Raw genomic sequence first — 57,671 nt, forward strand, 5'->3', positions numbered from 1 at the left:
TGACCGCCCTCGCCCGGCAACGCCGCGAAACGGCCTGCACCGAGGTCGAGCAAGGTGCCGACGCCCAGGCCAGTGCCCGGGCCGATCACCACCGCCGGACGCAACGGCTCAGGCGTGCCTTCGCAGACCACGCGAAATTCGCCCGGCTGCAAACGGGTCATGCCCAGCGCCATCGCCGAGAAGTCGTTGACCAGCAACAACTGCTCGACCTGCAAGGTTTTGCAGAACGCGGTGCGACTCAGGCGCCAGTGGTTGTTGGTGAATTTGAATTCATCACCACTGACCGGGCCGGCCACCGACAGGCACACCGAACCGATCGAACCCGGCGCCAGACCGAGCCCGCTCAGGTACAGGCTGATCGCCTCTTCCGGGCTGGCGTGGTCGGCCGTGGCCAGCACCTGAACCGATTGCAGTTGCTGGTTTTTCCACAACGCAAACCGCGCGTTGGTGCCTCCGATGTCACCGACCAAAGCCAGTTTCAATTAAGCGTCTCCAGGGCAGAAGTGAAGGCGCTGGCGCCCTGCTCCGCCGAGCTGAAGGCCATGCGCATGAAGCCGAACAGTTCGCGACCGCTGCCGATGTTGTTGCCCAACAGGCCTTTGGCGGGTTCGCGCGCTGCAAATTCTGCGGCGTCGACTTTAAGTTCCAAAGTGCCTTTGACGCCATCGACGCGGATGATATCGCCCTCTTGCACGCGCGCCAAAGCACCACCGACATAAGCTTCGGGGCTGACGTGAATCGCTGCGGGGATTTTCCCCGAGGCGCCGGACATCCGCCCGTCAGTCACCAATGCCACTTTGAAGCCGCGATCCTGTAGCACGCCGAGGAACGGCGTCATTTTGTGCAGCTCCGGCATGCCGTTGGAGCGCGGGCCCTGGAAACGCATTACCGCGACGAAATCTTTTTCCAGCAGACCGGCCTTGAACGCATCGGCCAGATCCTGCTGATCCTGGAACACCATCGCCGGCGCTTCGACGATCTGGTTCTCCAGGGCGACGGCGGACACCTTCATCACACCGCGACCGAGGTTGCCTTCCATCACGCGCAAACCACCCTCTGCCGAGAACGCACGAGCGACCGGGCGCAGGATGTTTTCGTCGAGGCTGTCGACCGGACCTTCACGCCAGACCAGTTCGCCGTTATCAAGGAACGGCTCTTTGGTGTACTTACTCAAACCGTGGCCGAGCACGGTGTTGACGTCTTCGTGCAGCAGGCCGGCGCCAAGCAGTTCACGGATCAGGAACGACATGCCGCCCGCTGCCTGGAAGTGGTTGATGTCGGCTTTGCCGTTCGGGTAGACGTGGCTCAGGGTCGGCACGACTTCGGAGAGGTCGGCCATGTCTTGCCAGGTCAGTTGAATGCCCGCCGCCATGGCGATCGCCGGCATGTGCAGGGTGTGGTTGGTCGAGCCGCCGGTGGCGTGCAGCGCAACGATGGAGTTGACCAGCGACTTCTCGTCGACGATTTCGCCGATCGGCATGAAGTTGCCATTTTGTTTGGTCAGGCGCGTCACTTGATGCGCGGCTTCGCGGGTCAGCGCGTCACGCAGCGGCGTGTTCGGGTTGACGAACGAGGCGCCCGGCAAGTGCAGGCCCATGACTTCCATCAGCAACTGGTTGGTGTTGGCGGTGCCGTAGAAGGTGCAGGTGCCCGGGCTGTGGTAGGACTTCATCTCCGATTCCAGCAGCTCTTCGCGGGTGGCTTTGCCTTCGGCGTACTTCTGGCGCACGTCGGCTTTTTCCTTGTTGGAAATCCCCGAGACCATCGGCCCGCCCGGGACGAAAATCGTCGGTAGGTGACCAAAGCGCAGCGAGCCCATCATCAGGCCCGGGACGATCTTGTCGCAGATACCCAGCATCAGCGCGCCGTCGAACATGTTGTGCGACAGAGCCACCGCCGTCGACATGGCAATCACTTCGCGGCTCGGCAGGCTCAGTTCCATGCCTGGCTCACCTTGGGTGACGCCGTCGCACATGGCTGGCGTACCGCCGGCGAACTGGCCGACCGAGCCGATTTCGCGCAGGGCGTTCTTGATCTGTTCCGGGAACACTTCATACGGCTGATGCGCCGAGAGCATGTCGTTATACGAAGAAACAATGGCGATGTTCGCCGAGTTCATCATCCGCAGGCTGTGCTTGTCTTCGCTGCCGCAACCGGCCACGCCATGGGCGAAGTTGGCGCATTGCAGCTTGCCGCGCATCGGCCCGTCGGTGGCGGCGCCGCGAATCAGTGCAAGGTAAGCCTGACGCGTGGCGCGGCTGCGGGCGATAAGCCGTTCGGTGACCTCAAGAACGCGGGGATGCATGTGTAGAACTCCAGGCTAACGGATGTGGCGACCTGATTGTCTATGCTGATCAAACGCCGTTGTTGTTGGAATGACAGACGGCTTTTTTGACCATTCGGACCAGTTGATTCAGGTCACTCGTTGTAGATAAAACAAAATATTGCCACTAAAAAGGCTTGTTTTCTATTTTTATGCGAATAATCTTGTAATTCCAACAACAAAACGACGGCGGCGCTGTTCCATGACTCTTCGAATCGCAATCAATGGTTTTGGCCGCATCGGCCGTAATGTCCTGCGCGCACTGTATACCCAAGGCTATCGACAGGATTTGCAGATCGTCGCCATCAACGATCTCGGCGACAGCTCGATCAATGCCCATCTGCTCAAATACGACACCGTTCACGGCACGTTCGACGCGCAAGTCGAGCATGACGACGAAAGTCTGACCGTCAACGGCGACCGCATTGCGGTCAGCGCGATTCGCAACCCGGCCGAACTGCCATGGGCGGCGGAAAAGATTGATGTGGTGTTCGAATGCACCGGTCTCTTCACCGACCGCGCCAAAGCCGCCGCGCATATTACTGCCGGCGCGCGCAAAGTGATCATCTCCGCCCCGGCCAAAGGTGCCGACGCCACTGTTGTCTATGGTGTGAACCACGACATTCTGCGCCAGTCGCACCAGATCATCTCCAACGCTTCGTGCACCACCAACTGCCTGGCGCCGGTGGCGCAGGTGCTGCACCGCGAGCTGGGGATCGAAAGCGGCCTGATGACCACGATCCATGCCTACACCAACGATCAGAATCTGACTGACGTTTATCACACCGACCCGTACCGCGCGCGTTCGGCCACGCAGAACATGATCCCGAGCAAGACCGGCGCCGCTGAAGCGGTGGGCCTGGTGTTGCCGGAACTGGCCGGCAAACTGACCGGCATGGCCGTGCGCGTGCCGGTGATCAATGTGTCGCTGGTGGACCTGACCGTACAACTGAAGAAAGAAGCCAGCGCCGAAGAAGTCAACGCGCTGATGAAAGCCGCCAGTCAGCATTCGAAGATTCTCGGCTTCAATACCCTGCCGCTGGTGTCGAGCGACTTCAACCATAACCCGCTGTCGTCGATCTTCGACGCCAACCACACCAAATCCAGCGGCAAACTGCTGAAAGTGCTGGCCTGGTATGACAACGAGTGGGGTTTCTCGAACCGCATGCTGGATAACTGCCTGGCGTTGTGTAACGCGGAGTAATCTCAGGTTATCCCCTGCCCCTGTGGGAGCGAGCCTGCTCGCGAATACGATGTGTCATTCAATATTTATGTTGGCTGGTACACCGCTTTCGCGAGCAGGCTCGCTCCCACAGTTTTTTGCGCAGCTTTCAAAATCAGGGCTTGACCATTCGACTAGATGATAAGCATTATCATTCGCTGAAATCGATCAGGTCCTCCCGTGAGTCAATCGCGCTTCAACCACGTCTTCCTCACCCAGCGCACATCCTTGCTGCGCACGCTGGAACGCATGGTCAACAATCACAGTACCGCAGAAGACCTGTTGCAGGAGACCTACCTGCGCGTGACGCGGGCGTTGAGCGAGCGGGCCATCGATCACCTCGAACCTTTTGTCTTCCAGACCGCGCGCAATCTGGCGCTGGATCATTTGCGCGCGCGCAAGATCCATTCGCGAACCATGGTCGATGATGTGCCGCAGGATGTCGTGCACAGCGTCGCCGCCCCCGCCAGCAGCGCCGAAGACGCCGCCCACGCCGAACAGATGCTGGAGCGCCTGAACGTGAGCCTCAGTCAACTCAGCCCGCGCCAGCAGCAGATTTTCATCCTCAGCCGTTTGCACGGGAACAGCTATCAGGAAATAGCCGATGAGCTGAACGTTTCCCTCAGCACCGTGCAGAAAGAATTGAAGCTGATCATGTCCATTTGCATCGGTGTCGCTGAACGTCTGAATGGCGACTGAGGTCGTAGGCCTTTTCTGTAAGTGCCAGGATCGACTGCACGGATCATCGGGCTTTGTTACCCTTGCCCGACTTTTACGCTTCACTTGAAAAAACAGCCGTGCGCAGACACTGCCGAGGAAACACCGTGACGGACACCCACCGCTCGCCTTCGCCGGATTCGGTGCAGGACGCTGCAAACGCAATGGACCAGGCACTGGACTGGCTCATCGTGCTCGGCAGCCCGGACGAGGAGCAGACCCGGCAATTTCACGCCTGGCTGGCGGCCGATCCGTTGAATGCCGAGGCGTTTGCCAAGGCTCAGGCGATCTGGGACGGCCCGCAGGTCGCCCAGTGCGCACAAAGCCTGGCGGCCAAACCTGCGAAAGTCACCGTCCTCCAGCGTCTGCGTCCGCACTGGAAACCGCTGTCCACTGCTGCGGTGCTGATCCTCGGTTTGTTCAGTTTCAGTAATTTGCCGATGCGCCTTCAGGCCGATCACCTCACGGTGGTTGGCGAGCGCCAGCGTCTGCAACTGGAGGACGGCTCGAAAGTCCTGCTCAATACCAATTCGGCATTCTCCAGCACCATCAACGATCAGCAGCGCGTTGCCCGGTTGTTTCAGGGCGAGGCGTTTTTCGAGATTGCCAGCGGTCGCAGTCAACCGCTGGAAATCGATGCCGGGCCAGTCACTGCCAGCGTGCGCGATACCGCGTTCGCCGTGCGTTATCTCGATGGCGTCGCGCAGGTCAACGTGCAGCGCGGCGACGTCGATCTGCGCGCCACGCACAACGACGCCCGCGTACGTCTGACTGCCGGTGAGAGCATCCGCATCGGTCCCAACGGTTTCGACCGCCCGGCCAAACTCGACGCCAACACAGACCTGGCTTGGGTGCAGGGCCGACTGGTGTTCGAGAACTGCCCGCTGAATCAGGTGCTGGCCGAATTGCGCCGCTACTACCCGGGCTGGATCATCAACACCAACGAGCAACTGGCCGACGTCGCCGTGACCGGCAATTACCGTCTCGATCAGCCGCTCGACGTGGTTCGTTCCCTCGCTCAGATCACCTCGGCGCAACTGAAAGAATTCCCCGCCGTGGTCATCCTGAACTAAATGAGAATTATTTTTACTCGATAGCCAACGTCAGTACGTCTCGTTATAGCCAATGCAATTGATTCGCATCACGCGAAGCCAATCAGCCCCTATAAAGATTCGTGCGACACGGAGCGCTATCGATGTCCTCACGCCTTACCCGCCAGACTTCCTCCCCTTCCTGCGTCTTGTCGCTGCTGACCGCTGCCATCCTGATGGCCGGTACTGCGCCGCTGATGGCGGCCACTGAGCAACCAACGCGCAACATGGGCGATTACTCGTTCGCCATCGGCCAGCAGCCGCTGGTGTCGGCGCTCAATGCCTTCACCGCCGTGACCGGTTGGCAGGTCGGCTTGCCGGCAGAATTGGGTCAGGGAGTGTCGTCGCCGGGCGTGCGTGGCTCGCTGCCACCGGAAAAAGCCCTGGAGCGTCTGTTGGTGGGGACCAACCTGAGCTTCCGCAAAATCAGCAACAACAACGTCGTGCTGGAAAAGCGCAACAACAGCGGCACACTCAACCTCGATCAGGTGACCATCAGCGCCACCCGTCAGGAGCAGTCGGTCAACAGCGTGCCGGCTACCGTCACCGTGCAGACCCGTCAGGATCTGGACCGCAACAACGTCAACACCATCAAGGATCTGGTGCGTTATGAGCCGGGTGTTTCCGTGGGCGGCGCCGGTCAGCGTGGCGGTATCAGCGGCTATAACATTCGCGGCATCGACGGTGACCGCATCCTGACGCAAGTCGACGGCGTGGAAGTGCCGGACGGTTTCTTCAACGGTCCGTATGCCAAGACCCAGCGCAATTACGTTGACCCGGAAATCGTCAAACGCGTGGAAATCCTCCGTGGCCCGGCCTCGGTGCTGTACGGCAGCAACGCCATCGGCGGCGCCGTCAGCTATTACACCCTCGATGCCGACGACATCATCAAGCCGGGCAAAGATGTCGGTGCGCGTCTGAAAACCGGTTACAGCTCCGCCGATGACAGCTGGTTGAAGTCCGCCACCGTTGCCGGCCGCGCCGACCAGTTCGACGGCTTGCTGCACTACAGTCAGCGCGACGGTCACGAAACCGATTCCTACGGCAGTAACAATGGCACTGGCCTTGAGCGCACCGCCGCCAACCCGGAAGACGTCAACGCCTACAACGTGCTGGCCAAGATCGGCTGGAACTACAACGAAGATTCGCGCCTGGGCCTGACCTACGAAAAGTACAAGGATGATCGCGATACCGATCAGAAAAGTGCTTACGGCGGCCCGTACTTCAACGGCGCCCCGACCATCCCCAACAGCGTACTGCCCGGCGGCATGTACCAGTGGCGCACCGGTAACGACACCATCACCCGTGAACGTATCGGCATCGAACACTCCTTCGCCCTCGACAGCCTGCTGGTCGACAACGTGAAGTGGAGCCTCAACCACCAGATCGCCAAGACTGACCAGAGCACCACCGAGTTCTACTACCCGATCACCCGTAAAGTGCTGCGTACTCGCGACACCATTTACGAAGAAAAGCAGTGGGTCTTCGATGCGCAACTGGACAAGGCGTTCGCCCTCGGCGCCACCGATCACGTCCTGACTTACGGCACCACCATCAAGCAGCAGAAAGTCACCGGCTCGCGCAGCGGCGACGGCACCTGCCTGGCCGTCGGTCGTGGCTGCACCGCCATTGGTGCGACCAGCACCGCTGACGTGCTGGCCAAGGCCACCGACTTCCCGGACCCGACCATCAACACCTACAGCGTGTTCGCTCAGGATCAGATCAGCTGGAACAACTGGACCTTCCTGCCGGGCCTGCGCTACGACTACACCCAGCTCAAGCCGCACATCACTCAGGAATTCCTCAACACCGTGGCAGCTGACGGCCAAGGCACGGTCAGCGACGAGAACAAGACCTGGCACAAAGTCTCGCCGAAATTCGGACTGACCTACGCCCTGACCGAGAACTACACCTGGTACGGTCAGTACGCTGAAGGTTTCCGCACACCGACCGCGAAAGCCCTGTACGGCCGCTTCGAAAACACCACCACCGGCTACAGCGTGGCGCCCAACCCGGACCTGGAACCGGAAAAAAGCAAAAGCTATGAAACCGGTCTGCGCGGCAACTTCGAACACGGTTCGTTCGACGTGGCAGTGTTCTACAACAAGTACCGCGACTTCATCAACGAAGACGCTGTGACCCCGGGCCGCAACGAGCTGACCTTCCAGTCGGCCAACATCAAGCACGCCACCATCAAAGGTGCGGAAGTCAAAGGTCGTCTGAATCTGGATGCGTTCGGCGCCCCGCAAGGCCTCTACACCCAGGGCTCGATCGCCTACGCCTACGGTCGCAACAACGACAACGGCGAGCCGATCAACAGCGTCAACCCGCTGACCGGCGTGTTCGGTCTGGGTTACGACCAGGACAACTACGGCGGTCTGCTCAGCTGGACCTTGGTGAAGAAAAAGGATCGCGTCGACGACAGCAACTTCAAGTCGCCGGATGGCGTCAGCAGCCAGTTCAAAACCCCGGGCTTCGGCATTCTTGATCTGGCCGGTTATTACAAAGTCACCGACGACGTCACCCTCAGCGGCGGCATCTACAACCTGACCGACAAGAAATACTGGCTGTGGGATGACGTGCGCGGTTACGACAGCGTCGGCGAAGCGTCGGTGACGCAACCGGCCAACCTTGATCGCCTGACCCAACCGGGCCGCAACTTCGCGATCAATCTGATCTGGGACATCTGATCCGGCCCACCTCACTGCGCGTGTTCAGGCACCGCGCCGTGAGGTTTTTTTACGCTTGCACGTCGCCTTGTTCGTCTCGTTATCAAGCGCCTCTTTTATCAAGGACATGTCATGACCACTTCGGAAAAAGCCCTGCGTTCGCAACGCTTGAACCAGATCACCAACGAACCGCACAGCAAACTCGATGCACTGGTGAAGGCGCACGCGCCGTTCGAGACCCGCGCCAATTTCGCCCGTTTCGTCGTCGCGCAGTACCTGTTCCAGTCGGAACTGGTCGACCTGTACAACGATGCAGAATTGACTGCGATCGTGCCTGATCTGCCGGCCCGTTGCCGCGCCGAAGCGGCCAAGGCTGACCTTGCCGACCTCGACACTGAAGTGCCGGCACCGATCGCAGGCGCGGTGAAAAATCCGAGCAAGGCTCGCGCACTGGGTTGGATTTTTGTCTCCGAAGGCTCGAAGCTCGGCGCTGCATTCCTGATCAAACGCGCTGTGGCGCTGGAGCTGAGCGAAACCTTTGGCGCCCGTCACTTGGGAGAGCCTGAAGGTGGCCGTGCCGAAGGCTGGAAGAGCTTCGTGCGTACCCTCGATTCACTGCAGTTCAGTGCTGAAGAAGAAGCTGAAGTCGAGCAAGGCGCGATCGATGCGTTCAACCGCTTCACCGTGCTGCTGGAACAGGCTTACGCCACTGAAGCCGAACCGGCCTGAAGCAACACCTATTCATTGTGGGAGCGAGCCTGCTCGCGAAGACGGCAGCACATTCAACATTAATGTGACTGATCCACCGCTTTCGCGAGCAGGCTCGCTCCCACATGGGAACTGCAACAACCTGTAAGATCTCCATTCCGCTTCAGAAGCCACCGCTGAGCCCATGCCGCAACCCGCCTCCTCGAAACTCGCCCGTCTGCTGTTCGGCCTCTTGGCCTACGTCAGCCTTGGCATCGGCCTGATCGCCATTGTCGTGCCCGGCCTGCCGACCACCGAGTTCATCCTTCTCGCCGCCTGGGCCGCGACTCGCAGTTCGCCGCGCCTGAGTGCCTGGCTGGAAAACCATCGGCTGTTCGGGCCGATCCTGAGCAACTGGCGCAACGGCAAGATCATCGCGCGCAAGGCCAAAGTCAGCGCGACGGTGAGCATGTTGCTCTGCGCGGCTTTAATGCTGGTGATGCTCGACCATGGCTGGCCGGTCTATCTGGCAATTGCCGGGATGAGCCTGGGGAATCTGTGGATCTGGTCGCGCCCGGAATCCATCCGGGTCTGCACTGACCCGTCTTCACACTGAAACATCCCTGTAATTAATCGCTTTTTCAGCACATTCTCCTGCGCAAACGTTTAGCGCTGACCGTCCGTCGGCACGCGCCTCATGACCTCTGCTTCCACGCCGATGAGCATTGAATGGCGCTGAATGGATTTGGCGAACCGGATAGTTCATATCCGCCTGCCACCCGTTTATTCATTCGCGAGATCGCCCCATGTTCGACTCTCTGTCCATTCGCCTGAAAATCGTCCTGCTCTCCGGCCTGTGCCTGCTCGGTGTGGTCGCGCTGATCGTCGGCATGAACATCTACCAGACCAACCAGAACGACGAACTGGTCAGCAACTCCAGCAACCAGTTGCTCACCGCCAGTGTGCAGAACCTGCTGCAAGCCAAAGCCGCCGAACAAGCGGTGCGGGTGCAGAAAACCTTCGGCGAAAGCCTGACGGTGATCACTGCCGTAGCGGATCAGATCAAGGACATGCGGGTGATGGCCGCCAAGCGTTCGCTGGACGCCGGCGCCTTGCGCGAAGAGTTGAACCTGAGCCTGAAAACCGCTTTTGAGCGCAACGACAAAGTGCTGGGCATCTGGCTCGCTTTCGAACCGAACGCTCTCGACGGCAAGGACAGCGAATTCGCCAACGATGCCGCGCGCCAGTCCAACGAAGCCGGACGTTTTGCCACGTACTGGAGCCGCGCCGCCGGCGCCTCGCTGAACACCATCATGGTCGAAGAAGACCTGACCAAAACCACCCTCAGCGTCAGCGGCACGCCCTACAACAGTTGGTACACCTGCCCTCGCGACAACAAGCGCACCTGCCTGCTCGATCCGTATGCCGACACCGTCGGTGGCAAGGAAATGCTCATGACGACCATTTCCGTGCCGTTGATTGTCGACGGTAAAGCCATCGGCGTGGTCGGCGTCGACATCGCCCTCGACGCCCTGCAAGCGGCGGCCGTGGATTCCCAGCGCAGCCTGTTCAACAACGCCGGGCATATGCTGATCGTCTCTGGCAGCGGCGTGCTCGGCGCCGACAGCTCCGACGCGAGCAAGGTCGGCAAAAAGATCAGCGACACCCTCGGCGCCGATGGCAAGGATGTGCTGCAACTGCTGAGCTCCGGCACCCCGAAGATTCTCGAACAGGGCGACCTGATTCGTGCGGTGTACCCGGTCGACCCGATCGGCAACTCGCGCGCCTGGGGCGTAGTCATCGACCTGCCGAAACAAGTGCTGCTGGCCGATTCGGTCAAGCTGCAAGCGGTACTCGACGACGCGCAGGAAACCGGCGTGATCACTGCGCTGCTGGTCGCTGTGATCGCCGGTCTGGTCGGCCTGTTGCTGATCTGGCTGACCGCGTCCGGCGTTACTCGCCCGATCAATAGCGTTGCCGAAATGCTGAAAAACATCGCCAGCGGCGAAGGTGATCTGACCCAACGTCTTAACTACAGCAAGCAGGACGAACTGGGCGAACTGGTGAACTGGTTCAACCGTTTCCTCGACAAGCTGCAACCGACTATCGCGCAGATCAAGCAGAGCATCACCGAAGCACGCGGCACCGCCGACCAGTCTTCGGAAATCGCCCGACAGACCAGCGAAGGCATGCAGGTGCAGTTCCGCGAGATCGACCAGGTCGCCACCGCCTCCAACGAAATGAGCGCCACCGCCCACGACGTCGCCAACAGCGCATCGAACGCAGCCAATGCCGCGAAAGGTGCCGATCAGTCGGCCAAGGACGGCATGTCGATCATCGAGCGCAGCACCCGTGACATCAATCAACTGGCCGATGAAGTCAGCAAGGCCGTGACCGAGGTTGAAGCACTGGCAGTCAACAGCGAGCAGATCGGCTCGGTACTGGAAGTGATCCGCAGCATCGCCGAACAAACCAACCTGCTCGCCCTCAACGCGGCGATTGAAGCGGCCCGCGCCGGTGAGAGTGGCCGTGGTTTTGCCGTAGTCGCCGATGAAGTACGCAACCTCGCCAAGCGCACGCAGGATTCGGTGGAAGAAATTCGCATAGTCATCGAAAAGATTCAGACCGGCACGCGCGGCGTGGTCGCGACCATGCATTCGAGCCAGACCCAGGCACACAACAACGCCGGGCAGATTCGTCAGGCGGTGGATGCGCTGGGCAAGATCAGCGATGCGGTGACGGTGATCAGCGACATGAACCTGCAGATTGCCAGCGCGGCCGAACAGCAGAGTGCGGTGGCTGAAGAAGTGAACCGCAACGTTTCGGCGATTCGTACCGTGACCGAAACTCTGACCGAGCAAGCCACTGAGTCGGCAGCGATCAGCAGCCAGCTCAATGCCTTGGCCAGTCAGCAGATGAAATTGATGGATCAGTTTCGCGTCTAGCAAACCTGCAAAAATCCCTGTGGGAGCGAGCCTGCTCGCGAAGACGGCAGCACATTCAACATTAATGTGACTGATCCACCGCTTTCGCGAGCAGGCTCGCTCCCACAGGGGTAAGTGTTCACCTGCGGGATTTCATCTGACCCGACATTCTTTTGCACTATCATCGCCCTCTCGCTCCGGAGGGCCTTCGATGACTGATTTACTCACGTCCATTCAAGCCGCACTCGGCTTGCCGCATACGCCGATCCCGTTCACCGACCGAGGCGCCCTGCCCTCGGCGTTCGCCGTCACCGAGCTTGCCTGCGCCAGCATGGCCGCGGCCGGTCAGGCCGTTAGCCAATTGATCGAACAGCAGACCGGTCACTTGCCAGCCGTTGCAGTCGACCGACGTCTGGCCTCGTTCTGGTTCTCGACCTCGATCCGCCCCCTCGGCTGGCAAGTGCCGCCACTGTGGGACCCGATCGCAGGCGACTACGCCACCCAAGACGGCTGGATCCGCCTGCACACCAACGCCCCGCATCACCGTGCTGCCGCTGAACGCGTGCTGGGTGCCAGCGCCGATCGTGCCGCGATGGCGGCAAAAGTGGCGCAATGGACGAGTACGGATCTGGAGCAAGCGGTGGTCGAGGCCAAGGGCTGCGCCGCTGAAATGCGCAGTTGGGCGCAGTGGCAAAAACATCCCCAGGGGTTGGCGGTAAATGCCGAGCCACTGGTGCATTTCATCGATTCGCCGGATGAACATACCCCAGCGTGGCAAGGCTCGGTGGCGCAACCGTTGGCCAGGCTCAAGGTGCTGGACCTGACGCGCGTGCTCGCCGGCCCCACCGCCAGCCGTTTTCTCGCCGGGCTTGGCGCCGATGTATTACGCATCGACTCACCGACCTGGAACGAGCCCGGTGTCGTCCCGGAAATGACCCTCGGCAAACGCTGCGCGCGGTTGAACTTGCATGATCCGGCCGATCGCGCGGTGTTCGAAGGTTTGTTGAAAGACGCCGACATTCTGTTACACGGCTACCGCGCCGATGCACTGGAGCATCTCGGATTTGGCGTTGTGCGCCGTCGCCAACTCGCGCCTGGCCTGATCGATGTCGGCCTCAACGCCTATGGCTGGAGTGGCCCGTGGCAGAACCGTCGCGGCTTCGACAGTCTGGTGCAGATGAGCAGCGGCATTGCCGAGGCCGGGCAGCGCTGGCAGCAGGCTGAAAAGCCGACACCGTTGCCGGTGCAGGCGCTGGATCATGCGACCGGGTACCTGATGGCGGCCAGTGCGATCAGGTTGCTAACTGAGCGGTTGGCGAATGGCCGCTCGGGCTCGGCGCGATTGTCGCTGGCGCGTACGGCGAAGTTGTTGATCGAGCATGGACCGGGGACAACGCAAGCGTTGCGCGTCGAGGATGAACAGGATCAGAGCACGTCAATAGAGCAGACTCCGTGGGGACCGGCGCATCGTTTGCAGGTGCCGGTGAAGATCAGCGGCACACCGATTCAGTGGACGTTGCCAGCTACAGAATTGGGCTCACATCACCCACAGTGGAATTAAAAGCCCCTCACCCTAACCCTCTCCCAGAGGGAGAGGGGACCGATCAGGGAATATTGAAGAGATTCACCGACTTGAACGCTTGGCGCTGAATCCATAATCGACTCGGTCTTTCAGGTCGATGTAAAACGCAAAACACCTCGGTCGGCCCCCTCTCCCTCCGGGAGAGGGCTGGGGTGAGGGCTGCAATTTCAGGTCGAACGATGATGTATCAATCTGCCCGGCTCAAAGATGTCCACAAAAGCTGCGCCGCATACCCTCGATAAGGCCGCCAGGCCTCAGCCCGCAAAGACAATTCCCGAGCGTTTGACCGCTGCCCTTCCAGCACCTCCAACGCCCGCAACAACCCGACATCCCCGGTCGGGAACCCGTCCAGATCGCGCAACTGCCGCAACGCAATGTACTGCGCCGTCCACTCGCCAATCCCGTGCAACGCCAACAACCGCGCCATGCCGCCCTCGCGATTCGGTTTAAACAAAGAAGGCTCATCCAGCAACGCCTGCGCCACACCCGACAGCGTCCGCCCGCGACTGTACGGCATACCCAGCGCCGCCAGATCTGCGCCTGCCAATACCCGCGTTTCGGGAAACACATGCGTCAATCCAGGCACTGTCGAAGCCAACGGCGCGCCATATTGCGCGACCAGTTTTCCGGCCAGACGAATCGCCGCCGCCACCGTAATCTGCTGCCCGAGCACCGCGCGAAAGGCCAACTCCAACCCATCCCACGCACCGGGAATCCGCAACCCCGTGCGCTCGGCAATCAATCGCGCCAGCAACGGATCATTCGCCAGATGCGCTTGCATCAACGCCACATCAGCATCCAGATCAAACATCCGCCGCAACCTGACAACGATCTCGGGCACGGCTGCCGGATCAGGAAAACCCAGCTCAACCTCCAGCGCATCCGCCGTCCCAAGCCACACCGAAACCGTGCCGTGAACACCGTTCAACCCGATGCTGCGCGAGTACACACCCTCGACCACAACCTCCATCCCGACCACCGCCCGCGCCGCGAGAAACCCCAACATCGCGTCCCAGTCATACGGCGGCGCATAGGCAAGCGACAACCTCACAACGACAGCACCCCGCTGTACAAACCATAAGCCGCCAGCCCCGCACCGATGACCACGCAGGTAAAAATGCCCTTCTCAACATGGGTGAACAACGGCTCGCCCGCCTCATGTTTGGCCTTGGCAAACAAAATCACCCCTGGCGCATACAACAGCGCCGACAACAGCAAATACTTCACTCCGCCGGCATACAACAACCACACCGCGTAACCGAGGGCAATGCCGCCGATCAGCAGATCCTTGGTGCGCTCAGCCGAGGCATGTTCGTAGGTTTCGCCGCGCCCGCTGAGCAACACCGCGTACGCCGCCGACCACAAGTACGGCACCAGAATCATCGACGACGCCAGATAAATCAGGCTGGTGTAAGTGCCCGCCGAAAACAGCGTGATCAACAGGAAAATCTGGATCATCGCGTTGGTCAGCCACAGCGCGTTGACCGGCACATGGTTCTTGTTTTCCTTTTTCAGGAACGCCGGCATGGTCTTGTCCTTGGCCGTGGCGAAGAGAATCTCCGCGCAGAGCAATGCCCACGACAACAGCGCACCGAGCAGGGAAATCGCCAGACCAATGCTGATCAACAGTGCGCCCCACGGCCCGACGATGTGCTCGAGCACCGCCGCCAGTGACGGATTCTGCAGATTCGCCAGCTCCGGCTGGCTCATGATCCCCAGCGACAGCACGTTGACCAGCACCAGCAGCGCCAGCACACCGATAAAACCGATGACCGTGGCGCGGCCGACGTCGCTGCGTTTTTCCGCCCGCGCCGAGTACACGCTGGCGCCTTCGATGCCGATGAACACGAACACCGTGACCAGCATCATGTTGCGCACCTGATCCATCACCCCGCCGAAATTCGGGTTGCTGGTGCCCCAGATGTCGCGGGTAAAAATGTCAGCCTTGAAGGCGACGGCAGCGATGACGATGAACATGATCAGCGGCACGACTTTGGCCACCGTGGTCAGCTGGTTGATCAGCGCCGCCTCCTTGATCCCGCGCATCACCAGAAAATGCACGGCCCACAGCAGCACCGAGGCGCAGCCGATGGCGATCGGCGTATTGCCCTGGCCAAACACCGGAAAAAAGTAGCCGAGGGTGCTGAACAGCAGTACGAAATAACCGACGTTGCCCAGCCACGCACTGATCCAGTAACCCCACGCCGACGAGAACCCCATGTAGTCGCCAAATCCGGCCTTGGCGTAGGCATACACGCCGGAATCCAGTTCGGGTTTGCGATTGGCCAGGGTCTGAAAGACGAACGCCAGAGTCAGCATGCCGATCGCGGTAATCCCCCAACCGATCAGGATCGCCCCGGCATCGGCGCGTGCCGCCATGTTCTGCGGCAGCGAGAAAATCCCCCCGCCAATCATTGAACCCACCACCAGGGCGATCAACGCGCCTAATCGCAGCTTTTGCGTCGGTTGCGACATTTCAGTTTCCCTTTGAAGTGTGGTGAGCGTGCATTTGTAACAACTATTAACTAAACGGATAAAGGTAGATGACGTTTATCAGGTAACGCCAGTTAACGCCTGTTTATATATAGCGGATGACGCTAACGCCTAGCACGTTAAGACAGTTTTGTGCGCTGATCCTGATAAATCAATTCTGTACTGAAAACAGAGGCGGAAAATTTGCCAAAAGCTGAAAAAGAACTAGCGTCATAATTCGAAAGTAATAATAGCCATTCCCAACAATGTAGCCACAACGCCTCTAGGACAGGCCTTGCGGGCAGGATATTTATGCCTTCAGTCGAAGCCTAAGTCATTCATTAACAATGGAATGTGACCATGCACTGATCTAAGTCAGCTGTTTGAACAGACAACAGAACTACGCTGTGATCTCTTCTCTCCTGCAATGGAGTCATGCAATGTCTGAAGCTCCCGGAAAACTACGACTAGGTGCACTGGTTGCATTGGTAGTCGGCTCGATGATCGGTGGCGGGATATTTTCTTTGCCACAAAACATGGCGGCCAGCGCCGATGTCGGTGCCGTACTGATCGGCTGGGCCATCACCGCTGTCGGCATGCTCACCCTCGCTTTTGTCTTTCAAACCCTCGCCAATCGCAAGCCCGACCTGGACGGCGGTGTCTACGCCTACGCCAAGGCCGGATTCGGCGATTACATGGGTTTCTCGTCCGCCTGGGGTTACTGGATCAGTGCCTGGCTGGGCAACGTCGGTTACTTCGTTCTGCTGTTCAGCACCCTTGGCTATTTCTTCCCGATTTTCGGTGAGGGCAACACCGTTGCTGCGGTGATTGGCGCCTCGGTGCTGCTGTGGGCCGTGCACTTTCTGGTGCTGCGCGGGATCAAGGAAGCGGCGTTCATCAACCTGGTGACCACGGTCGCCAAAGTCGTACCGCTGCTGCTGTTCGTGTTGATCGCGGTGTTCGCTTTCAAACTGGACATCTTCACCGCCGACATCTGGGGCATCAAAAATCCGGATCTGGGCAGTGTGATGAACCAGGTGCGCAACATGATGCTGGTCACCGTCTGGGTGTTCATCGGTATCGAGGGCGCGAGCATCTTCTCGGCCCGCGCCGAAAAACGCTCGGACGTTGGTAAAGCCACCGTGATCGGTTTCATCACCGTGCTGTTGTTCCTGGTGCTGGTGAACGTGCTGTCGCTGGGCATCATGACCCAACCGGAACTGGCGAAACTGCAGAACCCGTCGATGGCGGCCGTGCTTGAGCATGTGGTCGGTCACTGGGGTGCGGTGCTGATCAGCGTCGGTCTGATCATCTCCTTGCTGGGGGCGCTGCTGTCGTGGGTGCTGCTGTGTGCGGAGATCATGTTCGCCGCCGCCAAAGACCACACCATGCCGGAGTTCCTGCGCAAGGAAAATGCCAACCACGTACCGGTCAACGCCCTGTGGCTGACCAACGCGATGGTGCAGATTTTCCTGATCATCACGCTGTTCTCGGCCAGCACTTACCTGTCGCTGATCTACCTCGCCACTTCGATGATTCTGGTGCCGTACCTGTGGTCAGCGGCCTATGCCCTGCTGCTGGCGGTGCGCGGCGAAAGCTACGAAGGCTTCGCGGCCGAACGGCGCAAAGACCTGATCATCGGCGGCATCGCTCTGATCTACGCGGTCTGGCTGCTGTACGCCGGCGGGGTCAAGTACCTGCTGCTCTCGGCCCTGCTCTACGCACCCGGCGCGATCCTGTTCGCCAAGGCCAAGCTGGAACTCAAACAACCGATTTTCACTAACGTCGAGAAGCTGATTTTCGCCGCAGTGGTCGTGGGTGCCCTGGTGGCTGCCTACGGTCTCTACGACGGCTTCCTGACTCTGTAACCCCTGATTGTTTTGTTATCTGGAGGATCTGAAATGACCACGGAAAAAGTTAAGTACGGCGTCCACTCCGAAGCCGGCAAACTGCGCAAAGTCATGGTGTGCTCCCCAGGTCTGGCCCATCAGCGGCTGACCCCGAACAACTGCGATGAACTGCTGTTCGACGACGTGCTCTGGGTGGCTCAGGCCAAGCGCGACCACTTCGACTTCGTCACCAAAATGCGTGAGCGCGGCATCGACGTGCTGGAAATGCACAACCTGCTGACCGACATCGTCGCTAACCCTGAGGCACTGGACTGGATTCTCGAGCGCAAGGTCACCGCCGACTCGGTGGGCCTGGGCCTGATCAACGAAGTCAAATCCTGGCTGAAGAGTCTGGAGCCACGGCACATCGCCGAATTCCTGATTGGTGGCGTGTCTGCCGATGATCTGCCGGACAGCTTCGGTGGCAAGACCATCCAGATGTTCCGCGACTTCCTCGGCCACTCCAGCTTCATTCTGCCGCCGCTGCCGAACACCCAGTTCACACGTGACACCACCTGCTGGATCTACGGTGGCGTAACACTGAACCCGATGTACTGGCCGGCGCGCCGCCAAGAAACCTTGCTGGCCACTGCCATCTACAAATTCCACCCACAGTTCACCAACGCCGAATTCGAAATCTGGTACGGCGACCCGGACAAGGAGCACGGCAGCTCCACCCTCGAGGGCGGCGACGTCATGCCAATCGGCAACGGCGTGGTGTTGATCGGTATGGGCGAGCGCTCATCACGTCAGGCCATCGGCCAACTGGCGCTGAACCTGTTCAAGAACAAAGCCGTGGAAAAAGTCATCGTTGCCGGCCTGCCGAAATCCCGCGCGGCGATGCACCTCGACACCGTCTTCAGCTTCTGCGACCGCGACCTCGTGACGATTTTCCCGGAAGTGGTCAATCAGATCGTCGCCTTCACCCTGCGCCCTGACGAAAGCAAACAGGGCGGCATCGACATCCGCCGCGAAGAAGGCACCTTCCTCGATACCGTGGCCAAAGCCCTCAACCTGCCGAAGCTGCGCGTGGTGGAAACCGGCGGCAACAGCTTCGCCGCCGAACGCGAGCAATGGGACGACGGCAACAACGTGGTGGCCGTGGAACCGGGCGTGGTCATCGGCTACGACCGCAACACCTACACCAACACCCTGCTGCGCAAGGCAGGCGTGGAAGTCATCACCATCAGCGCCGGTGAACTGGGCCGTGGCCGTGGCGGTGGCCACTGCATGACCTGCCCGATCATCCGCGACCCGATCGATTACTAAACCTCTGAGCCCTGGCCGACACTTACAACGTGCGGCCCGGGGGATAACCGACACCGAAGGAGATCCATCATGGCTTTTAACATTCACAACCGTAACCTGCTCAGCCTGGAACACCACACCCCACGTGAGCTGCGTTACCTGCTCGACCTGTCCCGCGACCTCAAACGCGCCAAATACACCGGCACCGAGCAACAACACCTGAAGGGCAACAACATCGCCCTGATCTTCGAAAAAACTTCGACCCGCACCCGTTGCGCGTTCGAAGTGGCGGCCTATGACCAAGGCGCCAACGTCACCTACATCGACCCGAACTCGTCGCAGATCGGCCACAAAGAAAGCATGAAAGACACCGCCCGTGTGCTCGGGCGCATGTACGACGCTATCGAGTACCGTGGCTTCAAACAGGAAATTGTCGAAGAGCTGGCCAAGTTCGCCGGCGTGCCCGTGTTCAACGGTCTGACCGATGAATATCACCCGACGCAAATGATCGCCGACGTGCTGACCATGCGTGAACACGCCGACAAGCCGATCCATGAAATCAGCTACGCCTACCTCGGCGATGCGCGCAACAACATGGGCAACTCGCTGCTGCTGGTCGGCGCCAAGCTCGGCATGGACGTGCGCATCTGCGCGCCGAAAGCGCTGTGGCCACTGGATGATCTGGTCGAGCGTTGCCACAAATATGCCGAAGAAAGTGGCGCACGCATCACCCTGACTGAAGATCCGAAAGCAGCCGTTAAAGGCGTCGACTTCATTCACACCGACGTCTGGGTATCGATGGGCGAACCGGTGGAAGCCTGGGCCGAGCGTATCCAGCAACTGCTGCCGTACCAGGTCAACGCCGAGCTGATGAAAGCCTCCGGCAACCCGCGCACCAAGTTCATGCACTGCCTGCCGGCGTTCCACAACAGTGATACCAAAGTCGGCAAGCAAATCGCCGAACAGTATCCGCACCTGAAAAACGGCATCGAAGTGACCGACGACGTGTTCGAGTCCCCAGCCTGCATCGCCTTCGAGCAAGCGGAAAACCGCATGCACACGATCAAGGCGATTCTGGTTTCGACCCTGGCTGATCTGTAACCACTGCTGATCCATGATCGTTCCCACGCTCCCGCGAGGGAATGCATCCCGTGACGCTCTGCGTCACAGCGGACGCGGAGCGTCCGTGGCGGCATTCCCACGCAGAGCGTGGGAACGATCAACACGAAAAGGACATGCATTATGCGTATCGTCGTAGCTCTGGGCGGTAACGCCCTGCTCCGCCGTGGTGAACCGATGACCGCTGACAATCAGCGCGCCAACATCCGCATCGCCACCGAGCAAATCGCCAAGATCCATCCCGGCAACCAACTGGTCATCGCCCACGGCAATGGCCCGCAAGTCGGCCTGTTGTCGCTGCAAGCGGCGGCCTACACCTCCGTCACCCCTTACCCGCTGGACGTGCTCGGTGCCGAAACCGAAGGCATGATCGGCTACATCATCGAACAGGAACTGGGCAACCTGCTCGACTTCGAAGTGCCGTTCGCCACCCTGCTCACTCAGGTCGAAGTCGACGCCAAAGATCCGGCCTTCCAGAACCCGACCAAACCCATCGGCCCGGTCTACGACAAGGCCGAAGCAGAAAAACTCGCCGCTGAAAAAGGCTGGGCGATTGCTCCGGACGGCGACAAGTTCCGCCGCGTGGTGGCCAGCCCACGACCAAAACGCATCTTCGAAATACGCCCGATCAAGTGGCTGCTGGACAAGGGCAGCATCGTGATTTGCGCCGGTGGCGGCGGGATTCCGACCATGTACGACGAGAACCGTAATCTCAAAGGCATCGAGGCGGTGATCGACAAGGACCTGTGCTCGTCGCTGCTCGCCGAGCAACTGGAAGCCGACCTGCTGGTGATCGCCACCGACGTCAACGCGGCGTTCATCGACTACGGCAAACCAACGCAGAAAGCCATTGCCGAAGCGCACCCGGATGAACTCGAACGCCTCGGTTTCGCCGCTGGCTCCATGGGGCCGAAGGTGCAGGCAGCCTGCGAATTCGCGCGCCATACTGGCAAGGTCGCGGTGATCGGTTCGCTGGCGGATATCGAAGCGATTGTCCAGGGTAATGCCGGTACTCGAGTGACCACGGCGAAGCCGGGCATCACTTACCGATAATTAGAAACTCCGGGGGCAGGCCCGAGGTCTGCCCTTCTCCCATGCCTTGAAAGGAGTAAACCATGGCCCAATTCGAACCTGGTCATTTGCATATCGAGCGGCACGCGTTGACCGACGATGACGTCAATTACAACATACACCTCGACTATGAAGTGTTTACCGATCCTTCGAAAGGCAAAGGAATACAGTTCACCCTGCATGGCAGCATGCAGGGCAAGGACATGAAGGAAACGTTTTTCCTGCCCAAGGAAGAGGCTTACAACTTCGCCCGTGACGTGACCCGCATCGCCGAGAAGTACGGGATTCCCAAGGCTCACAGCCAGATCGGTTCTGTGCACAAGCATTACGACCTGATGTTTGAAGACATTCGGCAGAAGTTGAATATGCAATCCGGCGACCCGGTCAATCTTGAGCATTTCGAATAACCCGCAAAAGCCCCTCACCCTAGCCCTCTCCCAAAGGGAGAGGGGACTGATTGGGGGATGCTCTAGAGTTACACCGACCTGATCCTGCATCACTGAATCCATAATCGACTCGATTTTTCAGGTCGACGTGTAGCGCCAGACACCTCGGTCAGCTCCCTCTCCCTCCGGGAGAGGGCTGGGGTGAGGGGACTGATTGAGGGATGCTCGATAGTTTTGCCGGCCCGACTCTGCTTTACCGAATCCATAATCGACCGGCTCTTTCAAGTCGATGTCAAACCTCAGACACCTCGGTCGGCCCCCTCTCCCTCCGGGAGAGGGCTGGGGTGAGGGTGCTTTTGCTTTCACCTCTCTCCAAGCCCAAGGCATACTTGCCACCCTCCGCACTGCAGAACACTGAACCGCCCCATGCGTATCCACGTCAGCTTCATCGACCGCGTCGGCATCACCCAGGAAGTCCTGGCTATCCTCGGCGGGCGTAATCTCAATCTGGATGCGGTGGAGATGATCCCGCCGAACGTCTACATCGACGCGCCGACCCTGAGCCCGCAAGTGCTCGAAGAGCTGAAAGATGCCCTGTTTCGCGTGCTCGGCGTGGAAGCGGTGACCGTGGTCGACATCCTCCCCGGCCAGCGTCGGCACTTGCAGCTTGATGCACTGCTCGCGGCGATGACCGATCCGGTTTTGGCGCTCGACAGCGCCGGCAAAGTGCTGCTGGCCAACCCGGCACTAATAGCGATCTACGGTCGCGAACCCGCCGGTGAAAGTGTCTCTGAACTGTTCAACGATCCGGCCCTGCTCGACACCTTGCTCGAACACGGCTTCCGTTTGCCACTGCGCGAAATCACCGTCAACGGCCAGACCTTGTTGCTCGACGCCACGCCGATCACCGACGCTGGCGCGCTGTTGACCTTGTATCAACCGAACCGCATCGGCGAACAACTCTCGGCACTGCACCACGACCATGCCGAAGGTTTTGACGCGCTGCTCGGTGAGTCGCCTGCAATCCGCACCCTCAAGGCACGCGCGCAAAGAGTCGCCGCCCTCGACGCCCCCCTGCTGATCCAAGGCGAAACCGGCACCGGTAAAGAACTGGTTGCCCGTGCCTGCCACGCCATCAGCACTCGGCACAGTGCACCGTTTCTCGCTCTCAACTGCGCAGCGTTGCCAGAGAACCTCGCCGAAAGCGAATTGTTCGGCTACGCCCCCGGCGCTTTCACAGGAGCAGCGCGTGGCGGCAAACCGGGGCTGATGGAACTGGCCAACCAGGGCACGGTGTTTCTCGATGAGATCGGCGAGATGTCGCCGTATTTGCAGGCCAAGCTGCTGCGTTTCTTGAACGATGGCAGCTTCCGCCGCGTGGGCGGTGATCGTGAAGTGAAGGTCAACGTGCGCATCCTCAGCGCGACCCATCGCGATCTGGAAAAAATGGTCAGCGAAGGCTTGTTCCGCGAAGACCTGTTCTATCGCCTTAATGTGCTCAACGTTGAAGTGCCGCCGCTGCGTGAGCGCGGGCAGGACATTCTGTTGCTGGCACGCTATTTCATGCAGCAGGCTTGTGCGCAAATTCAGCGCCCGGTCTGCCGTCTCGCCCCGGGGACTTACCCGGCGCTGCTCGGCAATCGCTGGCCGGGCAACGTACGACAATTGCAGAACGTGATCTTCCGCGCGGCAGCGATTTGCGAGAGCAGCCTGGTCGATATCGGCGATCTCGACATTGCCGGTACCTCGGTGGCGCGGCAGACCGACAGCGACGTCGACAGCCTCGAACAAGCGGTCGAAGCGTTCGAGCGATCGCTGCTGGAAAAACTCTACGTCAGCTACCCCTCGACCCGCCAACTGGCCAGCCGCCTGCAAACTTCGCACACCGCCATCGCCCATCGCCTGCGCAAGTACGGCATCCCCAACAAACCCTGAACCCACCACGAATCCTCCTGTGGGAAATACCCCCACTGTGGGAGCGAGCCTGCTCGCGAAAGCGGTATATCAGCAAAATCATTGGTGACTGACACACCCTCTTCGCGAGCAGGCTCGCTCCCACAGGGGTTAGAGGGTGGATTCGAAATCCGTTCAAAAACGACCTCCACCTGTACTGAAAGCGCTACAGCGGAACGATATCGCTACACCCGCCTCCGATCACCGCTGTGCAAGGCTTTGATCCCGTTCAGCTTTTCTCCTCGCCCCAGCCTGTAGCGATTTCGCTACACACCCCTGCTCAAGCCATCTCACCAAAACATATAACTTATTGATTCATATGAATAATTCAACATTGGCCGCGTTCTTGCTAATCAACCCCTCATAAATAAGGGCCTTCGCGCCCGACTATTCCACCGCGTCCACCAGACGAGTTTGGCCCCCTGAGGAGTTTCCATGAGCGAGTTGCGTTTTACTGAAGATCACGAATGGCTGCGCACCGAAGCTGACGGCAGCGTTACTGTCGGCATCACCGCTTTCGCGCAGAACGCCTTGGGCGACGTGGTGTTCGTGCAACTGCCTGAGCTGCAGGCTTACGAAAAAGGCGCCGAAGCCGCCACCGTGGAATCGGTGAAAGCCGCCAGCGGCGTGTACATGCCCCTCGACGGCGACGTACTGGAAGTCAACCCGGCGCTGGAAGATGCCCCGGAACTGGTCAACGAAGATCCACTGGGTGAAGGCTGGTTCTTCCGCTTCCAGCCAAGCGACGCTTCGGCCGTAGCCAAACTGCTCGACCAGGACGCGTACGACCGTCTGATCAAAGCCCAAGCCGAAGCCTGAGGAACACCGACATGACTCAAGTAAACCTTGGCACCGCCAACGAATTCATTGCCCGTCACATCGGCCCGCGCGCCGGCGACGAGCAAGCCATGCTCAACAGCCTCGGTTTCGATTCGCTCGAAGCCCTGAGCGCCAGCGTCATCCCGGAAAGCATCAAGGGCACCAGCATGCTCGGCATGGACGACGGTTTGAGCGAAGCCGATGCACTGGCAATGATCAAATCGATCGCCGGCAAAAATCAGCTGTTCAAGACTTACATCGGCCAGGGCTACTACAACTGCCACACGCCGTCGCCGATCCTGCGTAACCTGCTGGAAAACCCGGCCTGGTACACCGCTTACACGCCGTACCAGCCAGAAATTTCCCAGGGCCGTCTCGAAGCGCTGCTGAACTTCCAGACCATGATCAGCGACCTCACCGGCCTGCCGATCGCCAACGCCTCCCTGCTCGACGAAGCCACCGCTGCTGCCGAAGCCATGACCTTCTGCAAACGCCTGAGCAAGAACAAGGGCAGCCACCAATTCTTCGCCTCGATCCACAGCCACCCGCAAACCCTCGACGTGCTGCGCACCCGTGCCGAGCCGCTGGGCATTGACGTGGTCGTCGGCGACGAGCGTGAACTGACTGACGTGACGCCGTTCTTCGGCGCGCTGCTGCAATACCCGGCGAGCAACGGTGATGTCTTCGATTATCGCGAACTGACCGAACGCTTCCACGCCGCCAACGCTTTGGTCGCCGTCGCCGCTGACCTGCTGGCCCTGACCTTGCTGACCGCCCCGGGCGAGTTCGGCGCGGACGTCGCCATCGGTTCGGCACAACGCTTCGGCGTGCCGCTGGGTTTCGGTGGCCCGCACGCGGCTTACTTCTCCACCAAAGATGCGTTCAAACGTGACATGCCTGGCCGTCTGGTCGGCGTGTCGGTTGACCGTTTCGGCAAGCCTGCGCTGCGTCTGGCGATGCAGACCCGCGAGCAACACATCCGCCGCGAGAAAGCCACGTCGAACATCTGCACCGCGCAAGTGCTGCTGGCCAACATCGCCAGCATGTACGCCGTCTACCACGGCCCAAAGGGCCTGACGCAGATCGCCAACCGCGTGCATCACCTGACCGCGATTCTGGCCAAGGGCCTGACCGCGCTGGGCGCGAAAATCGAACAAGCCAGCTTCTTCGACACCCTGACAGTAGCCACCGGCGCACAAACCGCTGCGCTGCACGACAAGGCGCACGTGGCGCAGATCAACCTGCGCGTGATCGACGCTCAGCGTCTGGGCCTGTCGGTCGACGAAACCACCACGCAGGCTGACATCGAAACCCTGTGGGGCCTGTTCGCCGAGGGCAAAACCCTGCCGGACTTCGCCGCCCTCGCCGCTTCGGTTCAAAGCACTATCCCTGCTTCGCTGGTACGCCAGTCGCCAATCCTCAGCCACCCGGTGTTCAACCGTTATCACTCGGAAACCGAGCTGATGCGCTACCTGCGCAAACTGGCCGACAAGGACCTGGCACTGGATCGCACCATGATCCCGCTGGGCTCGTGCACCATGAAACTCAACGCCGCCAGCGAAATGATCCCGGTGACCTGGGCTGAATTCGGTGCACTGCACCCGTTCGCCCCGGCCGCGCAAAGTGCCGGTTACCAGCAACTGACCGATGAGCTGGAAGCGATGCTTTGCGCCGCCACCGGTTACGACGCGATCTCGCTGCAACCGAACGCCGGTTCGCAAGGTGAATACGCTGGCCTGCTGGCGATCCGCGCCTATCACCAGAGCCGTGGCGATGAGCGCCGCGACATCTGTCTGATCCCGTCGTCCGCCCACGGCACCAACCCGGCCACCGCCAACATGGCCGGCATGCGCGTGGTCGTGACCGCGTGCGATGCGCGTGGCAACGTCGATATCGAAGACCTGCGCGCCAAAGCCATCGAACACCGCGAACACCTCGCTGCGCTGATGATCACTTACCCGTCGACCCACGGCGTGTTCGAAGAAGGCATCCGCGAAATCTGCGGGATCATTCATGACAACGGCGGCCAGGTGTACATCGACGGCGCCAACATGAACGCAATGGTTGGCCTGTGCGCACCGGGCAAGTTCGGCGGCGACGTCTCGCACCTGAACCTGCACAAAACCTTCTGCATCCCCCACGGCGGTGGCGGCCCGGGCGTTGGCCCGATTGGCGTCAAGTCGCACCTGACGCCGTTCCTGCCGGGCCACGGCCAGATGGAACGCAAGGAAGGTGCGGTCTGCGCAGCACCGTTCGGCAGCGCAAGTATTTTGCCGATCACCTGGATGTACATTCGCATGATGGGTGGCGCCGGTCTGAAGCGCGCTTCGCAACTGGCGATCCTCAATGCCAACTACATTTCCCGTCGCCTCGAAGAGCACTACCCAGTGCTGTACACCGGCAGCAACGGCCTGGTGGCACACGAGTGCATTCTCGATCTGCGTCCATTGAAAGACAGCAGCGGCATCAGCGTTGATGACGTCGCCAAGCGCTTGATCGACTTCGGTTTCCACGCGCCGACCATGTCGTTCCCGGTCGCCGGCACGCTGATGATCGAGCCGACCGAAAGTGAATCCAAGGAAGAGCTGGATCGCTTCTGCGACGCCATGATCCGCATCCGCGAAGAAATCCGCGCGGTGGAAAACGGCACGCTGGACAAGGATGACAACCCACTGAAGAACGCTCCGCACACGGCGGCAGAGCTGGTTGGCGAGTGGACTCACCCGTACAGCCGCGAGCAAGCCGTGTACCCGGTCGCATCGTTGATTGAAGGCAAATACTGGCCGCCGGTCGGTCGTGTCGACAACGTCTTCGGCGATCGCAACCTGGTGTGCGCCTGCCCGTCGATCGAAAGCTACGCTTAAACCGATGCGGGATCAGTTATCGCTGATCCCGCACACACCGCAGATCCCCTGTAGGAGTGAGCCTGCTCGCGATAGCGGTGTGTCAGATAACAGTTATGTCGACTGATACACCGCTATCGCGAGCAGGCTCACTCCTACAAGGGAATGCGGTCAGCCGCAAAGATTCGCCAATTCCTATAACAAGAAACCGGAGAACCACTCATGTCGTTAAGCGTGTTCGACCTGTTCAAGATTGGCATCGGCCCCTCCAGTTCCCACACCGTCGGCCCGATGCGTGCTGCTGCGCGTTTCGCCGAGGGCTTGCGCCGTGAAAACCTGCTGACGGCCACCGCCAGCGTTCGCGTCGAGTTGTACGGTTCCCTCGGCGCTACTGGTAAAGGTCACGGCAGCGACAAAGCCGTGCTGCTCGGCCTCGAAGGCGAACACCCGGACACCGTCGATACCGAAACCGTCGCCGCGCGCCTGCAAGAAATTCGCGGCAACGGCCGACTGAATCTGCTCGGTGAACACAGCATTGCGTTCAACGAGAAAGAACACTTGGCGATGATCCGCAAGCCGCTGGCCTATCACCCCAACGGCATGATCTTCCGCGCCTTCGATGCGGCGGGGATCCAGATCCGCAGCCGCGAGTACTACTCGGTCGGTGGTGGTTTTGTTGTCGATGAGGACGCGGCCGGCGCCGATCGCATCGTCGAAGACGCCACACCGCTGACCTTCCCGTTCAAAAGTGCCAAGGACTTGCTCGGTCATTGCGCCACCTACGGTCTGTCGATCAGCCAGGTGATGCTGACCAACGAAAGCGCCTGGCGCCCCGAAGCGGAGACCCGTGCCGGCCTGCTGAAAATCTGGCAAGTGATGCAGGACTGCGTTGCCGCCGGTTGTCGTAACGAAGGCATTCTGCCTGGCGGTTTGAAGGTCAAACGTCGTGCGGCAGCGCTGCATCGGCAACTGTGCAAGAACCCGGAATCAGCGTTGCGCGATCCGTTGTCGGTGCTCGACTGGGTCAACCTCTACGCCTTGGCGGTCAACGAAGAAAACGCCAATGGCGGCCGCGTGGTCACCGCACCCACCAACGGTGCAGCGGGGATCATTCCGGCGGTACTGCATTACTACATGCGCTTTATCCCCGGTGCGAATGACGACGGCGTCGTGCGCTTTCTGCTGACCGCGGCGGCCATCGGCATTCTCTACAAGGAAAACGCCTCGATCTCCGGCGCCGAAGTCGGTTGTCAGGGTGAAGTCGGTGTTGCCTGCTCAATGGCGGCTGGCGCGTTGTGTGAAGTGCTCGGCGGCAGTGTTCAGCAAGTCGAAAACGCCGCAGAAATCGGCATGGAACACAACCTCGGCCTTACCTGCGACCCGATTGGCGGACTGGTGCAAGTGCCGTGCATCGAGCGCAATGCGATGGGTTCGGTGAAAGCCATCAACGCGGTACGCATGGCCATGCGTGGCGACGGCCAGCATTTCGTCTCCCTCGACAAAGTCATCCGCACCATGCGCCAGACCGGCGCCGACATGAAAAGCAAATACAAAGAGACCGCCCGCGGCGGTCTGGCGGTCAACATTATCGAATGCTGACCACGAAACGTACCTAACTCCCTCTCCCTCTGGGAGAGGGCTGGGGTGAGGGGCTTTTGATCTTGATCTTAATCTAGCCCCATACCCCCAAACTCAAACTTTCAAGGAGCCACGCATGTCCACCGAACAACTGTCGAAAACCCCGCTGCACGCTCTGCACATCGAACTCGGCGCCCGCATGGTGCCGTTCGCCGGCTACGACATGCCGGTGCAATACCCGCTCGGCGTAATGAAAGAACACCAACACACCCGTGAACACGCCGGGCTGTTCGACGTCTCGCACATGGGCCAGATCCGCCTGACCGGTGCCAACGCCGCCAAAGCCCTGGAAAGCCTGGTGCCAGTGGACATCATCGACCTGCCGGTGGGCATGCAGCGTTACGCGATGTTCACCAACGACAACGGCGGCATTCTCGATGACCTGATGGTTGCCAACCTCGGCAACGACGAACTGTTCCTGGTGGTCAACGCCGCGTGCAAGGATCAGGACCTGGCTCACCTGCAACAACACATTGGCGCTCAGTGCACCATTACGGCGCTGTTCGAAGAGCGCGCACTGCTCGCACTGCAAGGTCCGGCAGCGGTCACTGTGCTGGCGCGCCTGGCTCCTGACGTGGCGAAGATGACCTTCATGCAATTCAACCGCGTGTCGTTGCTGGGCGTGGATTGCTTCGTCAGCCGCTCGGGCTACACCGGTGAAGACGGTTTCGAAATCTCGGTACCGGCCGCCGATGCGGAAAAACTCGCGCGCGCCCTGCTCGCCGAACCGGAAGTTCAGGCCATCGGCCTCGGTGCTCGCGACTCGCTGCGCCTGGAAGCCGGCCTGTGCCTGTATGGCCACGACATGAACACCGAGACCACGCCAATCGAAGCCAGCCTGCTCTGGGCGGTCTCCAAGCCACGTCGCGCTGATGGCGCGCGGGCCGGCGGTTTCCCCGGTGCGGAAAACGTTTTCGCCCAGCAACAGAATGGCGTCGCACGCAAACGCGTCGGCTTGCTGCCACAGGAACGCACGCCAGTGCGTGAAGGCGCAGAAATCGTCAACGAAACCGGCGAGATCATCGGCAGCGTGTGCAGCGGCGGCTTTGGTCCGACCTTGGGCGGGCCGTTGGCGATGGGTTACCTCGACAGCGCTTATGTCACCCTCGCCACACCGGTTTGGGCCATCGTGCGTGGGAAAAAGGTGCAAATGCTTGTAAGCAAAATGCCATTTGTTCCACAACGCTACTATCGTGGTTGATTGACTGTTTCTATAAGTAACGCGATTGCGTAATGCGTGCACTAATGTGTCACGCAATCGCCACAAAAAAGTGCATTTTCTAACAATCGATTCGAATATGAACTTTGCTTATAACGTTCGAAAACAATTGAACAAGCGAATCGTCTAAGCCCGCACTAGTGAAAGGATTAACTTGCTCAAGCTCAGTAAAACCGGGGGCTTCGCAGGGCTTGTTTTTTCTCCCGTAGTTGGCGTAGAGTTTGTCCACTGTGTTTGCATGGGTCAGCTTGGAATCGTGACCTGGGCAGTAGCCTACAAGTTAGCTACATCCCGTTCGACGTCTTCTTACTCTCCTGCAACCAGCCCCAGTACTCTTTCATGAGAAAGAGACTGTCATCAATTTTTGCGTCAAAGGAAATAAGAAATGTCCACACGTCAGAGCGGTACCGTCAAGTGGTTTAACGACGAGAAAGGTTTTGGTTTTATCACTCCAGAAAGCGGTCCGGATCTGTTCGTGCATTTCCGCGCCATTCAGGGCAACGGCTTCAAAAGCCTGAAAGAAGGCCAGAAAGTGACCTTCGTTGCTGTGCAAGGCCAGAAAGGCATGCAGGCTGACGAAGTACAAGCAGAAGCCTGATCTTCTGTTACGAAAAAGCCCCTGATATTGATATCAGGGGCTTTTTTGTGCGCGCGAATCCGTAAAATGGCGCTTCAATTTGCGTCCAGAGGCTGCCATGTCGAAAAACCTGCTCACCCCACAGGGCGATTTTCCTGCCGTTGGCCTTGGCCGGCGTCTGGCTGCGATGTTCTATGACTTTCTGCTGTGCACCGCTCTGCTGATCGTCACCGGATTCGTTTACAAGTTGATCCAGGCAGCGATCATCGGCGAAGAACGTCTGCGGGTGATGACCGACGCCGGGCAACTGGACGGTGATCCGCTCTACTCGACGGTGCTGGTGTTGGTGCTGTTCGCATTCTTTGCGAAATTCTGGACCCATGGCGGGCAGACACTGGGCATGCAGGTGTGGGGCATTCGCGTACAGAACGCCAATGGCACCGCGATCAGTCTGTGGCAGGCGCTGTTGCGCTTTATGGTGTCGATTGCGTCGTGGCTGTGCGTGGGGCTGGGATTCTTCTGGTCGCTGTACGACAAGCAGAAGCGCACGTGGCATGACATCTATTCGGATACTCGCGTCGTGCGAATTCCGAAAAAGACCAAATAATTTCCAGACGCCAAAAACCACTGTAGGAGTGAGCCTGCTCGCGATAGCGGTGTATCAGTCAACATAATTGTTATCTGACACACCGCTATCGCGAGCAGGCTCACTCCCACAGGTTTATTTGTTGCCTGAAAGACCTCAGGCGTTACCGGCCAGCTTCATCCGTGCGGCCTGGGTGAAGTCCAGCATGCGCTTGAGCGGCCGGATCGCCTGCGGAATCAACGCCGGATCGACAAAGATCTCGTTCGTGCCCTCCTTCAAGCTCTTGAGCGTGCGCTCAAGGGTATTCATGGCCATCCACGGGCAATGTGCGCAACTGCGGCACGCGGCACCGTTACCGGCGGTTGGCGCCTCGATGAAGACCTTGTCCGGGCACAACTGCTGCATCTTGTAGAAGATGCCCCGGTCGGTGGCCACGATCAGGGTCTTGTTCGGCAGGCTCTGCGCAGCGGCGATCAACTGGCTGGTGGAACCGACGGCATCCGCCAGTTCAATCACCGAAGTCGGCGATTCCGGGTGCACGAGGATCGCAGCATCCGGGTACAGCGCCTTCATGTCCTCAAGCTGCTTGGACTTGAACTCCTCGTGGACGATGCAGGCACCGTCCCACAACAGCATGTCTGCGCCGGTCTTGCGCTGAATGTAGGTACCCAGGTGCTTGTCCGGCCCCCAGATGATCGTCTCACCGTTGTCCATCAGGCTTTCGACGATCTCCAGCGCGCAACTCGATGTCACCACCCAGTCAGCCCGCGCTTTCACAGCAGCGGACGTATTGGCGTAGACCACCACCGTGCGCTCCGGGTGCTGATCACAGAACGCCGAGAACTCGTCGACCGGGCAACCCAGATCCAGTGAGCAGGTCGCTTCGAGGGTTGGCATCAGCACGCGTTTTTCCGGGTTGAGAATCTTCGCGGTCTCGCCCATGAACTTCACGCCGGCGACCACCACGGTTTTGGCCGGGTGAGCGTTGCCGAAGCGGGCCATTTCCAGGGAGTCAGAGACACAGCCACCAGTTTCTTCGGCCAGAGCCTGAATCACCGGGTCGCAATAAAAGTGGGCCACCAGCACCGCGTCCTGAGCCTTGAGCTCGGCGGCGATAGCGGAACGGTAATAAGCCTCTTCCTCAGCCGTTAGCGGTTTGGGCTGTTTGGCATCGAGGTGGGCTTGAACCAGAAGGCGTTCGGAAATCTGCGTCATGTTCGCAAGACCTGCAGGCGCGTTCGCGCGAAAGTCGAGTATACACCCGGCTCCGGACCGCTTGAGGGTACCGCCGGGAGAGTGAGTATTATCAGGCACGGACAGCGTTGAAGCTGCGCAAGGCTACAGAATATCCCGTTGATACAAAAGATGATTCTGACCTGCGTCAGCGCTGCGGGTATTGAAATAACGCATAGCGAAATTGCAGGCAAAAAAAAACCCGGAAATCCTCACTTTCGTGGGCCTTCCGGATTTTCTAAACCGCCAAATATGGTGGGTCGTGTGGGATTCGAACCTACGACCAATTGGTTAAAAGCCAACTGCTCTACCAACTGAGCTAACGACCCGCTGTGTGGTGGCGCGTATAATACTGATTTTTAAGGACTATTCAACACCTTTTTGAAAATAATCAAAAATAAGGTGTTGGATCGTCCACACCAGCTGCCGCGAAGCCCTCTGCGCGCAGGCGGCAGCTGTCGCATTTACCGCACGCGCGGCCGTCATCGTCGGCCTGATAGCAGGACACGGTGAGGCCATAATCAACACCAAGCTTCACGCCCGCCTGAACGATCTGCGCCTTGCTCAGGTTCTGCAGGGGCGCCTGGATGCGGAAGCCATTGCCTTCGACGCCCGCCTTGGTCGCCAGATTGGCCATACGCTCGAACGATTCGATGAACTCCGGACGGCAATCCGGGTAACCGGAATAGTCCACGGCGTTGACACCAATAAAGATGTCACGCGCACCCAGCACTTCCGCCCAACCCAATGCCAGCGACAAGAACACCGTATTACGCGCCGGCACGTACGTCACTGGAATGCCTTCGCCCAGCTCTTCTGGAATCTCGATGCTGGTGTCAGTCAGGGCCGAGCCGCCCATGCCATTCAGGTTCAAGCCAATGACTTTGTGCTCCACCACGCCCAGGTCACGGGCGACGCGTGCAGCGGCGTGCAATTCGGCATGGGATCGCTGACCGTAATCGAAGCTCATGGTGTAGCAGCTGTAGCCTTGCGCCCGCGCCATGGCTACAACGGTCGCCGAATCCAGGCCGCCGGACAGCAGGATAACCGCACGTTTTTCGGTGGTGTTCAGTTGTTCGGTCATATCAGCGCCCCGGCTCGTCGTTCCAAAGATATTTATGCAGCTGCAATTGCAAGCGCACCGGCAGGTTGTCCGCCACCACCCAATCCGCCAGATCGCGGGCATTGAGGTCATGGTGACTTGGGGAAAACAGCACTTCGCCGGCACGTCGATCGAGACCGTACTGAATCAGTTTGGAGACGGCCCAGTCATAGTCGTCCCGCGAGCAGATAACAAACTTCACCTGATCGTTGGGCGTCAGCAGTTCGATGTTCTCGTAACGGTTGCGATGGGCTTCTTTCGAATCCGGTGTCTTCAGGTCGACAACGCGACTGACGCGCGGATCGACAGCCGAGACGTCGAGGGCGCCGCTGGTTTCCAGCGAGACCTCGTAGCCGGCATCACACAGCTGTTTGAGCAAAGGAATGGCGTTCGGCTGTGCCAGCGGCTCACCACCGGTGACACAGACGTAGCGCGGACGAAATCCGGCCACTTGCTCGAGGATATCGTCGAGGGTGCGCACAGTGCCGCCACTGAACGCGTAGGCGCTGTCGCAGTATTGGCAACGCAGTGGGCAACCGGTCAGGCGCACAAAAACCGTGGGCAGCCCGGCAGTCCGCGTTTCCCCCTGCAACGAGTAGAAAACTTCGGTGATTCTCAATGTGTCTTGCATAGTCGCCACGGGCGTAACAGCTAAACAGGCTGTCCGCCTCCGTCAGGCACTTCAGGCAATCCCGCCAACGCGTAGACCGCAAGAAGCGTGTTTCAGAAAAAGGGCGTGAATTCTAACGAAAAAACCCGCGACAAGCGCGGGTTTCTTCCAAACGGGTCAAGCGTGCTTACATGCGTTGCAGATCGCGTTGAGCCAACTGAGCGGCGGACGTGCCCGGGTATTGGGCCACCACCTGCTGCAGAATGCCTTTGACCTTGTCGGTATGACCGAGGCGGCGCTCTACATCAGCCAGCTTGTACAGCGAATCCGGCACTTTGGCGTGCTTGGGATACAGCTGCGAAACCTTGGCGAAAGCCTGACCTGCACCTTGCAGATCGCCTTTGGCCAGATTGACTTCGCCCAACCAGTACTGGGCGTTGCCCGCGTACTGGCTGTTCGGGTATTTGCGCAGGAAAGCGGCAAAAGCCTGGCTGGCCTTGTCGAAATCCTTGGCTTTGATCAGGTCGAAAGCGGCATCGTAATACAGCTTTTCCTTGGCCGGATCACCCGGTTCGCTGCTTGCAGCAGGTGCCTGGGCAGCAGCCCCGGCGCCAGCGGCAGCACCGGCAGCAGCACTTGCATCGCCACCGGCAGAAGAATTCTCAGGAGTCGCGGCAGGTGCAGCACCGGATCCTATGCGCCGATCAAGATCCTGGTATCGCTCCAGGGATTCCTGCTTCATGCGCGCAACCTGATTCTGCAGTTCTTCAATCACACCTTGCTGGCGCGATATCTGATCCTGCATTTGTTGCAGTTGGTTGAACAGCATGCCTTGTGCCGAGGCAGGGGCCGAAGCCGCTCCCCCGGCATAGGCGCCGTTCGTACCGTAACCTGCAGGCGGATAACTGCTCCCGCTATTGTTATAACCGGAGTTGTCATCGACCACAGGAACCGCAGCCCACGCCGCAAGCGGCGCGAGGCTGAGAGCCAGAACAGTTACAGCACGACGGCACGTTCGCATATCGAATTACTTACGCAGTTCGACGCGACGGTTTTGAGCCCAGGACTGCTCGTCGTTGCCGGTAGCAACTGGACGCTCTTCGCCGTAGGAAACCAGTTCCAGCTGAGCTGGGGAAACACCTTGCAGTACCAGGTAGCGCTGAACGGCTTTCGCACGACGCTCGCCCAGTGCCATGTTGTACTCACGAGTACCACGTTCGTCGGTGTTGCCTTCCAGAACAACGCGAGCGCCGTTTGCTTTCAGGTCTTTGGCGTGAACGTCCAGAGCGCGCATGGCTTCTGGCTTCAGGTCCGAGCTGTCGTATTCGAAGTAGAAGGTGGTGATTGCGCGCAGAGCAGCTTCTTCGCTCAGGGAACCGTCAACGGCACCAGTGTTTGCGCCGTAACCAGCGTTTGGATCAACAGCGCCTTCACCGGCGTTGTCGCCGCCTTTGGACGAGCAACCTACAGCTACAGCCATGGCCAGAGCCAGCGCAGCAAATTTACCAAACTTCAGCATTTCCATCGTGAAACTCCTAATGAACCCCAGTGTGTTAAGTAAAACGTGTAGCGCCCGCTCACTTCAGGTAAGGGGACCAGGACGGTTCTCTGACTTCGCCTTGAGCGGTAGGAAGCGGGAGCCTAACGCGTCCATTAATGGACACGAGCATCAAGACTCCCCGGCCCTGTTGGCGGGTGGCGTAGATTACCATGGTGCCGTTGGGCGCAACAGTAGGTGACTCGTCCAGAGTGCTATCAGTGAGGATCTTTACACTCCCTCGCTGCAGATCCTGAGCTGCCACCTTGAAATTGGTGAAGCCATCCTGACGGTGGATCATCACCAAAGTCTTTTCATCTGCCGAAAGTTTCGGGTTGGCGTTGTAGTTACCTACAAACGTCACACGCTCGGCACCACCGCCACTGGCGCTGGTTTTGTAGATCTGAGGCTTGCCGCCGCGGTCCGAGGTGAAGTAGATGGTCGAACCATCCTTGCCCCAGTACGGTTCGGTGTTGATGCCAGGACCTGCGGTCACACGGGTGATCTGGCGCGAAGCCAGATTCATCACGTAAATGTCCGGGTTACCGTCCTTCGACAGTACGAACGCCAGGCGATCACCGTTCGGCGACCAGGCTGGTGCACCGTTCAGGCCTTCGAAGTTGGTGATCTGTTCACGGCGACCGGTGTCGATGTTCTGCATGAAGATACGCGGACGTTTCTGCTCGAACGACACGTAGGCAATGCGCTTGCCATCCGGTGCGAAACGCGGCGACAGGATCGGCTCACGCGATTGCAGCAGAGTTACAGCACGAGCACCGTCATAGTCCGAACGCTGCAGGGTGTAACGGGTGTTCTTCTCGGAGAAGCGTTCAGCCGTCACATACAGCAGGCGAGTCGAAAACGCACCTTCGATACCGGTCAGCTTCTGGAACGACTGGTCGGAGATGAAGTGCGCCATGTCACGCAGTTGCTCGGTAGTACCGGACACACTGCCGTCGGCCACTTTCTGTTCGGTGGCCACGTTGAACAGTGCCCACTGCACTTGCAGGCGACCGCCGGCTGGCGCAATGCTGCCGACCATCATGTATTGAGCACCCACCGCCTTCCAGTCACGGAAGATGATTTCGCTCGGCTGGCTTGGCTGGCTGATCATGTTTTGCTTTGGAATCGGCGAGTAGTAGCCCGAGTTACGCAAATCGTTACCAATGATTTCAGCCATATCATCCGGCAGCACGGCACCGCCCTGCATGCCGAACGGTACGACGGCGATCGGGGTAGCCCGATCGCTGCCGCTGGTAACCAGAATGTTTTTCTCATCCGCCATCGCGATCCCTGCCATGCAGCAGATCACGACCAGCATTCCTCGAAGAAGGTTTCTCACAAGGCTAGATCCTCAGGTGTGAATGTCATCTTGAATGAACGATACGGAGCGAAATCGCTCGGCTTCATTCCCTGCATTTCTGTCAAACGTCCAATATTCTTCACTGCCGCGACTGCCGACGCATCGAACGGACCATCACCACTGGACTTGGCCACGCTGACCGAAGTCACCGTACCGTCCGGCAACATGCCGATCTGCAGCACAACAGTCATGCCTTTGCGTGCCGAAGGTGGACGGGCCCAACCCTCTGCAGCTCGCGCACGAATCAGGTCATCGAAACTGCCCGCGACTTCGTCACCCTGCTCATCGGCCAAGGCCTGCTGGCGCTGCGGCGTGTCGGAAAGCAGATCGGCCAAGGCCTGAGCCTTTTTGTCTTCGGTCGATTTACGTGCCGCATCCTGCGCTTTCTTCTTCGCAGCATCGGCAGCAGCTTTCTTCTTCGCTTCGTCGGCGATTTTCTTCTTCGCCTCTTCAGCTTCAGCTTTCTTCTTGGCGTCTTCGGCGGCTTTCTTCTTCGCGTCTTCGACGATCTTCTTCTTGGCTTCTTCAGCAGCGGCTTTTTTGGCCTCTTCTTCAGCAGCCTTTTTCGCTTCTTCTTCAGATTTCTTCTTGGCTATATCAGCCAATTGTTTCTCTTCGGCCTTTTTGGCTTCGGCGGTCTTCTTGGCTTCGTCGGCTTTTTTGGCTTCGTCAGCCTTTTTCGCCTCGTCTGCTTTTTTCGACTCGTCGGCCTTCTTGGCTTCCTCGGCTTTTTGAGCCGCTTCTTCTTTCTTTTGTTCCGCAGCGGCCTTGATCTCTTCCTGCTCGACCTTCTTCTGCTCCATCTGCTCGACTTCGGTCTGGCGCGCGGCGGATTTCTTCGCCTCACCCGCAATCTTCTGATTGGTCTGGGTGGTTGCCTGACTTTTCGATTTCAGTTGGTAGAGGGTCGCCTGGACAATCGGTTTGGCCGGCGGCAGCTCTGGTGTAAAGGCAAAACTGACGAACAGCATGCCGAACACCAGCACGTGCAGGACAATCGCCAGAACACTAGGCCAGAAGTAGCTTTCCGAGGCGGACGGCTCTCGCTGTTGCTGCATCAGGGGGCCTCGGTAATCAAACCAACATTACCGACCCCGGCTTTCTGCAACCCGCCCATGGCGCCCATGACGGAACCGTAGTCGACGGTTTTGTCACCGCGGATGAAGACCTGGGTACGCTTGCCGCCTTCAGTGCCGGCACGAATGATCTTGGTCACCGCGTCGGTCATTTGCGGCAGGGTCATGGCCCTGTCCTGTTGCTTCTCGGTATCGACTTCGCTGCCAAGGTTCCAGTAGTAGGTCTTGTCAGCCTTGATCGAAATGGTCAGGACCTGAGTGTTGTTGTCCTGCGGCAAGGCTTCGCTGGAAACCTTGGGCAGATCAACTTTCACGCCCTGATTGAGCATCGGCGCGGTCACCATGAAGATGACCAGCAGCACCAACATCACGTCGATGTAAGGCACCACGTTCATCTCGGCGACCGGCTTGCGCTTTTTGCGAGCTCGAGCGATTAAAGCCATTGGAAATTACCTGCTTATTCTTCGCTGGTGTGCACTTTGCGGTGCAGGATCGCCTGGAATTCATCGGCGAAGGTGTAGTAGCGGCCCAACAAGGTTTCGCTGCGAGCGGCGAAACGGTTGTAAGCGATTACCGCAGGGATCGCGGCAAACAGACCGATCGCTGTGGCGATCAGGGCTTCAGCGATACCCGGAGCCACAGTGGCCAGGGTTGCTTGCTGGGCGCTGGCCAGACCGCGGAAGGAGTTCATGATGCCCCACACGGTACCGAACAGACCGATGTACGGGCTGACCGAACCGACAGTGGCAAGGAACGGCAAGCTCTGCTCCAGCTTCTCTTCTTCGCGGGAGATGGCTACGCGCATGGCACGGGCCACGCCTTCCATGACCGCTTCAGGGTCGACACCTGGCTGCTGACGCAGACGCGAGAACTCTTTGAAGCCAGCGCGGAAGATCTGCTCGACGCCCGAATCCGGGTCAGGGTTGCTACCCGCCTGACGGTACAGTTTGGACAGATCGATACCCGACCAGAAGCGCTCTTCGAAGCTCTCCAGGGCGCGTCGACCGGCACGCAGCAGATTGCTGCGCTGAAAGATCATGATCCATGAGGTCACCGATGCGGCTACCAGGGTCAACATTACCAACTGCACCACGATGCTGGCATTGCTGACCAGGCTCCACATGGAGGAATGGTCGACGACGTTAGCTTCCACGCTTTATCTCCTGCTTTGAGTGTGTACCCGGGCCGACCGCGTCGGCAAAGGCCGCACGCAAGTCTTCGGGAAGGGCCCGGGGTTTCAAACTGTTAGTGCGCACACAGGCCACCAAAAACTGCCCCTCGCAGAGCAGCACATTATCCGTAGCCCGCCTGACCTGCTGTTTGAAGCGCAGGCTGGCACGGTTCAATTCGATTACTTCAGCGCTTACCAGCAGTTCATCGTCCAGTCGCGCCGGCGCGTGATAGCGCGCTTCGCTGGAGTGCACGACAAACAACAGGTCCTCCCCGGCAAGCTGCGATTGGGCAAAGCCCAGCTCGCGAAGCCGCTCGGTTCGAGCCCGTTCCATAAACTTGAGGTAATTAACGTAATACACGATGCCGCCCGCATCGGTGTCCTCGTAATAAACGCGACAACGATGTGCGAACGGCTCAAGCCCGTTTTGCGCGCGCATACTCTAGTGCTTACTCCTCAGGTTGCCAATCCGGCCAGGCAACTGTTTTTCATGGTTTCAGAGCTTTACCGTAAAAGTACCGTCCTCTGACAGTACAAACCCTGAATAAATCGACAACAAATGTGTATTAGTCGTCCACGGCATCGAGAAACTCGTCTGCCACGGGCATTTCACCCATTCGTGACGGAATGTTTAAACCGAAGTGCAGGTACGCATGCCGCGTCACCACCCTGCCCCGCGGTGTGCGCATGATGTAGCCCTGCTGAATCAGATACGGTTCCAGCACATCTTCAATGGTGTGACGTTCTTCACTGATCGCAGCGGCGAGGCTGTCGATACCGACCGGGCCGCCATCGAACTTCTCGATCATGGTCAGCAGCAGACGCCGGTCCTGATGATCGAAACCGTGTTCGTCGACATCCAGCAGGTTCAGCGCCAGATCCGCCACCGCTTTGGTGATATGGCCCTTGGCACGCACTTCGGCGAAGTCGCGCACCCGGCGCAGCAGGCGGTTGGCAATACGCGGCGTGCCACGGGCGCGACGAGCGATTTCGAAAGAACCTTCCGGATCCAGTGGCAAACCGAGGATGGCCGCCGAACGGCTGACAATCGTCGCCAGATCGGCCGTGCTGTAGAACTCAAGACGCTGGACGATACCAAAGCGGTCACGCAACGGATTGGTCAACATGCCGGCGCGGGTCGTTGCACCCACCAGAGTAAACGGCGGCAGATCGAGCTTGATCGAACGCGCTGCCGGCCCTTCACCAATCATGATGTCGAGCTGGAAATCTTCCATCGCCGGGTACAGCACTTCCTCAACGATCGGCGACAGACGATGGATTTCGTCGATGAACAGCACATCGTGCGGCTCAAGATTGGTCAGCAACGCCGCCAGATCACCCGGACGCTCAAGCACCGGACCGGACGTGCTCTTGATCGATACGCCCATTTCCTGGGCGATGATGTTGGCCAGCGTGGTCTTGCCCAGACCCGGCGGACCGAAGATCAGCGTGTGGTCGAGGGATTCACTACGACCACGGGCAGCCTGGATGAACAGCTCCATCTGCTCGCGCACGGTCGGCTGGCCAATATAGTCGGCCAGGCTGACCGGACGAATCGCGCGGTCCTGGACTTCTTCGCGCTCGCGCGGGCTGTGCGCGGCGGCGATCAGACGATCAGCTTCAATCACTTAAATCATTCCCTTCAGGGCGCGGCGGATCAGGTCTTCACTGCTCAAATTCTTGTCCTTGATGGCGGTAATCGCCTTGCTCGCTTCCTGCGGCTTGTAGCCCAGGGAAATCAGCGCGCTGACCGCATCGTTCTCGGCGGTATTGACCGGCGCGGGGCCGTCCGGCTGATTCGGTACCAGCGCGAACATGGCCGGCGTAGTTTCCCAAGCCTTGAAGCGGTCTTTCAGCTCGACCAGCAGACGCTCGGCAGTTTTCTTGCCGACCCCCGGCACCTTGGTCAATGCCGAGGTGTCCTGAGACTGCACGCAGCGGATCAGTTCGTCGACTTCCAGACTCGACATCAAGGCCAGCGCCAATTTCGGCCCGACACCATTGAGACGGATCAACTCGCGAAAAAAGTCTCGCTCACGCTTGCCGGCGAAACCATAGAGTAATTGCGCGTCTTCGCGTACGACCAAATGGGTGTGCAAGGTCAGCGGTTCACCGACCGACGGCAGACGATAAAGGGTGGTCATGGGCACTTCCAGCTCATACCCGAGGCCGTTTACATCCAGAATCAGGTGCGGCGGCTGTTTCTCAGCCAGGGTGCCGCGCAAGCGTCCAATCACGTTTCAGATCCTTGAGCGTTGGCCAGCCGTGGGCTGGCGACTGTCGAAAGGCGGATTCCGGGCCGACGACCCAGGCGCAGGAAATCCGCTTTCAGGAAAATTGATGCTGATGCTATCAGAGACGCAGGCGCCCGCCACGACTGCGTGCCGTTCCCAAACCGTGCGGCAGCAGACTGGAGCGGGTGTGCGCATGGCAAATGGCAATGGCGAGGGCGTCCGAGGCATCGATTTGCGGTTTGCTGGTCAGCTTGAGCATGTGCATGACCATCATCTGCACTTGTTCTTTATTGGCGGCGCCGGTGCCGACCACGGCCTGTTTGACCTGAGTGGCGGTGTACTCGGCAATCTCCAGGCATTCTTCAGCGCCGGCGACAATTGCCGCTCCGCGCGCCTGCCCAAGCTTCAACGCCGAATCGGCGTTTTTCGCCATGAACACTTTTTCGATGCCCATGGTGACCGGGCCGTAGGTCTGGATGATCTCGCGTACGCCGCGATAGACGATTTGCAGACGCTCGTGCAGCTCGCCGGCGCCGGTGCGGATACAGCCAGAGGCCACATAGATGCAGCCACCTCGCCCGGTATCGCGAACAATGCCGTAACCGGTAATGCGCGAACCGGGGTCGATACCAAGAATTAAAGTCATAACGCCTGCAGATTCGGTAAAAGCACGATTTTCAAATCAACCCATAACAAATGTGGGAGCGAGCCTGCTCGCGAAAGCGGTTTCATCATCAGCAACGATGTTGACTGAAAATCCGCCTTCGCGAGCAGGCTCGCTCCCACATTGAATCGTAGTCGCTCTTAACCGAGCTGAGCGGCCACGTCTTCCGGAATATCAGCGTTGGAATAGACGTTCTGCACGTCATCCAGATCTTCAAGCATGTCGATCAGCTTGAGCACCTTTTCCGCACCTTCCAGATCCAGCTCGGCGCTGGTGGTTGGCTGCATGACGATTTCCGCATCATCGCCCTTGAACCCGGCGGCTTCCAGCGCGTTTCGCACCGCATAGAAACTGGTGAACGAGGTGAACACATCGATCGAGCCGTCTTCGTGGCTGACCACGTCATCGGCATCGGCTTCCAGCGCCGCTTCGGTCAGTGCGTCTTCATCAACGCCCGGCGCGAAGCTGATCTGGCCTTTGCGCTCGAACAAGTAAGCCACCGAACCGTCGGTGCCGAGGTTGCCACCACACTTGCTGAACGCATGGCGAACGGCTGCCGCAGTACGGTTGCGGTTGTCGGTCATGCACTCGACCATCACCGCTACACCGCCCGGGCCGTAACCTTCGTAGGTCAGCTCTTCAACGTTGTCGGCTTCGGTGGCACCGGCGCCACGCGCGACGGCGCGGTCAATGATGTCGCGGCTCATGTTCGCGCTCAGCGCTTTATCCAGCGCCAGACGCAGACGCGGGTTGGAGCCCGGATCACCGCCGCCCTGACGGGCCGCAACGGTCAGTTCGCGGATCCACTTGGTGAAGATCTTGCCTCTCTTGGCATCCTGACGTTCTTTGCGGTGCTTGATGTTCGCCCACTTGGAATGACCTGCCATAACTCGCTCCGAATTCTCTTTGAAACGTTGCCCGCCCTGCACATGCAGCGGCCAGCAAACAAAAAATCTCGACCTGCTCTCTATAGATAGAAAAAAGGCGCATCCGAAGATGCGCCTTCAGGCCCGTCTTACTCAGCCTTTGGCGTTTCGCGCAAACGAATGTGCAGTTCGCGCAGTGCCTTGGCATCCACGACACCCGGTGCCTGCGTCATCACGTCGGCAGCACTCTGGGTTTTCGGGAAGGCGATCACTTCACGGATCGACTGGGCGCCGGTCATCAGCATTACCAGACGGTCCAGACCGAAGGCCAGACCACCGTGCGGCGGTGCACCGTACTTCAGCGCGTCGAGCAGGAAGCCGAACTTCTCTTCCTGTTCCGCTTCATCGATACCCAACAGACGGAAGACCGACTGTTGCATCTCTTTGCGGTGGATACGGATCGAACCGCCACCCAGCTCTGTGCCGTTCAGCACCATGTCGTACGCGCGGGACAGAGCGCCAGCCGGGTTGGCTTCGAGCTCTTGCGGCGTGCACTTTGGCGCGGTGAACGGGTGGTGCAGCGCCGAGAAGCTGCCGTCGTCGTTCTCTTCGAACATCGGGAAGTCGACGACCCACATTGGCGCCCACTCGCAGGTCAGCAGCTTGAGGTCGTGACCGAGCTTGATGCGCAGTGCGCCCAATGCTTCGCTGACGATCTTGGCCTTGTCGGCGCCGAAGAACACGATGTCGCCATCGACTGCGCCAACGCGATCAAGGATCACGTTCAGCTTGTCTTCAGGGATGTTTTTCACGATCGGCGATTGCAGACCTTCAACACCGGCTGCACGCTCGTTGACCTTGATGTACGCCAGGCCCTTGGCACCGTAGATGCCGACGAACTTGGTGTAGTCGTCGATCTGCTTGCGCGGCATGCTCGCCCCGCCTGGAACGCGCAGTGCGGCGATACGGCATTTCGGATCGTTGGCCGGGCCGCTGAAGACTTTGAAATCGACTTCTTTGAGTTGATCGGCAACGTCGACCAGTTCCAGCGGGTTGCGCAGGTCTGGCTTGTCGGAACCGTAACGGCGCATGGCTTCTTCGAAGGTCATGTGCGGGAAATCGCCGAATTCCAGACCCAGCACTTCCTTGAACAGGTTGCGGATCATTTCTTCGGTCAGGCCCATGATCTCTTTTTCATCGAGGAAGCTGGTCTCGATGTCGATCTGGGTGAATTCCGGCTGGCGGTCAGCGCGCAGGTCTTCGTCGCGGAAGCACTTGGCGATCTGGTAGTAACGGTCGAAACCGGCAACCATCAGCAGTTGCTTGAACAGCTGTGGCGATTGCGGCAGGGCGAAGAACGAACCAGCGTGAGTGCGGCTTGGCACCAGATAGTCACGTGCACCTTCAGGGGTGGCACGGGTCAGGATCGGCGTTTCGACGTCGAGGAAGCCGTTCTCGTCGAGGAAGCGACGGATGCTGGTGGTCATGCGCGAACGCAGACGCAGCTTCTCGGCCATTTCCGGACGACGCAGGTCGAGGAAACGATAGCGCAGACGGGTTTCTTCGCCAACGTCGGAGAACTCGTTCAGCGGGAACGGCGGGGTTTCCGACTCGTTCAGCACTTCCAGTTCGTAGCCCAGCACTTCGATCATGCCCGACGCCATGTTGGCGTTGGTGGCACCGGCCGGACGCAGACGCACCTTACCGGTGATCTTCACAACGTATTCGCTGCGCACGCGATCGGCAGCGGCGAAGCTCTCGGCGCGATCCGGATCGAATACCACCTGGGCCAGACCGTCACGATCACGGATATCGAGGAAAATCACCCCGCCGTGGTCGCGACGACGGTGAACCCATCCGCAAAGGGTAATTTCCTGACCTTCCAGGCTTTCGTTCAGTTGGCCGCAATAGTGGCTGCGCATCATGGTAGTGGTTCGCTTCTCGTAATTCGAAATTCGGTAGAGATCCCGTCGCACACAAGCTGGGTGCGGCATCGGAAAACTCACGCGTGTCGTTCGACCTGGGCCTGAACCCTAGTCAGATTTGTCGCCACCGGCCAGATTCTTCTTGGCGCCGGTCTTGAAGTCGGTTTCGTACCAGCCGCCGCCGCTCAGGCGAAAACCCGGCATGGACAGCTGTTTCTTGAGCTCTGGTGCCTGGCAGGCAGGGCAGTCGACCAGCGGTGCATCGCTGATCTTTTGAATGGCTTCCAACTGATGACCACAGGAAGCACATTGGTAATCGTACATCGGCATGGGGGGTGTCTCGGCGATCAGATTGCCACCGCGCGCAGGGCTTTGCGGCGAAAGAGCGGGATTATATCGATTAAATGCGGCCTGTGCAGCCGTAAGACTGCACAGGCCGCGACCTCGTTTGCAATCGCCGTTTCAGAGCGATTCGGTCGATGCAGCTTCCTTGATGCCGTTCATGACGCACACCACCCGTACAAGCGCGCTGAAATTCTTCACCCCGCCATGCCGCAGATGCACTTCACGGTCGACATGGGACAACAGCGAACTGACCGAACAACAATTTTGCGCGGCCATCGTGCCGAGGATGTTCCAGTAAACCTGCTCAAGCCGCAGGCAGGTTGCATAACCGTTCAGACGTACGGATCGTGACGATGGCTGAACCAGTGCCATGTCGAATTCGTTGACGAACGGATCGACTTTCAATTCATGTGGCAAGCCGACAATCCTGTCGCCTCGCCTGTCTCCCTCTACCATATCGGTGACACTCCTTTGCCATCTCTGCTTGTTTGAAAAGTCACATCCTGTGGCTTTCATAAAAGCGCAGACACAAAGTTATATCCAGACGACTTATTGACCATCTCCGTAGGATAAGCCAACGATACAAGTAAGATTCTGGACAGCGCACGACCCTCGACCGACTGGCTCGTGCGCCCGGATGATTATGCTTCCAGCAACGCGCGCAGCATCCACGCGGTTTTCTCGTGCACCTGCATGCGCTGGGTCAGCAGGTCTGCGGTCGGCTCATCGCTGACCTTGTCGAGCAGCGGAAAAATGCCGCGCGCCGTGCGCGTAACGGCTTCCTGGCCATCAACCAATTGTTTGATCATGTCTTCGGCACTCGGCACACCCACTTCTTCCTTGATCGAAGAAAGGCGTGCGTACGTGGCATAGGCGCCCGGCGCCGGAAAACCCAAGGCGCGAATGCGCTCGGCGATCGAATCCACGGCCAGCGCCAGCTCGTTGTATTGCTCTTCGAACATCAAGTGCAGCGTGCGAAACATCGGGCCGGTGACGTTCCAGTGGAAGTTGTGGGTTTTCAGATACAGCACGTAGGTGTCCGACAACAGACGGGATAGTCCTTCGACGATGGACTTGCGATCTTCTTCACTGATACCGATATCGATTGCCATATTTACCCCCTAACGGCGATTGAATTCATCCAACAGGTGCAGACCCACTCTAGCAAGGCAACCGACACCCCGCAGCCCTGATTGGCTGCAAACGCTGCGACAAATCGACCGACGCCATGCCGCTGGCCGGGCTGATTTGAGTAGCCGCAGGCTTTGCTGTTAAATAGGCAGTGTGTCGCCATGCCCCATTTTTCGGGGCGTTGCGCATAGGCTGATGCCGTGAACGTGTCCACCGCCTCTTATTTTGTTCCGAAGCGAACCGTGCGCCTTCAGCTCTTCCTTGTGAGCCGTCATAAACGTGAGCCAATCAAAATGTTGAAAATCGTCCACCTGCTAATGGGCGCAGCGGCCTTGCTGCTGTCGTTCATACCCAGCTTGAAATCCGAAGCCGTTCCCTACCTGCAACAACCCGATGCACTTTACCTGGCCTTTTTCGGCCTGCTGAACCTGGTGATTGCCCCAGTGATTCCTTTCTGGAACAAAGGCCCTCGTCAGCATCTGCAAAATCTGGTCAGCGCTCTTCTGGTGCTGACTGTCGTCCTGCAAACCTTGACCCTGATCGCCCCGATGCCCGTCATCGCCGGCCAGCCAGCCGTGCTGTTCACCCTGGTGATCGCGCTGGTTGCCGTGGTCTTGCATCTGGCTGTGAGCTTCTATCGTTCTTCACCGGCTGCCGCTCCAACCAGCTATGACATGACCAATCGCGATACCGGTACCGTCAAGTGGTTCAACACCTCCAAAGGCTTCGGCTTTATCTCCCGGGATTCCGGCGATGATATTTTCGTGCACTTTCGCGCGATCCGTGGTGAAGGTCACCGCGTACTGGTCGAAGGCCAGCGCGTGGAATTCTCGGTGATGAACCGGGACAAGGGCCTGCAAGCCGAGGACGTGATCGCCGCTCTGCCGCGACGCTGATCCAGGCATAAAAAAACCGCGAGCAGCCTGCTGTTCGCGGTTTTTTTACGCCGGGTGAAAAGTACCCGCGTCAGTAGTGCGGCGGCGGCGCCTCGTCTTCGAAGGACTCGAACTGGCCGACCATCTCTTCCTGGCGCTTGAGCAGGGCTGCCATCTGCAATTGCAGGCGCTCAACCACGCGCTGTTGGGCTACCAGCACGTCGTTCAATGCCTGAATGGTGTCATCCTGAAACGCCAGACGGCTTTCCAGATCGGTAACGCGTTCTTCCAGGCTCATGACTCAGCCCTCCACAAAGGTGAAATGCTCGGTCAGGACCAGTCGCAACCGCTCGCGAATGGCGGCGACCTGCTCGACACTGTAAGGCTTGGCCGGGTGCTTGCCCCAGACCGGCGCTGGCCAGGCCGCGTCATCGCGTTTACGCACAATCACATGCATGTGTAACTGGCTGACGACATTACCCAGGGTTGCGACGTTCAGCTTGTCGGCGTCGAACAGATCCTTGAGCAACTCAGCCAGTGCGGTGGTTTCCTGCCATAACTGCTGTTGATCGGCGACATCCAACTGAAACAACTCACTGATATCGTCGCGACGAGGCACCAGGATAAACCAAGGGTAATTTGCGTCATTGGACAACAGCAGTCGGCAAAGAGGGAAATCACCGATCGTCAGCGTGTCCTGTTGAAGTCGTGAATCTAAAGCAAACACTGCGCGCACTCCCGGCTGATCTTCATTATTCAGCTTAGCGGCCCTCCTCGCGAACGGCGCGACCAAGCGACAGGACGGCAGCATACCTGCGAATGCGCCAGCCTTCACGAAGGCTTGATGACGAACCGCTGCAAACGCCCCGGGATGGGACATTTACTCGCGCCATGCACCAGCACAGCACCAAGACACACTTCAAGCGTGGAGAAATGACCGAGAAAGACTGACTCGTTCAGCATCCAGCCAGCTCTCAACTGTATGAATACCGAACAGCTGTAAAATTTTTTGCACCAAAAACGCACAGTGCGTCTACGCTCACTGCGTCAGGCATCCGCCAAATACTCACTGGCGGGGTGAACCGGTAACGTTTTTGGTTGTCACGCTCGATCCTGCGTGTGGCAACACCATAGAAGGAATGGCGTCAAGCCCTGATAAAAAGGGGCTTGGCATCCAGCATTTATGAGGTTTTTACAGTGACAGGCGGGCGTTCAGAAAAATAACCGCAACGAAATTGCGGTTTGTGCACGCTTGTTGCATTCGTACCCATATGGACTATAAGCGCACCACGGGAAGTGGATGCCTTAAGCCCCATAAGAACAGTGGCAGGGTTGCCCGATGGAGATTCAAGTGTTTTGCCAGGGACTCTTTTTTACCGATGCAAAAAGGCCCAGAAACAGCGATAAAGTTGTCAGTCCGGCTGCATTGGTACTGTGAATTTGCGACATCCACCACGCCATTTGCGACAACGTCGTAAAGATGCTGAAAGGTTGGATCAGCAAGTATCGCCAACATTGTCGGCGTGATATAAGTTTGCGCCGACACAAAAAGAAAGAGCCGCCCAGATAATAAAACAGGTGGGACGGCAGTACTCTTCTAAAACCAAAGGAGCAAATCACGATGCGCGTGATGAAGTGGAGCATGATCGCACTGGCAGTTGCTGCAGCCGCCAGTACTCAAGTGGCTACGGCCGCACCGTTTGTAAGTGACCAGGCTGAAGCCAAAGGTTTTGTTGAAGACGCGAAGTTTGATGTGTTGCTGCGCAACTATTACTTCAACCGAGACAGAAAAGCCGGATCAAACGATCAGCGAGACTGGACTCAAGGTTTCCTGAGCAACTTCAGCTCCGGTTACACCCAAGGTACCGTCGGCGTGGGTGTTGATGCGTTCGGCTACCTGGGCATCAAACTGGATGGTGGCGATGGCACCACAGGTTCGGGCAACACCAGCCTCGACTCCCAAGGTCATGCCAACGACTCCCTCGGTAAAGCAGGCGCAGCGATCAAGGCCCGCATCTCCAAGACCGAGCTGAAATTCGGCGAGTTCCAGCCAAGCACCGCTCCAGTCTTCGCCGTTGGCGGCTCCCGTCTGATTCCTCAGACCGCAACCGGTTTCCAACTGCAAAGCAGCGAAATCGACAACCTGGATCTGGAAGCAGGCCACTTCTACTCGGCCTCCAGCCAGGACGAGATGAACAGCGATGGTGAGTTGCACTCGCAGTACTCCAGCACCGGTGAAAACCCTGTCACAGGCAAAACCATGGACTTTGCCGGTGGTAAATACGGCATCACCGAGAACCTGAGCGTCTCGCTCTACGGTTCGAAGTTCAAGGATATCTGGAACCAGTACTACAGCAACGTGAACCTCACCACCCCGATCAGTGGTGACACTTCGCTGAACACCGACTTCAATATCTACCGCACCACTGACAGTGGCGATTCCAAAGCCGGTGACATCAGCAACACCACGTTCTCTCTGGCAACTGCGCTCTCGTTCCTGAAAGCACACACCGTGACTCTGGCCTTCCAGAAGGTCAATGGTGATACGCCGTTCGACTACGTCGGCGTGGGTGACAACAACCGTGGTGGCGACTCGATCTTCCTGGCTAACTCCATCCAGTACTCCGACTTCAACGGCCCTAACGAAAAATCTGCACAGATTCGTTACGACCTGAAAATGGCCGAGTACGGCGTTCCGGGCCTGAGCTTCATGACCCGTTACGTAAAAGGTTGGGACATCGACGGCACCAAAATGGACGCCAGCAGCCCATACAACTCTTACGGTTACGGCGAAGATGGCAAGCATCACGAAACCAACCTTGAAGCCAAATACGTAGTTCAGGCCGGCCCTGCCAAAGACCTGTCCTTCCGTATTCGTCAAGCATGGCACCGTGGCAACGCCGACCAGGCTGAAGGCGATATCAACGAGTTCCGCCTGATCGTCGACTACCCACTGTCGATCTTGTAATCGCCAAACACTAGTTTGCGGTAACAACAAAAAGGCCCATCTTACGATGGGCCTTTTTTATTGCCTGTCACTTGCAATAGTTGCCTGACCGACAAGTCAGGCAATTAATTAGCAACCTATCATTGTGTTGCCGATTCCTGCACCACGCGAATCACGCGTTGCGGAAAAGGAATATCAATGCCGGCAGTCTTTAAACGATCACGCGACTGTTCGTTAAACATGAACATCACGTCCCAGTAGTCTGCAGTTTTAACCCACACACGCAGCGAAACAGTGATCGAACTGTCGCCCAGCGTCGAAATCACGGCCTGTGGCGCAGGATCCTGCAACACACGCTCATCCTTGGCCAGATCCAGCAGCACTTGACGGGCTTTTTGCAGATCGGCTTCGTAATCAACGCCTACATCAAACACGACTTTACGAGTCGGCTGACGGTTGGTGTTGGTGATGATGCCGTTCGACAGGTTACCGTTCGGTACGATGATGGTCTTGTTGTCGCCGGTACGCAGTACCGTGTGGAAAATCTGGATGCTGTCGACAGTACCCGCCACACCTTGCGCTTCGATCCAGTCACCGATACGGAACGGGCGGAACAACAGAATCAGCACGCCACCGGCGAAGTTCGCCAGGCTGCCTTGCAAGGCCAGACCGATGGCCAGACCGGCAGCACCGATCGCAGCAACGAACGAGGTGGTTTCAACACCGATCATCGACGCGACGCTGACAATCAGCAGCACTTTGAGAATGATGTTCGCCAGGCTGCTGATAAAGCCTTGCAGGGCCAGATCGGCATTGCGCAGGGCCAGCAGACCGCCGAGCTTTTGCGTGACCTTGTTGATCAGCCACCAGCCAATGGCCAGGGTAATCACTGCCAGCAGCACGCGGCTGCCGTATTCCATGATCATTGGAATCCACGCCTGGGATGCCTTGACCAGGTTGTCCACCTCAGCATTCAAATCCATGTTCTATCTCCTGATTTCCGGCCATTCGGCACGCGAAAAATAAGCGGCAGAAACCCGCCGGGTGTACACAAAACAATGTGGGAGCGAGCCTGCTCGCGAAGGCGGTGTGTCAGTCAACTCATTGCTGAATGACACGGCGCCTTCGCGAGCAGGCTCGCTCCCACAGGTCATCTGACCGAGCTTAGTCGCGGAAGTTGTTGAACTGCAGTGGCATGCCGAATTCCTTGGCACGCAGCGCCGCGATGGCTTCTTGCAGGTCATCACGCTTCTTGCCAGTCACACGCACTTGCCCGCCCTGAATGGCCGCCTGCACTTTGAGTTTGGCGTCCTTGATGTGGCCGACGATCTTCTTCGCCAGTTCCTTGTCGATGCCTTCCTTGAGCACGGCGTCCTGCTTCATCAGCTTGCCCGATGCGTAGGCGTCTTTGACTTCAAGGCACTGCACGTCGATCTTGCGCTTGACCAGCGCCAGCTTGAGGATTTCGATCATCGCTTCGAGCTGGAACCCGGCTTCAGCGGTCAGGCTCACGGTGAGGTCCTTTTCCTTGAACTCGAAGCTGCCTTTGCCTTTCAGGTCATAACGACGATCGAGTTCCTTCACGGCGTTCTCGACCGCGTTGGTGAGTTCGTGTTTGTCCAGTTCGGATACCACGTCGAACGACGGCATGTAATCTCTCCAATAAAAAGGCGCGCTCGATGTGGATGGAGCGCGCTTGGCTTGCGGTTAAAATCGGGCTCATTATAACGGGTCTTTTCCCACCGACACGGCGAGCCGCACATGCCTGTACGCAATCGAGCAAAAAACTGATGGCCACCCCCTGGCATATTCTCGGCGCTGGCAGTCTCGGCACACTGTGGGCCACACGTCTGGCTCGCGCCGGCCTGCCGGTCAGACTGATCGTGCGCGATGCCGAACGCTTGCAAAGCTATCAGGCTGCGGGCGGCTTGACGCTGGTGGAGCAAGGTGTGGCGAGCAGCTATGCGGTTCCCGGCGAAACACCCGACAGTCCCGAGCCGATCCGCCGTTTGCTGGTGGCCTGCAAAGCCTACGACGCCGAAAACGCCGTCGCCCGCCTCGCCCCACGACTGACAGCGGACGCCGAACTGATCCTTCTGCAAAACGGCCTCGGCAGTCAGGACGCCGTCGCCAACCGTGTGCCAATGGCACGTTGCATCAGCGCTTCAAGCACCGAGGGTGCATTTCGCGATGGCGACTGGCGCGTAGTGTTTGCCGGCCACGGCTTCACTTGGCTGGGCGACGCTGGCCATCCGGTTGCACCGATCTGGCTGGACGATCTCGACGCCGCGAAAATCCCCCACGAATGGAGCACCGATATCCTCACGCGCTTGTGGCGCAAACTGGCACTCAACTGTGCGATCAATCCGTTGACCGTGCTGCACAATTGCCGCAACGGGGGTTTGCAGGAACACCATTGCGAAGTCGCCACCCTGTGCGCCGAACTCGCGGAGTTACTGGAGCGTTGCGGCCAGCCGGCCGCCGCCGACAATCTGCAACAGGAAGTCGAGAGGGTCATCCACGCCACCGCCGCCAATTACTCATCGATGTTTCAGGACGTCGCCAACCAGCGCCGCACCGAAATCAGCTATCTATTGGGCCACGCCTGCAAAGTCGCCGCCCGCCACCAGTTGAACCTGCCGCACCTCAATCAATTGCAACAGCGGCTGATCGCGCATCTCAACAGCCGTGGATTGCCCAGCGACTGAGCAGCGGCTACGCTGGCCACTTGTTCCTTTGCTGCGATAAACCTGATGCCATTGCGCCAGCGTCTCGAAAACCTGCCGGTCGGCCAGAAACTGCTGGCCGCCCTGCTGGTGCTGTTGACCACTGTTCTGCTGGTCGCCAACCTGACCTTTATCAGCGCCGCCTATTACATCTCTCAGGAAAGCATGGCGCCGCAGGCCTTGCAGACCATCGGCCGACTGATTGCCAACCCGAGCCTGGTCAGCGAAGCCCTGCAATCGCCGCAAAGCGCCGAACGCCTGCTCAAGGAACTCGACAGCTATTCGCCACTGCGCGCTGCCGCGTTGTATGACGGCAAGGGTGAACGCCTTGCGCAAGTCCAGCGCGGCGACAAACTCAACCTGCCGGAACGCTATCGGCATGTCGAAGCGTGGCAACTGACCGAGTTTCGCAGCAACCAGTTGATCACCCTGCCCCGCCCCGGCACCGCACCGGGCCACTTGTTGCTGGTGGCCAGCAGCGAACTACCGATGGCCTTCTACACCGGCACGCTGACCGCCAGCCTCGGCATTCTGATTTTCAGTGTGTTGCTGTGGCTGGTGATTGCCCGGCAGATCAAACGTCTGATTACCCGCCCGATTCATCAGTTGGAAGAGCTCTCGCGCCAGGTCACCCGCGAAGAAAACTACGCTCTGCGCGCCTCACGCGGCAACCACGACGAAATCGGCAGCCTCGCCGAGGCCTTCAATACCATGCTGTCGCGCATCGAAGCCCGCGAGCAGCAACTCAAGCGCGCCCGCGATGACTCGCAAGCCGCCTACGATCAGGCGCAGGGGCTGGCCGAGGAAACCCGCCACACCAACCGCAAACTGGAACTCGAAGTCCAGGTGCGCAGCAAGATCGAGAAGAAGCTCACCGGTTTCCAGAACTACCTCAACAGCATCATCGACTCGATGCCCTCGGCGCTGATCGCCCTCGACGAGCAACTTTACGTCACCCAATGGAATCAGGAGGCCAGCGCCCTCTCCGGCACGCGACTGGACGAAGCGCTGAACCAGCCGATCTTTCTCGCCTTCGAACCGCTCAAGCCGTTTCTGCCGCAACTCAAGCAGACCGTCGAGCAACACACGGTGGCGAAGATCGAACGGGTGACGTGGTTCAAGGACGATGAACCCAAGCATTACGCGCTGACCTTCTATCCGCTGATGGGCGGCGCCGGGCGCGGCGTGGTGATCCGTATCGATGACATCACCCAGCGCCTGTCCCTGGAAGAAATGATGGTGCAGTCGGAAAAAATGCTCTCGGTCGGTGGCCTCGCCGCCGGCATGGCCCATGAAATCAATAACCCGCTGGGGGCGATCCTGCACAACGTGCAGAACATCCGTCGACGCCTGTCCGCGGATCTGCCGAAGAACCTCGAAACCGCCGAGCAACTGGGCATCGAACTGGACACGGTGAACCGCTACCTGCGGGGCCGCGAAGTGCCGCAATTGCTCGACGGTATTCAGCAGGCCGGCGCTCGGGCAGCGAAAATCGTCACGCACATGCTCAGCTTCAGCCGTCGCAGTACCCGGCAAATGGCGCCGTGCGATCTGCCGGCACTGATCGATCAAGCCGTGGAAATCGCCGGCAACGACTTCGACCTGGCCATCGGCTTCGACTTCAAGGGGCAGGCGATCATCCGTCAGTTCGATCCGGCGCTCGGCCCGGTGCCGGGCACCGCCAACGAACTCGAGCAAGTACTGCTCAACCTGTTGAAAAATGCCGCGCAGGCCATTCACCAGCGTGAAGACGATAGCGAGCCGGGAAGAATCATCCTGCGCACCAAACTCAATCCGCCATGGGCTGAAATCCAGGTCGAAGACAACGGCATCGGCATGAGCGAGAACGTGCGCAAACGCACCTTCGAGCCGTTCTTCACCACCAAGGAAATCGGCCAGGGCACCGGGCTCGGCTTGTCGGTGTCGTATTTCATCATTACCAACAATCACAAAGGGCAGATGGAGGTGCAGTCGGCACCGGGCCAGGGCACGTGTTTCACCTTGCGCCTGCCGTTGACGCCACCGCTGCCCATCGCTGCCGAAACCAATCAATTATCGAGGTAACCCATGGGCTTTCGCCTGTCGAAAATCTACACCCGCACCGGCGACAAAGGTGAAACCGGCCTGGGCGATGGCCGCCGTGTACCCAAGGATCATCCACGCATCGAGGCGATTGGCGAAGTCGACACGCTGAACAGTCAGGTCGGCGTGTTGCTGGCCGGGTTGCATGCCGAACGCGAGACGTATCCGGGGCTGAATGAAGTGATTGAGGTGTTGGCGCCTTGTCAGCATCGCTTGTTTGATCTGGGTGGCGAGTTGGCGATGCCGGCGTATCAGGCGCTGAATGCGGCGGAAATCGAGCGGCTGGAAGCAGCGATTGATGTGTGGAATGAGGAGCTGGGGCCGCTGGAGAATTTCATCTTGCCGGGCGGTTCGATGCTGATTGCGCAGGCGCATGTGTGCCGGAGCCTGGCGCGGAGTGCCGAACGGCGTTGTCAGCATTTGAATGCGATCGAGCCGTTGGCCGGGGTTGGGCTGGCTTATATCAATCGGTTGTCGGATTTGCTGTTTGTGGCGGCGCGGTTGATTGCGCGGCGGCAGGGGATTGCGGAGATTTTGTGGCAGCCGGCGGCAAAACCTGCAGAAATCTAGCGCCTGAAAGATCGCCTTCGCGAGCAGGCTCGCTCCCACATTTGATTGCATTCCAACTGAAGAAATCCGATCAACTGTGGGAGCGAGCCTGCTCGCGAAGAGGTCGGCAGCCTTTACAGAGAATCAGGCCAGAACGCGCGAATCCCCGCCACACCTTGAGCGCCGTGGCCCCAGGCTTTTTCGCGCTCCGCCGGGCCAACCCCACCCAACAGAAAAACCGGCTTACTAAAGCCTTCGATCAACGTCGAAGCCTGCTCCCAGCCCAGCGGCTGCGCATCCGGGTGAGTCAGCGTCGGTTGCACCGGCGACAGCGTGACGAAATCCACACCCATCTGCTCGGCGAGGGCTAACTCTTCAGCGTTGTGGCACGACGCCGCCAACCAACGCTCCGCCGGTAACGGCCGCCCCGCCGCGGCGTATTTGCGCAGCTGCGCAGAGGTGATGTGCCAGCCGGCAGAGGGGAAATCACCGAGCCATTCGAACGGCCCCTTGATCATCAGTTGCGCCTTGCCCGCACACAGCCCGGCCGCATCGACCGCCAGATCGCGATACTTGGGGTCATAGCCGTTCGGCGCGCGCAGCTGGATCAATTTTATCCCGCCGGCAATCGCCTTCTGGATACCGCGCAGCAGAGCCGGGGTTTCCAGATCCTCAGGGGTAATCAGGTACTCCGCCGGCAAACGCGCCGCCGCAACGATCGGCTGGTTGGCAGCCGGGAACTCGTAGTTCGCCAGTTCCTTCGCAGTCACCCAGGCCAACGGCTGGCCTTCGGCACCGTGCGGTTCGCCGGTGAATGCCGACACTTCCCAGACATCCAGCAACACCTGCTTGTCCGGGTAATCGTGACGCACTTTGATCAGCGGTCGGGCGGCGCCAACGACGATACCCAACTCTTCGTGCAGCTCCCGGGCCAGCGCGGTTTCGACCGACTCGTCAGCCTCGACCTTGCCACCGGGAAACTCCCACAGACCACCCTGATGCTGGGTGTCGGCACGGCGGGCGATGAGGATTTTGCCACTGTCGTCACGAATGACGGCGGCGGCGACGTGGACGCGTTTCACGGATTCAACTCCTCCAGTCCAGCCTGTTGCCACGCCTTGAAGGCTGGCCATTGGTAGACGGTTTCAACATAGGCCTCGTCGGCGGCCGGCAGCTTCACCTGATAGGTGCGCAAACGCACGGCAATCGGCGCAAAGAACGCATCGGCCAGACTCACCCGACCAAACAGGTACGGCCCGGTCTCGGTGGCAGTAGCACGGCACTCGGCCCACAGCGCGAGCATGCGTTCGATGTCGACTTTCACTTCCGGCGGTACCGGGTTCAGCGGCGCATTGTGGTTGAGGTTGAAGGGCATGTGATTGCGCATGGCGAAGAAGCCGCTGTGCATCTGTGCACAGGCGGATCGGGCCTGGGCGCGGGCGAAGATATCGGTTGGCCAGAGCTGCTCGGACGGGAACTGCTCGGCGAGGTATTCAGCAATCGCCAGTGAGTCGGCAATGGTGCCGCGCGCCGTTTGCAGCAGTGGGACTTTGGCGGTCGGCGAATGCTTGAGCAGCAACTCGCGGGTGTCGGGCTTGCCGAGTTTGATCAGTTCTTCGCTGTAGGGTGCGCCGGTCAGCTCGAGTGCCAGTGCGGCACGCAGGGACCAGGAGGAAAGCAGTTTGTCGCCGATGATCAGGTGCAGGGACATGGTGTGGCGCCTTTTCGTCAGAGGAAGCTTCTAAACTTGTCGTGTATGAACCATCGCTTTCGCGAGCAAGCTCGCTCCCACAGGTTCTTGGGTGTACACAACATGTGTGAACGGCCGAAACCACTGTGGGAGCGAGCTTGCTCGCGAAGAGGCCGGCAGCGCGCTCCCACCTTTTGGATCAGGTGCGGTATTCAGCGTTGATCTTCACGTATTCATGCGACAGGTCAGTGGTCCAGATGGTTTCGCTGCAATCGCCGCGACCCAGTTCGATGCGGATAGTGATCTCTTCCTGCTGCATCACCGCCGAGCCCTGGGCTTCAGTGTAGGTCGCCGCACGGGCGCCACGGCTGGCGATGCACACCTCGCCAAGGAACACGTCGATTTTGCTCACGTCCAGATCCGGCACGCCGGCACGACCAACGGCAGCCAGAATGCGGCCCCAGTTCGGGTCGGAGGCGAACAGCGCGGTCTTGATCAGCGGCGAGTGCG

Annotated in this window: 53 protein-coding genes, 1 tRNA gene and 2 pseudogenes (2 of these 56 cut by a window edge); 26 read left to right on the forward strand and 30 right to left on the reverse strand. The window is 59.1% G+C overall.

Features of this window, described 5'->3' with window-relative positions:
* Positions 1-482 carry the 5' portion of a glucokinase gene (locus QOM10_RS22615; protein ID WP_316916969.1) on the reverse strand. 478 nt of this gene lie to the left of the window's left edge, so the window shows 482 of its 960 coding nt (coding positions 1-482); it begins with the start codon at positions 480-482; its stop codon lies beyond the left edge, outside the window.
* A complete protein-coding gene (gene edd, locus QOM10_RS22620; RefSeq protein WP_095112266.1) occupies positions 479-2,305 on the reverse strand; it encodes a phosphogluconate dehydratase in 1,827 nt (608 codons plus the stop codon). The genes QOM10_RS22615 and edd overlap by 4 nt, the downstream gene beginning before the upstream one ends.
* 220 nt (positions 2,306-2,525) lie before the next feature.
* On the opposite strand from edd, the gene gap reads away from it, so the two are divergent.
* The 9 genes and pseudogenes from gap (at position 2,526) to QOM10_RS22660 (ending at position 13,194) form a co-directional block, all read left to right on the forward strand.
* On the forward strand, positions 2,526-3,527 hold the full coding sequence (gene gap / locus QOM10_RS22625; protein WP_316916970.1) for a type I glyceraldehyde-3-phosphate dehydrogenase: 1,002 nt from the start codon (positions 2,526-2,528) through the stop codon (positions 3,525-3,527).
* Between the two features lie 198 nt (positions 3,528-3,725).
* A complete protein-coding gene (locus QOM10_RS22630; protein WP_093430467.1) occupies positions 3,726-4,244 on the forward strand; it encodes an RNA polymerase sigma factor in 519 nt (172 codons plus the stop codon).
* 125 nt (positions 4,245-4,369) lie between these two features.
* Positions 4,370-5,335, forward strand: coding sequence for a FecR family protein (locus tag QOM10_RS22635; protein ID WP_316916971.1), 966 nt, complete (start codon positions 4,370-4,372; stop codon positions 5,333-5,335).
* A 122-nt stretch (positions 5,336-5,457) separates the two neighbouring features.
* On the forward strand, positions 5,458-8,043 hold the full coding sequence (locus QOM10_RS22640; protein ID WP_316916972.1) for a TonB-dependent receptor: 2,586 nt from the start codon (positions 5,458-5,460) through the stop codon (positions 8,041-8,043).
* A 111-nt stretch (positions 8,044-8,154) separates the two neighbouring features.
* Positions 8,155-8,751, forward strand: coding sequence for a biliverdin-producing heme oxygenase (locus tag QOM10_RS22645; protein ID WP_316916973.1), 597 nt, complete (start codon positions 8,155-8,157; stop codon positions 8,749-8,751).
* 163 nt (positions 8,752-8,914) lie between these two features.
* Positions 8,915-9,325: a YbaN family protein gene (locus QOM10_RS22650; protein WP_316916974.1), complete on the forward strand. Its 411-nt coding sequence runs from the start codon at positions 8,915-8,917 to the stop codon at positions 9,323-9,325.
* Positions 9,326-9,788: 463 nt separating this feature from the next.
* Positions 9,789-10,748, forward strand: a pseudogene (locus QOM10_RS31385) (chemotaxis protein); the annotation flags it as partial.
* 378 nt (positions 10,749-11,126) lie between these two features.
* A pseudogene (locus QOM10_RS31390) lies at positions 11,127-11,654 on the forward strand (methyl-accepting chemotaxis protein); the annotation flags it as partial.
* A 190-nt stretch (positions 11,655-11,844) separates the two neighbouring features.
* On the forward strand, positions 11,845-13,194 hold the full coding sequence (locus QOM10_RS22660; protein ID WP_316916976.1) for a CoA transferase: 1,350 nt from the start codon (positions 11,845-11,847) through the stop codon (positions 13,192-13,194).
* 208 nt (positions 13,195-13,402) lie between these two features.
* On the opposite strand, the gene QOM10_RS22665 is transcribed toward QOM10_RS22660, so the two are convergent.
* Both QOM10_RS22665 and arcD (QOM10_RS22670) read right to left on the reverse strand, forming a co-directional pair.
* Positions 13,403-14,266 (reverse strand): DNA-3-methyladenine glycosylase family protein, encoded by an 864-nt coding sequence (locus tag QOM10_RS22665; RefSeq protein ID WP_316916977.1) that lies wholly within the window; start codon positions 14,264-14,266, stop codon positions 13,403-13,405.
* Positions 14,263-15,690 (reverse strand): arginine-ornithine antiporter, encoded by a 1,428-nt coding sequence (gene arcD, locus QOM10_RS22670; RefSeq protein ID WP_007908041.1) that lies wholly within the window; start codon positions 15,688-15,690, stop codon positions 14,263-14,265. The genes QOM10_RS22665 and arcD (QOM10_RS22670) overlap by 4 nt, the downstream gene beginning before the upstream one ends.
* A 437-nt stretch (positions 15,691-16,127) precedes the next feature.
* Between arcD (QOM10_RS22670) and arcD (QOM10_RS22675) the strand changes: the two genes are divergently transcribed.
* The 12 genes from arcD (QOM10_RS22675) to QOM10_RS22730 all read left to right on the forward strand — a co-directional run bounded on the left by arcD (QOM10_RS22675) (position 16,128) and on the right by QOM10_RS22730 (position 31,056).
* Entirely contained in the window at positions 16,128-17,555 is a 1,428-nt protein-coding gene (gene arcD, locus QOM10_RS22675; protein WP_007908042.1) for an arginine-ornithine antiporter, read from the forward strand.
* A gap of 33 nt (positions 17,556-17,588) precedes the next feature.
* Positions 17,589-18,845 (forward strand): arginine deiminase, encoded by a 1,257-nt coding sequence (arcA, locus tag QOM10_RS22680; RefSeq protein ID WP_150774425.1) that lies wholly within the window; start codon positions 17,589-17,591, stop codon positions 18,843-18,845.
* 69 nt (positions 18,846-18,914) lie between these two features.
* Positions 18,915-19,925, forward strand: coding sequence for an ornithine carbamoyltransferase (locus tag QOM10_RS22685; RefSeq protein ID WP_008086805.1), 1,011 nt, complete (start codon positions 18,915-18,917; stop codon positions 19,923-19,925).
* Between the two features lie 141 nt (positions 19,926-20,066).
* Positions 20,067-20,996 carry a carbamate kinase gene (gene arcC / locus QOM10_RS22690; protein ID WP_316916978.1) on the forward strand — a complete coding sequence of 310 codons (930 nt, stop codon included), beginning with the start codon at positions 20,067-20,069 and terminating at the stop codon, positions 20,994-20,996.
* A gap of 62 nt (positions 20,997-21,058) precedes the next feature.
* The gene (locus QOM10_RS22695) at positions 21,059-21,421 is read left to right on the forward strand and encodes a DUF5064 family protein (protein ID WP_316916979.1); all 363 of its coding nucleotides are present in this window, start codon (positions 21,059-21,061) and stop codon (positions 21,419-21,421) included.
* Positions 21,422-21,826: 405 nt separating this feature from the next.
* Entirely contained in the window at positions 21,827-23,335 is a 1,509-nt protein-coding gene (locus QOM10_RS22700; protein ID WP_127929510.1) for a sigma-54-dependent transcriptional regulator, read from the forward strand.
* A gap of 453 nt (positions 23,336-23,788) precedes the next feature.
* Positions 23,789-24,172, forward strand: a complete 384-nt coding sequence (gcvH, locus tag QOM10_RS22705) for a glycine cleavage system protein GcvH (RefSeq protein ID WP_127929511.1) — start codon at positions 23,789-23,791, stop codon at positions 24,170-24,172.
* A gap of 11 nt (positions 24,173-24,183) precedes the next feature.
* Positions 24,184-27,036: an aminomethyl-transferring glycine dehydrogenase gene (gene gcvP, locus QOM10_RS22710; RefSeq protein WP_316916980.1), complete on the forward strand. Its 2,853-nt coding sequence runs from the start codon at positions 24,184-24,186 to the stop codon at positions 27,034-27,036.
* Between the two features lie 201 nt (positions 27,037-27,237).
* A complete protein-coding gene (locus QOM10_RS22715; RefSeq protein ID WP_123443683.1) occupies positions 27,238-28,614 on the forward strand; it encodes an L-serine ammonia-lyase in 1,377 nt (458 codons plus the stop codon).
* 115 nt (positions 28,615-28,729) lie between these two features.
* On the forward strand, positions 28,730-29,854 hold the full coding sequence (gene gcvT / locus QOM10_RS22720; protein WP_316916981.1) for a glycine cleavage system aminomethyltransferase GcvT: 1,125 nt from the start codon (positions 28,730-28,732) through the stop codon (positions 29,852-29,854).
* A gap of 403 nt (positions 29,855-30,257) precedes the next feature.
* Complete coding sequence (locus tag QOM10_RS22725; RefSeq protein WP_003227496.1) at positions 30,258-30,470, forward strand: cold-shock protein; 213 nt, start codon at positions 30,258-30,260, stop codon at positions 30,468-30,470.
* Between the two features lie 97 nt (positions 30,471-30,567).
* Positions 30,568-31,056 carry an RDD family protein gene (locus tag QOM10_RS22730; protein ID WP_250607518.1) on the forward strand — a complete coding sequence of 163 codons (489 nt, stop codon included), beginning with the start codon at positions 30,568-30,570 and terminating at the stop codon, positions 31,054-31,056.
* Between the two features lie 135 nt (positions 31,057-31,191).
* On the opposite strand, the gene nadA is transcribed toward QOM10_RS22730, so the two are convergent.
* From nadA to QOM10_RS22825, 19 genes are all read right to left on the reverse strand, one after another.
* On the reverse strand, positions 31,192-32,250 hold the full coding sequence (nadA, locus tag QOM10_RS22735) for a quinolinate synthase NadA (RefSeq protein WP_016773509.1): 1,059 nt from the start codon (positions 32,248-32,250) through the stop codon (positions 31,192-31,194).
* A gap of 271 nt (positions 32,251-32,521) precedes the next feature.
* A tRNA-Lys gene (locus QOM10_RS22740) sits at positions 32,522-32,597 on the reverse strand.
* Between the two features lie 62 nt (positions 32,598-32,659).
* A complete protein-coding gene (queC, locus tag QOM10_RS22745; RefSeq protein WP_150750358.1) occupies positions 32,660-33,352 on the reverse strand; it encodes a 7-cyano-7-deazaguanine synthase QueC in 693 nt (230 codons plus the stop codon).
* A gap of 1 nt (position 33,353) precedes the next feature.
* Entirely contained in the window at positions 33,354-34,001 is a 648-nt protein-coding gene (gene queE / locus QOM10_RS22750) for a 7-carboxy-7-deazaguanine synthase QueE (protein ID WP_007912722.1), read from the reverse strand.
* A 166-nt stretch (positions 34,002-34,167) separates the two neighbouring features.
* Positions 34,168-35,001: a tol-pal system protein YbgF gene (ybgF, locus tag QOM10_RS22755; protein ID WP_016983829.1), complete on the reverse strand. Its 834-nt coding sequence runs from the start codon at positions 34,999-35,001 to the stop codon at positions 34,168-34,170.
* A 6-nt stretch (positions 35,002-35,007) separates the two neighbouring features.
* Entirely contained in the window at positions 35,008-35,505 is a 498-nt protein-coding gene (gene pal / locus QOM10_RS22760; RefSeq protein ID WP_003178634.1) for a peptidoglycan-associated lipoprotein Pal, read from the reverse strand.
* A 52-nt stretch (positions 35,506-35,557) separates the two neighbouring features.
* A complete protein-coding gene (gene tolB / locus QOM10_RS22765; RefSeq protein WP_016983828.1) occupies positions 35,558-36,838 on the reverse strand; it encodes a Tol-Pal system beta propeller repeat protein TolB in 1,281 nt (426 codons plus the stop codon).
* 17 nt (positions 36,839-36,855) lie between these two features.
* Entirely contained in the window at positions 36,856-37,938 is a 1,083-nt protein-coding gene (gene tolA / locus QOM10_RS22770) for a cell envelope integrity protein TolA (RefSeq protein WP_016983827.1), read from the reverse strand.
* Entirely contained in the window at positions 37,938-38,390 is a 453-nt protein-coding gene (gene tolR, locus QOM10_RS22775; RefSeq protein WP_161806672.1) for a protein TolR, read from the reverse strand. Before tolR ends, tolA begins: the two co-directional genes overlap by 1 nt.
* Before the next feature lie 23 nt (positions 38,391-38,413).
* Entirely contained in the window at positions 38,414-39,109 is a 696-nt protein-coding gene (gene tolQ / locus QOM10_RS22780) for a protein TolQ (protein WP_008080223.1), read from the reverse strand.
* On the reverse strand, positions 39,099-39,566 hold the full coding sequence (gene ybgC / locus QOM10_RS22785) for a tol-pal system-associated acyl-CoA thioesterase (RefSeq protein ID WP_064119107.1): 468 nt from the start codon (positions 39,564-39,566) through the stop codon (positions 39,099-39,101). The genes tolQ and ybgC overlap by 11 nt, the downstream gene beginning before the upstream one ends.
* Positions 39,567-39,693: 127 nt before the next feature.
* Entirely contained in the window at positions 39,694-40,755 is a 1,062-nt protein-coding gene (gene ruvB / locus QOM10_RS22790) for a Holliday junction branch migration DNA helicase RuvB (RefSeq protein WP_016983825.1), read from the reverse strand.
* Positions 40,756-41,364 (reverse strand): Holliday junction branch migration protein RuvA, encoded by a 609-nt coding sequence (gene ruvA, locus QOM10_RS22795; RefSeq protein WP_034153418.1) that lies wholly within the window; start codon positions 41,362-41,364, stop codon positions 40,756-40,758.
* A gap of 115 nt (positions 41,365-41,479) precedes the next feature.
* Entirely contained in the window at positions 41,480-42,007 is a 528-nt protein-coding gene (gene ruvC / locus QOM10_RS22800; protein ID WP_007962095.1) for a crossover junction endodeoxyribonuclease RuvC, read from the reverse strand.
* 158 nt (positions 42,008-42,165) lie between these two features.
* Entirely contained in the window at positions 42,166-42,912 is a 747-nt protein-coding gene (locus QOM10_RS22805) for a YebC/PmpR family DNA-binding transcriptional regulator (protein WP_007912738.1), read from the reverse strand.
* Positions 42,913-43,040: 128 nt separating this feature from the next.
* A complete protein-coding gene (gene aspS / locus QOM10_RS22810; protein WP_038366634.1) occupies positions 43,041-44,816 on the reverse strand; it encodes an aspartate--tRNA ligase in 1,776 nt (591 codons plus the stop codon).
* A gap of 108 nt (positions 44,817-44,924) precedes the next feature.
* Positions 44,925-45,146: an FmdB family zinc ribbon protein gene (locus QOM10_RS22815; protein ID WP_085730262.1), complete on the reverse strand. Its 222-nt coding sequence runs from the start codon at positions 45,144-45,146 to the stop codon at positions 44,925-44,927.
* A gap of 132 nt (positions 45,147-45,278) precedes the next feature.
* Complete coding sequence (locus QOM10_RS22820; RefSeq protein ID WP_127929518.1) at positions 45,279-45,617, reverse strand: ribbon-helix-helix domain-containing protein; 339 nt, start codon at positions 45,615-45,617, stop codon at positions 45,279-45,281.
* Positions 45,618-45,802: 185 nt separating this feature from the next.
* The gene (locus QOM10_RS22825) at positions 45,803-46,273 is read right to left on the reverse strand and encodes a Dps family protein (protein ID WP_034153422.1); all 471 of its coding nucleotides are present in this window, start codon (positions 46,271-46,273) and stop codon (positions 45,803-45,805) included.
* Between the two features lie 312 nt (positions 46,274-46,585).
* Here QOM10_RS22825 and QOM10_RS22830 point away from each other — a divergent pair, with 312 nt between their 5' ends.
* Positions 46,586-47,188, forward strand: a complete 603-nt coding sequence (locus QOM10_RS22830) for a cold-shock protein (protein WP_007912746.1) — start codon at positions 46,586-46,588, stop codon at positions 47,186-47,188.
* A 70-nt stretch (positions 47,189-47,258) separates the two neighbouring features.
* Here QOM10_RS22830 and QOM10_RS22835 read toward each other — a convergent pair whose 3' ends face one another.
* Both QOM10_RS22835 and QOM10_RS22840 read right to left on the reverse strand, forming a co-directional pair.
* Complete coding sequence (locus tag QOM10_RS22835; protein ID WP_038366649.1) at positions 47,259-47,465, reverse strand: SlyX family protein; 207 nt, start codon at positions 47,463-47,465, stop codon at positions 47,259-47,261.
* A 3-nt stretch (positions 47,466-47,468) separates the two neighbouring features.
* Entirely contained in the window at positions 47,469-47,894 is a 426-nt protein-coding gene (locus tag QOM10_RS22840; RefSeq protein ID WP_127930443.1) for an HIT domain-containing protein, read from the reverse strand.
* An 894-nt stretch (positions 47,895-48,788) separates the two neighbouring features.
* Here QOM10_RS22840 and QOM10_RS22845 point away from each other — a divergent pair.
* Entirely contained in the window at positions 48,789-50,135 is a 1,347-nt protein-coding gene (locus QOM10_RS22845) for an OprD family porin (RefSeq protein WP_150774433.1), read from the forward strand.
* A 119-nt stretch (positions 50,136-50,254) separates the two neighbouring features.
* Here QOM10_RS22845 and QOM10_RS22850 read toward each other — a convergent pair whose 3' ends face one another.
* Together QOM10_RS22850 and QOM10_RS22855 are read right to left on the reverse strand one after the other, a co-directional pair.
* Positions 50,255-51,097 carry a mechanosensitive ion channel family protein gene (locus QOM10_RS22850; protein WP_007912753.1) on the reverse strand — a complete coding sequence of 281 codons (843 nt, stop codon included), beginning with the start codon at positions 51,095-51,097 and terminating at the stop codon, positions 50,255-50,257.
* 181 nt (positions 51,098-51,278) lie between these two features.
* Positions 51,279-51,764, reverse strand: coding sequence for a YajQ family cyclic di-GMP-binding protein (locus QOM10_RS22855; RefSeq protein ID WP_316916983.1), 486 nt, complete (start codon positions 51,762-51,764; stop codon positions 51,279-51,281).
* A gap of 140 nt (positions 51,765-51,904) precedes the next feature.
* Here QOM10_RS22855 and QOM10_RS22860 point away from each other — a divergent pair, with 140 nt between their 5' ends.
* Genes QOM10_RS22860 through QOM10_RS22870 form a run of 3 tightly spaced genes read left to right on the forward strand, consistent with a single transcriptional unit; the run spans position 51,905 to position 55,492 of the window.
* Positions 51,905-52,822, forward strand: a complete 918-nt coding sequence (locus tag QOM10_RS22860) for a putative 2-dehydropantoate 2-reductase (RefSeq protein WP_150750361.1) — start codon at positions 51,905-51,907, stop codon at positions 52,820-52,822.
* Between the two features lie 45 nt (positions 52,823-52,867).
* Positions 52,868-54,904 carry an ATP-binding protein gene (locus QOM10_RS22865; protein WP_316916984.1) on the forward strand — a complete coding sequence of 679 codons (2,037 nt, stop codon included), beginning with the start codon at positions 52,868-52,870 and terminating at the stop codon, positions 54,902-54,904.
* A gap of 3 nt (positions 54,905-54,907) precedes the next feature.
* Complete coding sequence (locus QOM10_RS22870) at positions 54,908-55,492, forward strand: cob(I)yrinic acid a,c-diamide adenosyltransferase (protein WP_316916985.1); 585 nt, start codon at positions 54,908-54,910, stop codon at positions 55,490-55,492.
* Positions 55,493-55,605: 113 nt separating this feature from the next.
* Here the strand turns inward: QOM10_RS22870 and QOM10_RS22875 are convergent, their stop codons facing one another.
* The 3 genes from QOM10_RS22875 to argJ form a co-directional block, all read right to left on the reverse strand.
* On the reverse strand, positions 55,606-56,553 hold the full coding sequence (locus tag QOM10_RS22875; RefSeq protein ID WP_316916986.1) for a Nudix family hydrolase: 948 nt from the start codon (positions 56,551-56,553) through the stop codon (positions 55,606-55,608).
* The gene (locus QOM10_RS22880) at positions 56,550-57,182 is read right to left on the reverse strand and encodes a glutathione S-transferase family protein (RefSeq protein WP_316916987.1); all 633 of its coding nucleotides are present in this window, start codon (positions 57,180-57,182) and stop codon (positions 56,550-56,552) included. The genes QOM10_RS22875 and QOM10_RS22880 overlap by 4 nt, the downstream gene beginning before the upstream one ends.
* Before the next feature lie 178 nt (positions 57,183-57,360).
* Positions 57,361-57,671, reverse strand: partial view of a bifunctional glutamate N-acetyltransferase/amino-acid acetyltransferase ArgJ gene (gene argJ, locus QOM10_RS22885; RefSeq protein ID WP_316916988.1) — the end only. 907 nt of this gene lie beyond the right edge of the window; the window shows 311 of its 1,218 coding nt (coding positions 908-1,218); its start codon lies beyond the right edge, outside the window — the gene reads right to left on this strand; it ends in the stop codon at positions 57,361-57,363.

Origin of the sequence: Pseudomonas sp. P108, from assembly GCF_032613195.1 — a bacterium.
Lineage (GTDB): Bacteria > Pseudomonadota > Gammaproteobacteria > Pseudomonadales > Pseudomonadaceae > Aquipseudomonas.

Bases quoted from the DNA above. Each gene is read 5' to 3' on its own strand.
- queC (WP_150750358.1), bottom strand. From the start codon at position 33,352: ATGACCGAACAACTGAACACCACCGAAAAACGTGCGGTTATCCTGCTG.
- gcvP (WP_316916980.1), top strand. From the start codon at position 24,184: ATGACTCAAGTAAACCTTGGCACCGCCAACGAATTCATTGCCCGTCAC.
- QOM10_RS22725 (WP_003227496.1), top strand. From the start codon at position 30,258: ATGTCCACACGTCAGAGCGGTACCGTCAAGTGGTTTAACGACGAGAAA.
- QOM10_RS22805 (WP_007912738.1), bottom strand. From the start codon at position 42,912: ATGGCAGGTCATTCCAAGTGGGCGAACATCAAGCACCGCAAAGAACGT.
- QOM10_RS22730 (WP_250607518.1), top strand. From the start codon at position 30,568: ATGTCGAAAAACCTGCTCACCCCACAGGGCGATTTTCCTGCCGTTGGC.
- QOM10_RS22645 (WP_316916973.1), top strand. From the start codon at position 8,155: ATGACCACTTCGGAAAAAGCCCTGCGTTCGCAACGCTTGAACCAGATC.
- gcvT (WP_316916981.1), top strand. From the start codon at position 28,730: ATGTCCACCGAACAACTGTCGAAAACCCCGCTGCACGCTCTGCACATC.
- QOM10_RS22835 (WP_038366649.1), bottom strand. From the start codon at position 47,465: ATGAGCCTGGAAGAACGCGTTACCGATCTGGAAAGCCGTCTGGCGTTT.
- ybgC (WP_064119107.1), bottom strand. From the start codon at position 39,566: ATGCGCGCGCAAAACGGGCTTGAGCCGTTCGCACATCGTTGTCGCGTT.
- QOM10_RS22815 (WP_085730262.1), bottom strand. From the start codon at position 45,146: ATGCCGATGTACGATTACCAATGTGCTTCCTGTGGTCATCAGTTGGAA.
- ybgF (WP_016983829.1), bottom strand. From the start codon at position 35,001: ATGCGAACGTGCCGTCGTGCTGTAACTGTTCTGGCTCTCAGCCTCGCG.
- nadA (WP_016773509.1), bottom strand. From the start codon at position 32,250: ATGACGCAGATTTCCGAACGCCTTCTGGTTCAAGCCCACCTCGATGCC.
- arcD (WP_007908042.1), top strand. From the start codon at position 16,128: ATGTCTGAAGCTCCCGGAAAACTACGACTAGGTGCACTGGTTGCATTG.
- QOM10_RS22825 (WP_034153422.1), bottom strand. From the start codon at position 46,273: ATGGCAATCGATATCGGTATCAGTGAAGAAGATCGCAAGTCCATCGTC.
- QOM10_RS22845 (WP_150774433.1), top strand. From the start codon at position 48,789: ATGCGCGTGATGAAGTGGAGCATGATCGCACTGGCAGTTGCTGCAGCC.
- gcvH (WP_127929511.1), top strand. From the start codon at position 23,789: ATGAGCGAGTTGCGTTTTACTGAAGATCACGAATGGCTGCGCACCGAA.
- QOM10_RS22820 (WP_127929518.1), bottom strand. From the start codon at position 45,617: ATGGTAGAGGGAGACAGGCGAGGCGACAGGATTGTCGGCTTGCCACAT.
- QOM10_RS22830 (WP_007912746.1), top strand. From the start codon at position 46,586: ATGTTGAAAATCGTCCACCTGCTAATGGGCGCAGCGGCCTTGCTGCTG.
- QOM10_RS22640 (WP_316916972.1), top strand. From the start codon at position 5,458: ATGTCCTCACGCCTTACCCGCCAGACTTCCTCCCCTTCCTGCGTCTTG.
- QOM10_RS22695 (WP_316916979.1), top strand. From the start codon at position 21,059: ATGGCCCAATTCGAACCTGGTCATTTGCATATCGAGCGGCACGCGTTG.
- arcD (WP_007908041.1), bottom strand. From the start codon at position 15,690: ATGTCGCAACCGACGCAAAAGCTGCGATTAGGCGCGTTGATCGCCCTG.
- arcC (WP_316916978.1), top strand. From the start codon at position 20,067: ATGCGTATCGTCGTAGCTCTGGGCGGTAACGCCCTGCTCCGCCGTGGT.
- QOM10_RS22715 (WP_123443683.1), top strand. From the start codon at position 27,238: ATGTCGTTAAGCGTGTTCGACCTGTTCAAGATTGGCATCGGCCCCTCC.
- queE (WP_007912722.1), bottom strand. From the start codon at position 34,001: ATGCAAGACACATTGAGAATCACCGAAGTTTTCTACTCGTTGCAGGGG.
- QOM10_RS22870 (WP_316916985.1), top strand. From the start codon at position 54,908: ATGGGCTTTCGCCTGTCGAAAATCTACACCCGCACCGGCGACAAAGGT.
- QOM10_RS22855 (WP_316916983.1), bottom strand. From the start codon at position 51,764: ATGCCGTCGTTCGACGTGGTATCCGAACTGGACAAACACGAACTCACC.
- QOM10_RS22700 (WP_127929510.1), top strand. From the start codon at position 21,827: ATGCGTATCCACGTCAGCTTCATCGACCGCGTCGGCATCACCCAGGAA.
- pal (WP_003178634.1), bottom strand. From the start codon at position 35,505: ATGGAAATGCTGAAGTTTGGTAAATTTGCTGCGCTGGCTCTGGCCATG.
- QOM10_RS22860 (WP_150750361.1), top strand. From the start codon at position 51,905: ATGGCCACCCCCTGGCATATTCTCGGCGCTGGCAGTCTCGGCACACTG.
- aspS (WP_038366634.1), bottom strand. From the start codon at position 44,816: ATGATGCGCAGCCACTATTGCGGCCAACTGAACGAAAGCCTGGAAGGT.
- QOM10_RS22880 (WP_316916987.1), bottom strand. From the start codon at position 57,182: ATGTCCCTGCACCTGATCATCGGCGACAAACTGCTTTCCTCCTGGTCC.
- edd (WP_095112266.1), bottom strand. From the start codon at position 2,305: ATGCATCCCCGCGTTCTTGAGGTCACCGAACGGCTTATCGCCCGCAGC.
- gap (WP_316916970.1), top strand. From the start codon at position 2,526: ATGACTCTTCGAATCGCAATCAATGGTTTTGGCCGCATCGGCCGTAAT.
- QOM10_RS22660 (WP_316916976.1), top strand. From the start codon at position 11,845: ATGACTGATTTACTCACGTCCATTCAAGCCGCACTCGGCTTGCCGCAT.
- tolA (WP_016983827.1), bottom strand. From the start codon at position 37,938: ATGCAGCAACAGCGAGAGCCGTCCGCCTCGGAAAGCTACTTCTGGCCT.
- QOM10_RS22850 (WP_007912753.1), bottom strand. From the start codon at position 51,097: ATGGATTTGAATGCTGAGGTGGACAACCTGGTCAAGGCATCCCAGGCG.
- ruvC (WP_007962095.1), bottom strand. From the start codon at position 42,007: ATGACTTTAATTCTTGGTATCGACCCCGGTTCGCGCATTACCGGTTAC.
- QOM10_RS22650 (WP_316916974.1), top strand. From the start codon at position 8,915: ATGCCGCAACCCGCCTCCTCGAAACTCGCCCGTCTGCTGTTCGGCCTC.
- QOM10_RS22685 (WP_008086805.1), top strand. From the start codon at position 18,915: ATGGCTTTTAACATTCACAACCGTAACCTGCTCAGCCTGGAACACCAC.
- arcA (WP_150774425.1), top strand. From the start codon at position 17,589: ATGACCACGGAAAAAGTTAAGTACGGCGTCCACTCCGAAGCCGGCAAA.
- QOM10_RS22865 (WP_316916984.1), top strand. From the start codon at position 52,868: ATGCCATTGCGCCAGCGTCTCGAAAACCTGCCGGTCGGCCAGAAACTG.
- tolB (WP_016983828.1), bottom strand. From the start codon at position 36,838: ATGCTGGTCGTGATCTGCTGCATGGCAGGGATCGCGATGGCGGATGAG.